At 63.8% G+C, this 56,116-nt stretch carries 55 protein-coding genes (2 of these 55 cut by a window edge); 36 read left to right on the top strand and 19 right to left on the bottom strand.

Annotation, left to right across the window (positions count from 1 at the left end):
- The 5 genes from OEZ71_RS06375 to OEZ71_RS06355 form a co-directional block, all read left to right on the top strand.
- Positions 1-1,666, top strand: partial view of a sodium:solute symporter family protein gene (locus OEZ71_RS06375; protein WP_263739122.1) — the 3' portion only. It extends 62 nt beyond the left edge of the window; 1,666 of the gene's 1,728 nt are visible here — the last part of the coding sequence; its start codon lies beyond the left edge, outside the window; the stop codon is at positions 1,664-1,666.
- Between the two features lie 61 nt (positions 1,667-1,727).
- A complete protein-coding gene (locus OEZ71_RS06370; protein ID WP_263739121.1) occupies positions 1,728-3,554 on the top strand; it encodes a DUF294 nucleotidyltransferase-like domain-containing protein in 1,827 nt (608 codons plus the stop codon).
- A 10-nt stretch (positions 3,555-3,564) separates the two neighbouring features.
- On the top strand, positions 3,565-4,095 hold the full coding sequence (locus OEZ71_RS06365; RefSeq protein ID WP_263739120.1) for a hypothetical protein: 531 nt from the start codon (positions 3,565-3,567) through the stop codon (positions 4,093-4,095).
- Positions 4,088-4,495: a response regulator transcription factor gene (locus OEZ71_RS06360; RefSeq protein WP_263739119.1), complete on the top strand. Its 408-nt coding sequence runs from the start codon at positions 4,088-4,090 to the stop codon at positions 4,493-4,495. The genes OEZ71_RS06365 and OEZ71_RS06360 overlap by 8 nt, the downstream gene beginning before the upstream one ends.
- On the top strand, positions 4,488-6,533 hold the full coding sequence (locus OEZ71_RS06355) for a 3'-5' exonuclease (RefSeq protein ID WP_263739118.1): 2,046 nt from the start codon (positions 4,488-4,490) through the stop codon (positions 6,531-6,533). The genes OEZ71_RS06360 and OEZ71_RS06355 overlap by 8 nt, the downstream gene beginning before the upstream one ends.
- Before the next feature lie 80 nt (positions 6,534-6,613).
- Here the strand turns inward: OEZ71_RS06355 and OEZ71_RS06350 are convergent, their stop codons facing one another.
- The 4 genes from OEZ71_RS06350 to truA all read right to left on the bottom strand — a co-directional run bounded on the left by OEZ71_RS06350 (position 6,614) and on the right by truA (position 9,066).
- A complete protein-coding gene (locus tag OEZ71_RS06350; protein WP_263739117.1) occupies positions 6,614-7,459 on the bottom strand; it encodes an alpha/beta fold hydrolase in 846 nt (281 codons plus the stop codon).
- Between the two features lie 291 nt (positions 7,460-7,750).
- Positions 7,751-8,017, bottom strand: coding sequence for a GFA family protein (locus OEZ71_RS06345; protein WP_263739116.1), 267 nt, complete (start codon positions 8,015-8,017; stop codon positions 7,751-7,753).
- Complete coding sequence (locus OEZ71_RS06340) at positions 7,935-8,210, bottom strand: GFA family protein (protein WP_263740007.1); 276 nt, start codon at positions 8,208-8,210, stop codon at positions 7,935-7,937. Before OEZ71_RS06340 ends, OEZ71_RS06345 begins: the two co-directional genes overlap by 83 nt.
- Before the next feature lie 88 nt (positions 8,211-8,298).
- Positions 8,299-9,066, bottom strand: coding sequence for a tRNA pseudouridine(38-40) synthase TruA (truA, locus tag OEZ71_RS06335; RefSeq protein WP_263739115.1), 768 nt, complete (start codon positions 9,064-9,066; stop codon positions 8,299-8,301).
- A gap of 93 nt (positions 9,067-9,159) precedes the next feature.
- On the opposite strand from truA, the gene OEZ71_RS06330 reads away from it, so the two are divergent.
- The 3 genes from OEZ71_RS06330 (at position 9,160) to OEZ71_RS06320 (ending at position 14,489) form a co-directional block, all read left to right on the top strand.
- Positions 9,160-10,572, top strand: a complete 1,413-nt coding sequence (locus OEZ71_RS06330; protein ID WP_263739114.1) for a YcjX family GTP-binding protein — start codon at positions 9,160-9,162, stop codon at positions 10,570-10,572.
- A 28-nt stretch (positions 10,573-10,600) separates the two neighbouring features.
- The gene (locus tag OEZ71_RS06325; RefSeq protein WP_263739113.1) at positions 10,601-11,626 is read left to right on the top strand and encodes a YcjF family protein; all 1,026 of its coding nucleotides are present in this window, start codon (positions 10,601-10,603) and stop codon (positions 11,624-11,626) included.
- Positions 11,627-11,702: 76 nt separating this feature from the next.
- Positions 11,703-14,489 (top strand): DUF2339 domain-containing protein, encoded by a 2,787-nt coding sequence (locus OEZ71_RS06320; protein ID WP_263739112.1) that lies wholly within the window; start codon positions 11,703-11,705, stop codon positions 14,487-14,489.
- Here the strand turns inward: OEZ71_RS06320 and OEZ71_RS06315 are convergent.
- Positions 14,486-14,926, bottom strand: coding sequence for a MarR family winged helix-turn-helix transcriptional regulator (locus tag OEZ71_RS06315; RefSeq protein WP_263739111.1), 441 nt, complete (start codon positions 14,924-14,926; stop codon positions 14,486-14,488). The two genes, OEZ71_RS06320 and OEZ71_RS06315, sit on opposite strands and share 4 nt — an antisense overlap.
- Before the next feature lie 91 nt (positions 14,927-15,017).
- On the opposite strand from OEZ71_RS06315, the gene OEZ71_RS06310 reads away from it, so the two are divergent.
- Positions 15,018-15,680 (top strand): glutathione S-transferase family protein, encoded by a 663-nt coding sequence (locus OEZ71_RS06310; RefSeq protein ID WP_263739110.1) that lies wholly within the window; start codon positions 15,018-15,020, stop codon positions 15,678-15,680.
- Between the two features lie 4 nt (positions 15,681-15,684).
- Here the strand turns inward: OEZ71_RS06310 and OEZ71_RS06305 are convergent, their stop codons facing one another.
- The 3 genes from OEZ71_RS06305 to ggt all read right to left on the bottom strand — a co-directional run bounded on the left by OEZ71_RS06305 (position 15,685) and on the right by ggt (position 19,655).
- Positions 15,685-16,335: a hypothetical protein gene (locus OEZ71_RS06305; RefSeq protein WP_263739109.1), complete on the bottom strand. Its 651-nt coding sequence runs from the start codon at positions 16,333-16,335 to the stop codon at positions 15,685-15,687.
- Between the two features lie 12 nt (positions 16,336-16,347).
- On the bottom strand, positions 16,348-17,745 hold the full coding sequence (locus tag OEZ71_RS06300; protein ID WP_263739108.1) for a selenium-binding family protein: 1,398 nt from the start codon (positions 17,743-17,745) through the stop codon (positions 16,348-16,350).
- 125 nt (positions 17,746-17,870) lie between these two features.
- Complete coding sequence (gene ggt, locus OEZ71_RS06295) at positions 17,871-19,655, bottom strand: gamma-glutamyltransferase (RefSeq protein WP_263739107.1); 1,785 nt, start codon at positions 19,653-19,655, stop codon at positions 17,871-17,873.
- 197 nt (positions 19,656-19,852) lie between these two features.
- On the opposite strand from ggt, the gene OEZ71_RS06290 reads away from it, so the two are divergent.
- On the top strand, positions 19,853-20,539 hold the full coding sequence (locus OEZ71_RS06290) for a cupin domain-containing protein (protein WP_263739106.1): 687 nt from the start codon (positions 19,853-19,855) through the stop codon (positions 20,537-20,539).
- Here the strand turns inward: OEZ71_RS06290 and OEZ71_RS06285 are convergent.
- Complete coding sequence (locus OEZ71_RS06285) at positions 20,536-20,844, bottom strand: phosphoribosyl-ATP diphosphatase (protein ID WP_263739105.1); 309 nt, start codon at positions 20,842-20,844, stop codon at positions 20,536-20,538. The two genes, OEZ71_RS06290 and OEZ71_RS06285, sit on opposite strands and share 4 nt — an antisense overlap.
- A complete protein-coding gene (gene hisF, locus OEZ71_RS06280; protein ID WP_263739104.1) occupies positions 20,841-21,602 on the bottom strand; it encodes an imidazole glycerol phosphate synthase subunit HisF in 762 nt (253 codons plus the stop codon). Before hisF ends, OEZ71_RS06285 begins: the two co-directional genes overlap by 4 nt.
- Positions 21,603-21,833: 231 nt before the next feature.
- Here hisF and OEZ71_RS06275 point away from each other — a divergent pair, with 231 nt between their 5' ends.
- Entirely contained in the window at positions 21,834-22,277 is a 444-nt protein-coding gene (locus OEZ71_RS06275; protein WP_263739103.1) for a DUF302 domain-containing protein, read from the top strand.
- On the opposite strand, the gene hisA is transcribed toward OEZ71_RS06275, so the two are convergent.
- Positions 22,274-22,993, bottom strand: coding sequence for a 1-(5-phosphoribosyl)-5-[(5-phosphoribosylamino)methylideneamino]imidazole-4-carboxamide isomerase (hisA, locus tag OEZ71_RS06270; RefSeq protein WP_263739102.1), 720 nt, complete (start codon positions 22,991-22,993; stop codon positions 22,274-22,276). The two genes, OEZ71_RS06275 and hisA, sit on opposite strands and share 4 nt — an antisense overlap.
- 139 nt (positions 22,994-23,132) lie before the next feature.
- On the opposite strand from hisA, the gene OEZ71_RS06265 reads away from it, so the two are divergent.
- The 5 genes from OEZ71_RS06265 (at position 23,133) to OEZ71_RS20230 (ending at position 28,659) form a co-directional block, all read left to right on the top strand.
- A complete protein-coding gene (locus OEZ71_RS06265) occupies positions 23,133-23,516 on the top strand; it encodes a DUF2147 domain-containing protein (RefSeq protein WP_263739101.1) in 384 nt (127 codons plus the stop codon).
- A 111-nt stretch (positions 23,517-23,627) separates the two neighbouring features.
- Positions 23,628-24,029, top strand: coding sequence for a DUF2147 domain-containing protein (locus OEZ71_RS06260; RefSeq protein WP_263739100.1), 402 nt, complete (start codon positions 23,628-23,630; stop codon positions 24,027-24,029).
- Between the two features lie 84 nt (positions 24,030-24,113).
- Positions 24,114-27,281 carry a valine--tRNA ligase gene (locus tag OEZ71_RS06255; protein ID WP_263739099.1) on the top strand — a complete coding sequence of 1,056 codons (3,168 nt, stop codon included), beginning with the start codon at positions 24,114-24,116 and terminating at the stop codon, positions 27,279-27,281.
- Between the two features lie 73 nt (positions 27,282-27,354).
- On the top strand, positions 27,355-27,810 hold the full coding sequence (locus OEZ71_RS06250; protein WP_263739098.1) for a GAF domain-containing protein: 456 nt from the start codon (positions 27,355-27,357) through the stop codon (positions 27,808-27,810).
- Between the two features lie 63 nt (positions 27,811-27,873).
- Entirely contained in the window at positions 27,874-28,659 is a 786-nt protein-coding gene (locus tag OEZ71_RS20230; protein WP_318527808.1) for a GFA family protein, read from the top strand.
- Between the two features lie 141 nt (positions 28,660-28,800).
- On the opposite strand, the gene OEZ71_RS06235 is transcribed toward OEZ71_RS20230, so the two are convergent.
- Complete coding sequence (locus OEZ71_RS06235; RefSeq protein WP_263739097.1) at positions 28,801-29,223, bottom strand: VOC family protein; 423 nt, start codon at positions 29,221-29,223, stop codon at positions 28,801-28,803.
- A gap of 147 nt (positions 29,224-29,370) precedes the next feature.
- Here OEZ71_RS06235 and OEZ71_RS06230 point away from each other — a divergent pair, with 147 nt between their 5' ends.
- From OEZ71_RS06230 to rpsO, 5 genes are all read left to right on the top strand, one after another.
- Complete coding sequence (locus OEZ71_RS06230) at positions 29,371-30,267, top strand: homocysteine S-methyltransferase family protein (protein WP_263739096.1); 897 nt, start codon at positions 29,371-29,373, stop codon at positions 30,265-30,267.
- A 55-nt stretch (positions 30,268-30,322) separates the two neighbouring features.
- On the top strand, positions 30,323-30,979 hold the full coding sequence (locus OEZ71_RS06225; protein ID WP_263739095.1) for an RluA family pseudouridine synthase: 657 nt from the start codon (positions 30,323-30,325) through the stop codon (positions 30,977-30,979).
- Entirely contained in the window at positions 30,976-31,509 is a 534-nt protein-coding gene (locus tag OEZ71_RS06220; protein WP_263739094.1) for a DUF1643 domain-containing protein, read from the top strand. Before OEZ71_RS06225 ends, OEZ71_RS06220 begins: the two co-directional genes overlap by 4 nt.
- A 106-nt stretch (positions 31,510-31,615) precedes the next feature.
- Positions 31,616-32,590, top strand: coding sequence for a calcium-binding protein (locus OEZ71_RS06215; RefSeq protein ID WP_263739093.1), 975 nt, complete (start codon positions 31,616-31,618; stop codon positions 32,588-32,590).
- Between the two features lie 143 nt (positions 32,591-32,733).
- Complete coding sequence (rpsO, locus tag OEZ71_RS06210; protein WP_263739092.1) at positions 32,734-33,003, top strand: 30S ribosomal protein S15; 270 nt, start codon at positions 32,734-32,736, stop codon at positions 33,001-33,003.
- A gap of 279 nt (positions 33,004-33,282) precedes the next feature.
- Here the strand turns inward: rpsO and OEZ71_RS06205 are convergent, their stop codons facing one another.
- Together OEZ71_RS06205 and OEZ71_RS06200 are read right to left on the bottom strand one after the other, a co-directional pair.
- The gene (locus OEZ71_RS06205; protein WP_263739091.1) at positions 33,283-33,900 is read right to left on the bottom strand and encodes an HD domain-containing protein; all 618 of its coding nucleotides are present in this window, start codon (positions 33,898-33,900) and stop codon (positions 33,283-33,285) included.
- Entirely contained in the window at positions 33,900-34,781 is an 882-nt protein-coding gene (locus OEZ71_RS06200) for a phytanoyl-CoA dioxygenase family protein (protein WP_263739090.1), read from the bottom strand. The genes OEZ71_RS06205 and OEZ71_RS06200 overlap by 1 nt, the downstream gene beginning before the upstream one ends.
- 105 nt (positions 34,782-34,886) lie before the next feature.
- Between OEZ71_RS06200 and OEZ71_RS06195 the strand changes: the two genes are divergently transcribed.
- Entirely contained in the window at positions 34,887-35,795 is a 909-nt protein-coding gene (locus tag OEZ71_RS06195) for a LysR family transcriptional regulator (protein WP_263739089.1), read from the top strand.
- Between the two features lie 97 nt (positions 35,796-35,892).
- Here OEZ71_RS06195 and topA read toward each other — a convergent pair whose 3' ends face one another.
- Positions 35,893-38,433: a type I DNA topoisomerase gene (topA, locus tag OEZ71_RS06190; RefSeq protein ID WP_263739088.1), complete on the bottom strand. Its 2,541-nt coding sequence runs from the start codon at positions 38,431-38,433 to the stop codon at positions 35,893-35,895.
- Between the two features lie 276 nt (positions 38,434-38,709).
- Between topA and OEZ71_RS06185 the strand changes: the two genes are divergently transcribed.
- Entirely contained in the window at positions 38,710-39,510 is an 801-nt protein-coding gene (locus OEZ71_RS06185; protein ID WP_263739087.1) for a hypothetical protein, read from the top strand.
- 65 nt (positions 39,511-39,575) lie between these two features.
- Here the strand turns inward: OEZ71_RS06185 and dprA are convergent, their stop codons facing one another.
- Both dprA and tldD read right to left on the bottom strand, forming a co-directional pair.
- Positions 39,576-40,760 (bottom strand): DNA-processing protein DprA, encoded by a 1,185-nt coding sequence (gene dprA / locus OEZ71_RS06180; RefSeq protein ID WP_263739086.1) that lies wholly within the window; start codon positions 40,758-40,760, stop codon positions 39,576-39,578.
- 209 nt (positions 40,761-40,969) lie between these two features.
- The gene (tldD, locus tag OEZ71_RS06175; RefSeq protein ID WP_263739085.1) at positions 40,970-42,391 is read right to left on the bottom strand and encodes a metalloprotease TldD; all 1,422 of its coding nucleotides are present in this window, start codon (positions 42,389-42,391) and stop codon (positions 40,970-40,972) included.
- Between the two features lie 178 nt (positions 42,392-42,569).
- Here tldD and coxB point away from each other — a divergent pair, with 178 nt between their 5' ends.
- The 10 genes from coxB (at position 42,570) to OEZ71_RS06125 (ending at position 51,319) form a co-directional block, all read left to right on the top strand.
- Positions 42,570-43,433: a cytochrome c oxidase subunit II gene (coxB, locus tag OEZ71_RS06170; protein WP_263739084.1), complete on the top strand. Its 864-nt coding sequence runs from the start codon at positions 42,570-42,572 to the stop codon at positions 43,431-43,433.
- 47 nt (positions 43,434-43,480) lie between these two features.
- Positions 43,481-44,413, top strand: a complete 933-nt coding sequence (gene cyoE, locus OEZ71_RS06165) for a heme o synthase (RefSeq protein WP_263739083.1) — start codon at positions 43,481-43,483, stop codon at positions 44,411-44,413.
- The gene (locus tag OEZ71_RS06160) at positions 44,413-44,577 is read left to right on the top strand and encodes a hypothetical protein (protein WP_263739082.1); all 165 of its coding nucleotides are present in this window, start codon (positions 44,413-44,415) and stop codon (positions 44,575-44,577) included. Before cyoE ends, OEZ71_RS06160 begins: the two co-directional genes overlap by 1 nt.
- Complete coding sequence (locus OEZ71_RS06155; protein ID WP_263739081.1) at positions 44,574-45,152, top strand: cytochrome c oxidase assembly protein; 579 nt, start codon at positions 44,574-44,576, stop codon at positions 45,150-45,152. The genes OEZ71_RS06160 and OEZ71_RS06155 overlap by 4 nt, the downstream gene beginning before the upstream one ends.
- A 21-nt stretch (positions 45,153-45,173) precedes the next feature.
- On the top strand, positions 45,174-45,974 hold the full coding sequence (locus OEZ71_RS06150) for a cytochrome c oxidase subunit 3 (RefSeq protein ID WP_263739080.1): 801 nt from the start codon (positions 45,174-45,176) through the stop codon (positions 45,972-45,974).
- A 67-nt stretch (positions 45,975-46,041) separates the two neighbouring features.
- The gene (locus OEZ71_RS06145; RefSeq protein WP_263739079.1) at positions 46,042-46,722 is read left to right on the top strand and encodes an SURF1 family protein; all 681 of its coding nucleotides are present in this window, start codon (positions 46,042-46,044) and stop codon (positions 46,720-46,722) included.
- A gap of 9 nt (positions 46,723-46,731) precedes the next feature.
- Positions 46,732-48,123 (top strand): threonine synthase, encoded by a 1,392-nt coding sequence (gene thrC, locus OEZ71_RS06140; RefSeq protein WP_263739078.1) that lies wholly within the window; start codon positions 46,732-46,734, stop codon positions 48,121-48,123.
- Entirely contained in the window at positions 48,120-49,382 is a 1,263-nt protein-coding gene (locus OEZ71_RS06135) for a M16 family metallopeptidase (protein ID WP_263739077.1), read from the top strand. Before thrC ends, OEZ71_RS06135 begins: the two co-directional genes overlap by 4 nt.
- Complete coding sequence (locus tag OEZ71_RS06130) at positions 49,382-49,966, top strand: GNAT family N-acetyltransferase (protein ID WP_263739076.1); 585 nt, start codon at positions 49,382-49,384, stop codon at positions 49,964-49,966. Before OEZ71_RS06135 ends, OEZ71_RS06130 begins: the two co-directional genes overlap by 1 nt.
- A gap of 126 nt (positions 49,967-50,092) precedes the next feature.
- On the top strand, positions 50,093-51,319 hold the full coding sequence (locus OEZ71_RS06125; protein ID WP_263739075.1) for a helix-turn-helix transcriptional regulator: 1,227 nt from the start codon (positions 50,093-50,095) through the stop codon (positions 51,317-51,319).
- Positions 51,320-51,340: 21 nt separating this feature from the next.
- On the opposite strand, the gene OEZ71_RS06120 is transcribed toward OEZ71_RS06125, so the two are convergent.
- Positions 51,341-51,529: a hypothetical protein gene (locus OEZ71_RS06120; protein ID WP_263739074.1), complete on the bottom strand. Its 189-nt coding sequence runs from the start codon at positions 51,527-51,529 to the stop codon at positions 51,341-51,343.
- Positions 51,530-51,782: 253 nt separating this feature from the next.
- Here OEZ71_RS06120 and OEZ71_RS06115 point away from each other — a divergent pair, with 253 nt between their 5' ends.
- Positions 51,783-52,592: an MBL fold metallo-hydrolase gene (locus OEZ71_RS06115; RefSeq protein ID WP_263739965.1), complete on the top strand. Its 810-nt coding sequence runs from the start codon at positions 51,783-51,785 to the stop codon at positions 52,590-52,592.
- A gap of 38 nt (positions 52,593-52,630) precedes the next feature.
- Positions 52,631-54,031 carry an FAD-binding oxidoreductase gene (locus OEZ71_RS06110; RefSeq protein ID WP_263739073.1) on the top strand — a complete coding sequence of 467 codons (1,401 nt, stop codon included), beginning with the start codon at positions 52,631-52,633 and terminating at the stop codon, positions 54,029-54,031.
- A gap of 131 nt (positions 54,032-54,162) precedes the next feature.
- On the opposite strand, the gene OEZ71_RS06105 is transcribed toward OEZ71_RS06110, so the two are convergent.
- On the bottom strand, positions 54,163-54,696 hold the full coding sequence (locus OEZ71_RS06105) for an adenine phosphoribosyltransferase (RefSeq protein WP_263739072.1): 534 nt from the start codon (positions 54,694-54,696) through the stop codon (positions 54,163-54,165).
- Positions 54,697-55,407: 711 nt separating this feature from the next.
- Between OEZ71_RS06105 and OEZ71_RS06100 the strand changes: the two genes are divergently transcribed.
- Positions 55,408-56,116, top strand: the 5' portion of a protein-coding gene (locus OEZ71_RS06100; protein WP_263739071.1) for a hypothetical protein. Its footprint extends 413 nt past the window's final position; 709 of the gene's 1,122 nt are visible here — the first part of the coding sequence; it begins with the start codon at positions 55,408-55,410; its stop codon lies off the right edge, out of view.

Here is a 56,116-nt window from a genome sequence, read left to right as displayed (position 1 = left end):
CGCAATCTGGGCCCGTGCGGGCTCTACGGCTGAATTCTATGCCGCCGGTCGGGGCGTTCACCCGGTCATGAACGGCATGGCCACGGGCGCTGACTGGATGTCGGCGGCCTCCTTCATCTCGATGGCGGGTCTGATCGCCTTCGGCGGATACGACACCTCGGTTTACCTCATGGGCTGGACCGGCGGTTACGTTCTGCTGGCGATGCTGCTTGCGCCCTATCTGCGCAAGTTCGGCAAGTTCACCGTGCCGGAATTCATCGGCGACCGTTTCTATTCGCCGACCGCGCGCATGGTGGCCGTCATCTGCCTTATTGTTGCCTCGGTTACCTACGTTATCGGCCAGATGACCGGTGTTGGCGTTGCCTTCTCGCGCTTCCTTGAAGTGTCGAGCACCACGGGTCTTCTGATCGGTGCGGCGATCGTGTTCATGTATGCGGTTCTCGGCGGCATGAAGGGCATCACCTACACCCAGGTGGCGCAGTATGTCGTTCTGATCACCGCCTACACCATCCCGGCCGTGTTCATCTCGCTTCAGCTGACCGGCAACCCGATCCCGGGTCTTGGTCTCTTCTCGAACGATGTGGCCAATGGTCAGCCGATCCTGTCGACGCTTGAAGGTCTCGTGACCGATCTGGGCTTCAAATCCTATCTGACCCAGTCGGACACCACGCTGAACATGTTCCTGTTCACGCTGTCGCTGATGATCGGTACGGCAGGTCTGCCGCACGTTATCATCCGCTTTTTCACGGTGCCGCGTGTGTCGGATGCCCGCTGGTCGGCTGGCTGGGCGCTCGTCTTCATCGCGATCCTCTACATCACGGCCCCGGCCGTGGCGGCGATGGCGCGCATGAACCTGATCAACACGATGTATCCCAACGGCGTGGCCGAACAGCCGGTTGCCCGTGCGGACGTGCCTGATTGGGTCGACAACTGGGAAAAGACCGGTCTGTTGAAGTTCGAAGACAAGAACGGCGACGGCCTCATCCAGTACGTCGGTGACAAGGACGCCAACGAACTGACCGTGAACAACGACATCATGGTTCTGGCCAACCCCGAGATTGCCCAACTTCCGGGCTGGGTTATCGCGCTGGTGGCCGCTGGTGGTCTTGCCGCCGCGCTGTCAACGGCCGCGGGTCTGTTGCTCGCCATCTCTTCGGCGATCAGCCATGACCTGATCAAGGGGCAGCTGAACCCGAACATCTCGGAAAAGGGCGAGCTTCTCGCAGCCCGGATCTCGATGGCGGTGGCGATCGCGGTGGCGACCTATCTCGGTCTCAATCCTCCGGGCTTCGCAGCGCAGACAGTGGCCCTGGCCTTCGGTCTGGCGGCGTGTTCGATCTTCCCGGCACTGATGATGGGCATCTTCTCGAAGCGCATCAACAACAAGGGTGCCGTGGCGGGGATGCTCGTGGGTCTGATCGTGACGCTGGTCTACATCTTCCTGCACAAGGGCTGGTTCTTCCTTCCGGACACCAACTCGTTCAGCGACAGCGACCCGCTGCTGCTTTCGATCAAATCGACCTCGTTTGGTGCGGTCGGTGCCCTGATCAACTTCGTGGTGGCCTATGTCGTGTCGAACGCGACCGAGGATACCCCGGAGGAAATCCAGGAACTGGTGGAATCGATCCGCATCCCGAAAGGCGCGGGCGCTGCCACCGGGCACTGAGCCTGATCTGATAACGGCGCGTCCCTTATGGGGCGCGCCATCCCGCTTCAGGAGGTTTTGCGTGAACGACATATCCGGAACCGTTCAGGCCTTTCTCGAGACGGTTCATCCTTACGATGCTCTGCCGCAGGACGAGCTGGCGCGGGTCGCCGGCTCCTTCGGCCGCAGGGAACTGGCGCAGGGCGCCGAGATCTATGCACAGGGCGATGTCCTGCCGGGCCTCTTCCTGATCGAGCGTGGAGGTGTCGAGATCCTCGATGCGAACGGCGCGCTGGTCTCGCTGCTTGGTCCGCGCAATTCGTTCGGGGAACGCGGCCTGATGCGTGACGGACGCGCCGCGACGACAGCGCGGACGACCAGTTCGTCCCGGCTTCTGGTCCTGCCGGTGGAGGAGTTCCGCCGTCTGGTTTCCGACGCCCCCGCCTTCGCCAGGTTCTTCAGCCGGGGCAGGGGGGCGGAGCCGCGCGGCAGCGACCTTGCCACCCGACGCGTCGGCGATCTGATGGCACGGGACCCCGTGACCTGCACTCTGGATACCACGGTGGCCGAAGCCGCCCGGAAGATGCGCGAGGCGCATGTGTCGAGCCTTGGCGTCACCGGCGCGGACGGAAAGTTACAGGGCATCGTCACGACCCGCGACCTGTCGCACAGGGTGCTCGCCGAGGGGCGCGATGCCGATACCCCCGTGGCGGAGATCATGACGGCGAACCCCGCGACGCTGGCGCCACAGGCGCTGGGCACGGATATCCTGCACCTGATGCTCGAACGCCGGATCGGTCATGTGCCGGTGACCGAGGGCGGCCGGCTCGTCGGCATGATCACACAGACCGACATCACCCGGCATCAGGCGGTCAGCTCTGCCGTCCTCATCCGCGATATCGCGCTTGCGGCCAGCGCCTCCGAGATGGCCGAGACAACCGCCCGAATTCCGGGCCTGCTGCGTCAGCTTGTCGGCGGCCATAATGCGCATGAGGTGACGACGCGGCTCATCACCGACATTGCCGACGCCGTCACGCGCCGCCTGCTTGCCTTGGCCGAAAAAGATCTGGGACCGCCGCCGGTCCCCTATCTCTGGCTTGCCTGCGGGTCGCAGGGGCGGCAGGAACAGACCGGCGTTTCCGATCAGGACAACTGCCTGATGCTGGACGATGCCGTGACCGAGTCTGACATGACCTACTTCGCGTCCCTTGCGAAATACGTCTCTGACGGGCTCAACACCTGCGGCTATGTCTATTGCCCGGGCGACATGATGGCGACCAATCCGCGCTGGTGCCAGCCGATCCGCGTCTGGCGCGACTACTTCCGGGGCTGGATCGTGACACCCAATCCCGAGGCGCAGATGCTTGCTTCTGTGATGTTCGACCTGCGCCCTATCGGCGGGGCTGCGCATCTCTTCGGCGACCTTCAGGCCGAGACGCTTCACGCCGCCTCAAAGAACTCGATCTTTGTCGCCCATATGATCGGTAATTCACTGAAGCACACGCCGCCCCTTGGCCTCATCCGGGGTTTTGCGACGATCCGTTCGGGCGAGCACCGCAACCAGATCGACATGAAACATTCCGGTGTCGTGCCGGTGACTGACCTCGCCCGCGTCTACGCGCTTCAGGGGCGTCTGACGAAGGTCAATACCCGGGCGCGGCTGGAAGCCGCGATCGACGCCGGCGTCGTGTCGAATTCCGGTGGCCGGGACCTGATCGAGGCCTATGACCTCATTGCCGAAACAAGGCTCAACCATCAGGCGGCACGGGTGAAGGCGGGTGAAAAGCCCGACAATTTCCTTACGCCTGCGAGCCTTTCCGATTTTGAGCGCAGCCATCTGCGCGATGCCTTCGTCGTGGTCCGGACGATGCAATCGGCGGTTGGCCACGGTAAGGGAGCCCTGAATTGAAGGACGAACCATGCTGATCGATTTCATCTCCATGATTGCCATCGGGTTTGCGATTGGCGGCTCGCTCCTGCTCGTCAATCACATGACCGGGCGGCGTGTACCGAAATGGACGATGCCGGCTGCGGTCGGGGTCGCGATGCTGGGCTTCACCATCTGGAATGAATACAGCTGGGCCAATCGCTATGCCGCGCTTTATCCCGAAACTGCGGTGGTCACGTTCCGCAATTCGCAAAGCCAGGTCTGGCGGCCTTGGACCTATCTCGCCCCGGTCACCACACGGATGGCGATGCTGGATCGCGGCCCGGAGGCCGAACTGCCCGCTGATCCCGGACCCGACTACCGCCTTGCGCGCATTCATCTACTGGAACGCTGGAAGCCGTCCTACGCCCTGACGGTTGTATTCGATTGTGCGGGGGGACGGCGGGCGGACGCCGGTGTGGAGGGTGCTACGGCCGAGGACCTGACCGGTGCCAACTGGCTGGAGATCGACCGGAACGACGCGGCCTTCATGGCCGCTTGTGGGGGAGGTGTGAATGGATAAAGGCAAACGCCACCGGGTTTTGATCGTCGAGGACGAAGACAATATCGCCCTGGCGCTCGACTATGTTCTGACGCGCGAGGGGTATTCCCATGACCGTATCGCCAACGGGGCCGAGGCCTTGCCGAAGATCCGCGACACCGCGCCCGATCTCGTGCTTCTCGATGTCATGCTGCCCGAAGTTTCCGGTTATGAGATCTGCCAGAACGTCCGCATGGACCCGAAACTTAAAGACGTGAAGATCCTGATGATGACGGCGCGCGGGTCGGCGATGGAACGCCGCAAGGGATTGGCGCTCGGCGCGGACGGGTTCATCGCCAAGCCATTCGAGCTCAAGGAACTCCGCGACGAGGTGCGCAAGCTTCTCGAACCCGGTGCCGAAGGGGCGGGAGGCGATGCTTGACCGGTTGAGCCTGCGCCAGCGCCTGCTCCTGTTCTTCGCCGCGATGGCCGCAGGGGGCGTCGGCGCGGTCGTGGCCGGTCTCTGGTTCGGATACCGGCAATTCGGTGATCCCGGCGCGCTTTCAGCCTTCGTGACCGCAGGGACCGTTGCGGGCTTCGCAATCCTTGGTCTCGTCGCCGGTATCTGGTTTCTCTTCGACGAAAACGTGGGCCGCGCGCTTGACCGGCTGGCGGCGGGAATGCGGGCGCAGGCCCATGCCGAGAGTGCGGGTACATTCGACGCCGCTCCCGGCCGCTATCTCGGCGATCTCGGCCCGGCCGCGACCGCACTGACCGACGCTTTGTCCGAAACGCGGGCCGCGCTTGCCGATGCGGTTGAACGCGAAACCGGACGATTGCAAAAGGAAAAGGCGCGTCTGGAGGCGCTTTTGTCGGACGTACCGGCCGGTGTGCTTCTCTGTTCGGGGACGCATCAACTCGTCTTTTACAATGGTCCAGCCAGCGACATTCTCGGCGCCACCCCGGGCCTTGACCGCAAGGTCTTCGACCATCTCCGCGAAGCGCCGCTTCTGCATGCCTATGAGCGGCTGGTGGCCGCCGGGGATGCCGAGGCCGTGGCCGACCTCATGGTCGCGACACGCGACGGTGCAAAGGTGCTTTCGGGGCGGATGCGGCTTCTCGACCGCGGAGGATCGACTGGCTACGTGCTGACGCTTCGGGACGTGACGGGTGACCTCGCCGCCCATGCCGGCCGCGACCGGTTGCTGGAGGATATCTTCGACCGCATCCGTCGCCCGGCCGCGAACCTTCAGACCGTGATCGGCGTGATGGACGTGGCCGAAGACAAGGCGGCGCTGAACGCCGCACTTATCGAAGAGGTTGGCACACTGGCCGGTTCGGTCAACGACCTCGCCGACCGCTACGACGCGGCGCGGGGCAGCTGGAATGTCCTTCCAACCACCCGCGCTGCCGATCTCTTGGACGGGTTCCGGGCGCGGGTTGAGGCTGCGGGCCTGATCGTCAGGTCGGAGGCCGCCGATCTGATTGTGCGGTGCGACGGGTTCGAGATCGTCGCGCTTCTCGCGGGCCTCGCGAAGCGGCTCGGTGTGGCTGCCGTGACGCTTGAGGTGAATGAGGACGGTCCAGGCGCGATGGTCACGCTGGGTTGGGAAGGGAAGGCTCTTTCAGTCGGGACCCTTGAGGCATGGCTTGCCGACCCCATCGACCCGGCTGCGGGCGAGGTGACGGGGCGCTCTGTCCTCGCGGCGCATGCGACCGAATGCTGGCCGGAATGGCAGGATGGACGGGCCGCGATCCGCCTGCCGATCCGCGAGGCCCGCCGCGCCGGAGCCAAGGTTGCCCCGATCGCACGCCATGTCGTCTATGATTTCGACCTTCTGCTTAAGGCGGCGCCCGCCGATCTTGCCAATACATCACTCGACCGCCTGACCTACGTCGTCTTCGATACCGAGACGACGGGCCTTCTGCCCGAGGAAGGCGACGAGATTGTCCAGATCGCCGGGCTGCGGCTCGTGAACGGGCGGCGGGTGCCGGGCGAGGTCTTCGACATGCTGGTCGACCCGGGCCGGACGATCCCGCCCAAGGCGACTGCCGTTCACGGGATTTCAGACACCATGGTCGCCGGGGCCCCGAACGTCGCTGAAGCATTGACCCGGTTCCACAAATTCACCGAAGGCGCGGTTCTGATCGCCCACAACGCACCATTCGACATGACGTTCCTCAGGCGGCGTGAGAAAGAGACCGGCCGCGTCTTTGACCACCCGATCCTCGACACCGTTCTTCTGTCAGCGGTGGTCTACGGGCAAACCGAAAGCCACTCGCTCGACGCGCTGTCCTCACGGCTTGGCATAACCATCCCGGAAGAGGCCCGCCACACGGCGATCGGCGATACGATCGCAACGGCCGAGGCTTTCCTGAAGCTGCTGCCGATGCTGAAGGGGCGAGGGGTGGAGACATTCGGCGATGTCCTGACCGAGGTCAGAAAGCATGGACGGCTGCTGAAAGACCTCAACGCCTGACGTAAGGTGGGTAATGCGCCGTCGCGAACCAAGGCGGTGTTATTCAACGTCTTCTTCCGCGCTCAGCCTGATGTGAAACTTTAAACAAGACTACCGAAAAACGAGCGGATTTCGGCGACAGATCGCTCCGGGTCGGAGCGAAGACCCATAATGTGATCATGGCCTTTCAGTTCGACGCGTTGCGCCCATGGATACCGCGAGAGGTTGTAGTGAACTGCGGCAGCGGTAAGCATGGAGCCCGCGTCCGGATCGCCGTCGAGGAATAGCAAGGGTGCCCTATATTGTCCCGGCCAGCGCTGAAGCTCGGCAACCATGATCCAATTTTCGAGCCCATTGGCCCAAGGCGCAAAAGTTTCCGGGTCAATTTTCGAAAGTTGGTGGGCGCGCTCGAGAATCTCACGGTCATCCATTTCCTCAGCCCAACTGCGTCCATTGGAAGTCAGCAGACAGGACAGCCGCTTTTTCAGCTCGTCGACATCTCTGGCCGCCCGCAAAGCTGCCAACATTTGCCCGACGGCCGATGTGTCCGTTCCATGTGCGATGACGTGATCTTCGGGATTGAGGGGTTGGTCAATCGACACGAATGCACTGAACAGATCAGGGAAATCGTTTGCCGCGGCGAGGCCGAACCACGCGCCGGCTGAATGCCCAATTCCGAGAGCTCCGCCACCTATGACATCGCGCAGAAAGGCGATGGTATCTGTGATGTAGGACGCGATCGTGTAGGGTGGCGAGCGCTGCGACAACCCCTGTCCGCGCATGCTGAGCGCGAACAGATGGTAGTGCGGTTCAAGCTTGTCGAGCAGAGGACGATATTCGCTCCAGTATCTTGGGAAACCCGGCAGAAAGACGAGCCTGCGTCCGTTGGGACGACCTTCGCCATAGTTAAAACGAACGCCATCAAGTTCGACGAATTTGGATTTCATGATCGGCTCCCTTAATGCCGCGGCAACCTGTCGAAATTGTCCGAGGGCCACACTGACCGCGCGGACGTCCTTTCGGAACCGAGACTAACGCATTTGAAGGGAATGCCGAATGGCAGCGTTGTTCGGACAACGTGCCGTAAGCTCAACAGACGTGTCTTTCCGCTGTGCCGACACAAACGGGTCACCGTTATGGAAAACGTTAGAAAGGTAAAAACCTTCGACGATGTCCTGACGGAGCTGAGAAAGCATGGATATGTGCGGAAAGACCTCAACGCCTGACAAGGCTCAGCGCTACAAATCCGGGCGAAGCTCCGCGCGCAAAAGGTCGATCAGCCGGTCGGCGTCGTCCTCCGTCAACTTCGGCAGGTCCTCGCAGGTATGATACCAGGGCAGCTGCGTGTCGGCGTAGATGTGCCGCGTGACCCGCGCTTCGGCCGGACGGTCCAGACTGCCGACGGTGACATTGGTCAGCCAGTCATCCTCTGCCGCCAATGCCTGCCATACGATGCGAGAGCCGCAATTCGCGCAGAACCCGCGTTTTCCCGTATCCGAGGACACATAGTATTTTGGTTCTTCTTTCAGATACTTGAGTTCCGGCCTTGATCAGGACGGTGATTTCGGCAGGCTGGCCGGTGCTGCGCTGGCAGATGGTGCAATGGCAGATATAACCATCGTGCAAAAAGACATCGGCTTCGTACCGGATGTTTCCGCACAGGCAGCCGCCCGTAACATGCGTGGCTTGGTGTTCCATGGGACCCTCTGCAAGATCTGCCGAAACCGTGCGGGCAATCTACGCCTCGACGGAACCCCGGTCCAGAACGCACACCCGTCCACTCATCTCACGCGAACGGGTCTTCCGGATAGCCAACTCCGGTCAGGTAGAGCCCGTCCGGCGGGCATACCGGGCCACAGGCGGCGCGGTCCTTTGCGTCGAGTGCGCTTCGCACATCTCCGGGCGTCCATGCCCCGGCGCCCACCCGTTCCAATGTGCCAACGATCGAGCGGACCTGATTGTGCAGGAAGCTCCGGGCGCGAAGGACAAAGCGGTATTCGGTCCCGTGGGCGATCTCGTGTTCGGTGATCGTGATCTCGTCCAGCGTTTTCACCGGGCTTTGCGCCTGGCACATGGTCGACCGGAACGTCGTGAAATCGTGCCGACCAACCAGATGCGCCGCACCCGCCCGCATGGCATCCCCATCGAGTGCGCCGAGTACCCGCCACGCAAGCCCTGCGTCATGCGTCAGCGGCGCGCGGCGCGAGATGAGGCGGAAGAGATAGCGCCGTTCGACGGCCGAGAAACGGGCGTGGAAATCATCCGGTACCCTTGCGGCTTTCAAAATCGAGACCGGTGCGGGCTTCAGGTGCCAGTTCAGCGCCTCGGACAGCCGGAACGGGTCCCAGTCCTTCGCGAGGTCGCAATGTGCGACCTGCCCCGTCGCATGCACCCCGGCATCCGTCCGCCCCGCCGCCGCAATCCCCGGCGCGTCTGCTTCGAGCTTGCGCAGGGCGGTCTCCACCGCCTCCTGTACGGACGGCTGGCCAGATTGCCGTTGCCAACCCGCAAACGGGCCGCCGTGGTATTCGATTTTCAGCGCGTAGCGGGGCATGGCTTTCCCTAGCTGCCAAGCGGCACCTTGGCAATCGCCCCTACACACTCCGCCGCCGCGCGCCTATCTTCGGAGGAAAGCGAGGGGCAGAGTTTGGGCATAACCGACATCGCGGATGACCTGTTGCGCGGCCTTGGCGGCATCGGCAGCGGCATGGCCGCGCCGTTTTCCGATCCGGTGATCCGGCTGGGCGTGACCGGTCTTTCACGCGCCGGGAAGACCGTCTTTATCACCTCGCTCGTCGCCAATCTCATGGATCGGGGCCGGATGCCGGGGCTGAGAGCGGAGGCGGAGGGGCGTGTCCTGTCGGCCTTCCTTCAGCCGCAACCCGACGACACGGTGCCGCGCTTTGACTATGAGGCGCATCTGGCCGCGCTGACGGGCTCAGAGCCGCGCTGGCCCGAAAGCACCCGCGCCGTCAGCGAGTTGCGCCTCTCGTTCCGGCTGCGTGAGGGGGGCATGTTCGGCACCTTCCGGGGCCCAAGGACGTTGCATCTGGATATCGTCGACTACCCCGGCGAGTGGCTTCTGGACCTCGCGCTGATGGACCGCGACTACGCGGACTGGACGGCGGAGGTGCTGGAGCGGATCGGAACACGGGCCGAGGCTGCGGGGTTTCTGGCTGCTTTGACGGATGTGGACGGGGCCGCGCCGCTCGACGAACCGCAGGCCAAGGCCTTGGCCGACCACTTCGCCGCCTATCTTACCGCTGCCCGCGCCGCAGGTTATTCCGACTGCACGCCGGGCCGGTTCCTATTGCCGGGCGAACTGGCGGGATCGCCCGTCCTGACCTTCGCGCCGATCCCGAAGCCCGGCACCACCCCGCGCGGGTCGCTCTGGCGCGAGATGGAACGGCGGTTCGAGGCCTACAAGGCCAAGGTCGTGAAACCCTTCTTCCGCGACCATTTCGCCAAGATCGACCGGCAGGTCGTCCTGGTCGATGCATTGGGCGCGATCCATGCCGGCCCTCGCGCGGTCGAGGATATGCGCCGCGCGATGGCGGCCATTCTCGATGCGTTCCGGCCGGGGCGGGTTGGTTGGCTGACCGGTCTTCTGGGTATGCGCCGCGTCGAACGCATCCTCTTTGCCGCAACGAAGGCCGATCATCTGCATCATTCGCAGCACACGCGTCTGACCCAGATCATCGCCGCGCTCATGCGCGAGGCGAAGGACCGGGCTGATTTTGCCGGGGCCGAGACGGCGGCGATGTCGATCGCCGCGCTCCGCGCCACGGTCGAAGAGACGGTGCGCCATAACGGCGATACGCTCGACTGCGTGCGTGGGCGGCTGATCACCGGCAAGGAGGCCGCGTTCTATCCCGGCGAGTTGCCCGATACCCCCGGCCCGCTTCTGGCCACCGCCCGGGAAGGCGCGGAAAGGTGGCTTGATGCCGATTACGAGATCATGAGCTTCGCGCCCGCGCGGCTTAGCCTCAAACCCGGCGAGGGGCCGCCGCATATCCGGCTCGACCGGGCGGCCGAGTTTCTGATCGGGGACCGGCTTTGAGGATGCAGATGAAACGGAGGCCCCGGCAATGACGAAACCGAAAAAGCCGGTCCTGATCGAGATGGACGCGCCGGTTGCCGAGGGGCCCGACCGCGCGGCGCCGGTGCCTGACGTCATCCCCGCGCCGGGCGAGGGGCGGGCGATGCAGGCGGTGATCGGGCTCGGCGCGCGCCCGCGATCGCGGCTCGGCCGCTTCTTCTGGGCGACGGCGACGGCCCTTATCGGCTTCATCATCTCGGTCGCGGCCTGGCGCTTTGTCGAGGGGCTTCTCGCGGCGAACCCGGTGCTGGGCTGGACGGCGGCCGTGCTTGTCGGACTTTTCGTCTTTGCGACGCTGCTCATCGCCCTGCGCGAATGGGCATCCTATGCGCGGCTGGCGCGGCTCGACCGGGTCCATGCGGCTGCGGTCAGGGCGGCGGGATCGGGGGATATGACAGCGGCTGGCCGCGTCGTCGACAACCTCGCAGCCCTCTATGCAGGTAGAGATGAGACCGCCTGGGGCCGGTCCCGGCTGGCCGAGCGGCGCGGCGATGTCTTCGACGCCGACGCGCTTCTGGAACTGGCCGAAACCGAACTCATGATCCCTCTCGACCGTGCCGCACGGGCCGAGATCGAAGGCGCGGCGCGGCAGGTCGCGACCGTCACCGCCATCGTGCCATTGGCTCTGGCCGATGTCGCAGCGGCGCTCATCGCCAATCTGCGCATGATCCGACGGATTGCCGAGATCTACGGCGGCAGGGCAGGCGCATTCGGCAGCTGGCGGCTGTTGCGCACCGTACTGACCCATCTCGTCGCGACCGGTGCCGTTGCTGTGGGCGACGATCTGATCCAGTCCGTCGCTGGCGGCGGCCTTCTGTCGAAACTCTCGCGCCGCTTTGGTGAGGGGGTCATCAACGGCGCACTCACGGCCCGCGTGGGCGTCGCCGCGATCGAGGTCTGCCGCCCCTTGCCGTTCACCGCTCTACCCAAGCCGCGCGTCACAAATCTGGTCAGCCGTGGCCTCGCCGGTCTCTTTGGCGCAGCAAAAGGGGACGACGCCGAAGGGAAATCCTGACTGGCCCCGCGCCGTTCCTGCGTTATGAATAGGCTGAAGGCCCCGGCAGACGGGCAGGACAGAGAGGGAGTAACGGATGTACGGGCTTGAGACTCTGGCCGTGATCGCTGGCCTGATCGTCATCGCAACGCCGATTGCCGTGATCGTCCTTCTTGTTTGGGTCTCTAACCTCAAGGCCAAGGTTGCGCGGCTGGAAAGCGAACTGGTGTCTCAGGGCGGTGCGCTGCGGCGGCTGGCCAATGGCGCGAGCGCAGAGCCGAAGCCGGCTGAGCCCCCGGCGCGCAAAGCACCGCCGGTCGAGGAACCTACGGCACCGGTCCCCGAAGCCGTTGCCGAAAGCCCGGTCACGGTCGCGGGCGATGTGACGGAGAGCCCCGTACCGGCCAAGCCCGCGAGTGGCCCATGGTCCGAACCCGCCCGCCCCGTCGTACCGCCCCCGTCGCCCGCAGGTCCAAGCCGCACGTCGGCGTTGGGCGAATGGCTGGTGCAGAACTGGGTCTATGCGGTCTCGGCCGTGTCGCTGGCGCTCGCGGGGATCTTCTTTGTCCAGTACGGGATCGAGAAGGGGCTCTTGCCGCCACCGGTGCGGGTGATGGCGGCAATCCTCTTCGGCTTTGCCCTGATCGCGGCGGGCGAATGGGTGCGCCGCCGCTGGGGCGACGATGAAAACGAGGTGACGGCCTATCTGCCCTCGACGCTTTCCGGCGCGGGGCTGGTGTCGATCTTCGGCGGCATCATCGCCGGGCGGCAGCTCTATGACCTGATCGGGCCGGAAACGGCACTGGCGGGGCTCGTGGCGACGGCCATTCTCGCCATCGTGCTCGGCTGGTACTACGGGCCGTTCCTGGCCGCGGTCGGACTGATCGGCGCGGCAGCCGCCCCGTTCCTCGTCGGCGGCGAAAGCGATGCTCCCTACTGGCTTTACGCCTATTATGCGGTGATCGCGGCCTCCGGCCTTTTCATCGACACCGTGCGGCGCTGGGCCTGGGTTTCGATCCTGGCATTGGTTCTGGGTTATGCCGGTGCCGGAATGGTGCTGGCCGGGACCGGTGGGGCGGGATGGTTCGCATTCACGCTCGTGGGCCTTGCCGCCTTCGCGATCTGCATTCCCGCGCGGGGGATCATGCCGGACCATAAGGGGTCGATGCTTGTAACGGCGCTCCGCTCCCGCAAGGCGGAAAGGCCGATCTTTCCGGTCCTGCTGGCCGCCGGGGCGGTTGCGGCCTCTTCGGTAGGGCTTCTCTATCTTCCGGCAGACAATGCCGCCGAAAGCACGGTGGCCTTTCTCTGTCTGGCTGCTTTGACGCTCCTTCTGACCGTCTGGGCGGGCAAGGACGCGCCCGCGCTTTCGGATCTGACCGTCCTGCCCGCAGCCGCATTCCTGTTGCGGCTGGGATTCGAGGGGATGGACCGTTGGCCACTGGCGCGCGACTTCGCAGCAAAGGCAATAGACCTGCGCGAACCCGAAACCGCCGCGCCGATGACGGCGGCTTTGCTGCTGGCGCTCGCCACCGCCATATCGCTGATGGCGGCCGTCACCAGTACCGGGGCGGGGCGGCTGAAGCCCTTCTGGGCGGCGGGTGCGGCGCTGGTCGCGCCCCTGACCGCATTGGTGCTGGAGCTTTTCTGGAACCCCTCTGCCGTGATCGGCGCCTATGGCTGGGCGCTGCATGTCATTGGTCTGGCCGCGCTGATGGTCGGGCTGGCGGCGATGTTCGCGCGTCAGGACGGCGGCGACATGCGGCGCGCGGCCTATGCGACGCTGTCGGCCCTCTCCTTGATCGCACTCGCGCTGTTCCTCCTGACCACCAAGGGCGCCCTTACGCTGGCGCTCGCGGCGCTGGTGATCGTCGCGGCGGGGCTCGACCGCCGCTTCCGCCTGCCCGAAATGGGCTGGTTCATTCAAGCAGGCGTCCTCGTGATCTCGTGGCGGCTTGTGGTCGACCCGGGCCTGATCTGGGCAGTCGAGGATGCGGCCTTGTGGGAGGTCATCGCCTCCTACGGCGGCGCGGCCGCGGCGATGGCGGCGGGGCTTTGGCTGATCGCCGGGCTGGAGCGCCGCGCCGCACGGGTGTTCCTCGAAAGCGCAGGGGCGGCCTATGCCGCGCTTTTCGTCAACGTGCTGATCACGAGGCAACTGGTCGACAGCGGGGGTGACTGGGTCGCCGCGCACTGGGCGCTGACGCTGAACGCACTGCCATGGCTGATCCTGATGCTGGCGCAGTTCTACCGGCTGAAACTGGGCGGCGTCCTACGCTGGCTGCGCTGGGCCATCGCGGTCGTGGCGGGTCTAATCGGCTTTGGCGGGCTGCTGGCGGCCGTTCTGCCCGCCAATCCGGTCTTCGGACTGCTGGGCGGCAAGGAAGAACTCGTTTACGGCCCCCTCGTCATTGACACGCTGTTCGTCGCTTATGCGTTGCCGGGTCTGCTGCTGCTGGTCGCCCTGACCCGGCTTGCCCATCTGCATGCGGTCCTGCGCTGGGGGCTAACCGCCATCGGAGCGGCGCTTCTCGCGCTCTACGCAGTGCTGGAAATCCGGCGTTTCTGGCGCGGAGACGACCTGTCGGTGCCGGGCGTCACCCAGCCCGAGCTTTACAGCTACACGATCGCGATGATGGCGGTGGGTGCCGCCCTTCTCTATCAGGCCATCGCAAGGCGGTCGCAGACCCTGCGCCGGATCGCGATGGGCGTGATCGCGCTGACCATCGCCAAAGTCTTCCTGATCGACATTTCCGGGCTTTCCGGCCTGACCCGGGTCTTTTCCTTCCTCGCGCTCGGCCTGTCGCTGATCGGTCTTGCGGTACTGAACCGCTGGGCGGCGGCGCAGCAGGGTGATGGACGAAAGAAAGACGGCGACAGCTAGACGAGACGCGCCAGCAGGTCGGCGAGGCGGCGCGCCTCGTCCCCGGCCAGCCGGGTGCCGATGGCCTGTTGCATCGCCGCCGCATAGACCGGCCACATCGCCTTGCGCGCAGCCGCGCCCGCTTCGGTCAGGGCCAGGATCTGGCCCCGGCCATCCTCGGGGCAGGGCGTGCGGGTGATCAGCCCCGCCCCGGCAATCCGGGCGATGAGGCGGGACAACCCGTATTGCGGCAAAAGTAGCCGTTCCTGCAACGCGAACTGCCTGAGCCCGTCAGGCTCCGCCTTCTCGATCTCCCACAGCACGTCATACCAGTCGAGCGGCGGCAGCCCTGCCGCCTTCAGCGCGGCTTCGATCTCGGCCTGAACGCGGGTGGAGGCCCGGATCAGCCGGGTCCAGACCGTTTCGGCATGTGGGTTCGGGGCAGGTGTGCTGTGCATGGCTGAACATATATGCATCTGCATGCGGATTGAAAGGGCGCCGTCGCAATCCATATAAATGCATATGCATCTACATGCGAAAGGACGCGACATGACCCCGAAACTGACGCTGATCAGCCATCACCTCTGCCCCTATGTGCAGCGCGTCGCGATCGCGCTGGCCGAAAAGGGTATGGATTTCGAACGCATCGACATCGACCTCACCAACAAGCCCGACTGGTTCCTGAAACTCTCGCCCACGGGCAAGACCCCGGTTCTGGTCGTGGACGGGCGGCCGATTTTCGAATCCTCAGTGATCCTCGAATATCTGGAAGAAGTCGGCCCCAATCCGCTGCATCCCTCAGACGTTCTCGACCGGGCAGACCATCGCGGCTGGATGGAATACGGCTCGTCGATCCTGAACGACATTGCCGGGCTCTATAACGCGCCGGACGCCAGCGCCTTTGCCGCCAAGATCGAGGACCTGCGGTCGAAGTTCGCCCGGGTCGAGGAACGCTTGCCGGGCGGTGAAACCTTTGACCCAAAGGGGCTTTCCCTGCCCGATGCGGTCTTCGCCCCGGTCTTTCGCTATTTCGACACGCTTGACCGGATCGGCGATGTTGCCGGACTAGCGGGCCAGCCGAAACTCAGCCGCTGGCGGTCGGCGCTTGCCGGGCGGGCCTCGGTCCGAAGCGCGGTGGCGACGGATTATCCCGCCCGTCTTCTGGATTTCCTGAAGCGGCGCGGGTCGCATCTGTCGACGCTTCTGACCTGACGGGTCATGCGGTGGCGAGCGCGAGCAACCCGACAAGGATCAGGCTCGCCGCCCAGACCCGTTCAAGGTCGAACCAGCCCCGGGTCAGGAACTTAAGCCCGAGCCAGCGATAGACGCCCCATGCCACCGCCCCACCCGCCGCGATCATCGCGGCGGTATGGATCAGCGCGACGCCAAGCGCCACGGCCAGATTGCGCGACATCAGCGCCCCGGCGGCGCGGTGGGCGGTGTCGAGGTCCTCGGCGCGGCAAAGCCCGAGATAGATCGGCACCAGCATCAGAGCAGCCCCGTGGGCGAGCGCGACAAGGAAAGACCAGAGCGCGAGGCGGGTGGGTTTCACCCGGGCGAGGAACCTCGGATGGCGTTTGGTGACGAAGATCCAGAGGCCGAGCGCGATGACGGCAACCCCGGCGGCAACACGAATTTCCCGCTGCCAATCGATGAGGAGCGTCATCACCGCAAAGGGCATCAGGATCGCGACCATCGCCAGAAGATGCCCGGCCGCGAGGGCCGCGAGTGCGCGCCAAAGCGCATCCCGGCGTTTCTCCATCAGTGCAGCTGACACCGCCAGCGGCCAGCCCATGCCGGGATTGACCCCGTGATAAAGGCCGCTTGCCACCACGGCGAGCCAGAGACCCGCCGTGGTGCCGATCATGTCCCCCAAGGATCAGACCGAGGGATAGCAGAAACTGTCGGTCGAACAGTCGCCGCCCTCCAGCCGGATCTGGTGGCTGCGATAGCCCTTCGGGAACTCGACATAGAATTTCTTGTCGAGCGTCAGCCCGCCTTTCGCGCCGACATCGGCCTTGACCATCGCCCCGCCGCGTTCGCCGGGGTAGAACTGTTCGTCCCAAGTCGAATAGAGCGAGTTGGTCCAATAGACGCGTTTGCCGTCGCGGCTGATCTCCACCATCTGCGGCCCGTAGCCGAAAGCCTTGCCACTCGGGTGCTTGGTCTTCTTGACGATGCCGCCGATCTCGACCTTTCCAGCGAGTTTGGGCTTCATCGGGTCTGAGACATCGTATTGATGCATCTCGCCCGTGCCCCAGCAGGCGACATAGAGATACTTGTCGTCGAGGCTGAGGTCGATATCGGTCACAAGGGGCGGCACGGCCGAAAAGCCCTTCAGCATGTCCGGCAGGTCGTCCGGATCGGCGGGCTGCGGCGGGATCGTCACCGTCTTCTTGGCATGCCACTTGCCCTTCTCGCGCCACCAGGTCCAGATCGAGCCTTCGAGGTTCGTCGTGTCCACGACAACCCCGCAGAAGCCGTATTCCTTGACCGGGTCATGGGCGGGCCTGATCTCCAGCGCCATCTGGTGGTTCTCGCCAAGGTCGATGGTCTGGATGTTCTTGCGCTCACGCAGGTTCCAGAAATGGATGCGGTGGCCGTATTTGTTCGACAACAGATCCTCGGGTACGAGGCCGTTTTCAAATTGCGGGGGCAGGCCCCATTCGGAACTGACCATGTAGTCGCGCGGCAGGTTCCACCAAAAATCGTATTGCTTGTCCTGCGGGCCCCGGTCGATCTCGTACCGGCCGATGACGTCGAAGGTTTCGCAATCCATGATGAAGATGCCCGGAGGGCCGTCCGTCCCGTCCTTGCCGCCGCCGCCCAAAGTCGAGACATAGATGCCCTCGGGCCCGCAATGGATCGTGTGGGGGCGGGAATAGCCGGTCTTGGCAAAGACCTCTTCGGGCTCAATGATCTTGTGGATCTTGGCCTTCAGCGGGTCCTTCACATCGACGACATAGATGCGGGATGAACGGATGCCGGGAATGATCAGGTAGCGCCGCTCAAGGAAGGCATGGCCGGTCAGGGGCGAGAGCGCCGAAGAACAGGCGTTCCAGCCGAAATGGTGAAACTCATCGCCCTTGTTGGGCATGATCACCTTATGGACGATCTGGCTGTAGGTTTTGGACTTCGGATCGACATCGACAACGGCAAGGCCATCAGGCTGCGATCCGTCGGGGCTGAGCATCAGCGTGAAGGCGAGCTTTTCGGGCGGGCCTTCCATGGCAAGCTTGGCCGAGGGGTAAAAGGTGGGGTCGGGTCTCAAATTCATTTCGTTCCTCCGGGTTGAACGGGCGGACTTATGTTTCTTGATCTCCGCGTTGGTTTGTCGCGTTCAAAGCTTGCGCGATTCTCGCTCAGAAAGCGACATTTCTTTTGTCTTACATTTACAGCGGTCTAACCGCCCAGCGCGATTCCCTCGCGCCGCGGATCGGCGCCACCGGTCAGGCCGTCACCGATGGCAATGGCGTGAAGACCGGAATTCAGATCGCCGGTCTTGACCTCGAATCCCATCGCCTCTAGCTCCGGCCCGAGGGCTTCGGCCCCTGTTCCCGCCTCCAGATCAAATGTGCCGAACCGGTTGAGGGCGTGGCCCATCGCGACCGCTTGCTGCACATCCATGCCCCAGTCGAGATGGGCGATGATCGCCTGCGCGACATAGCCGATGATCCGGCTGCCGCCCGGCGATCCGATCACCAGAACCGGCTTGCCATCCTTCAACAGGATGGTCGGCGCCATCGAAGATCGGGGCCTTTTGCCCGGCTCCACCCGATTGGCAATGGGGCGGCCATCCTCATGCGTGGCAAAGGAAAAATCGGTCAGCTCGTTGTTCAGAAGGAAGCCACCGCCGGTCATCAGGCGGCTGCCGAAGCCATTTTCGATGGTCGTCGTCATCGACAGCGCATTGCCATAGCTGTCGACGATGGAGATATGGCTCGTGGAGGGGAACTCGATGGACTGATCGTCACCCCAGAGCATTGCGTGATCCCAGTCGGGCTCGCCCGGCGCGACCTCTTTCAGCGCCGTGCCGGTGTCGAGAAGTTTCGCGCGCTCGGCCAGATAGGCATCGGCGGTCAGTCCGGCGGGCATGGGCACGAAATCGCTGTCGGCCATGTAGCGGCTCCGGTCGGCGAAGGCGAGGCGCGAGGCATCGCCGATGCGCCGCCATGCCTCGGTGCTGGTGGGACCAAGCGCAGCCAGATCCGTATCCCGCAATAGCCCGACGATCTGCCCGACCGTCAGCGCGCCGGACGAGGGCGGGCCCATGCCGCAGACATCATGCGCCCGGTACGCGACGCAGACCGGGTCACGCTCCACCACCCGGTAGGTGGCAAGGTCAATGGGAGCAAGCTTGCCGGGATTGCCCTCGGCCCCCGTCACGGTCGCGACGATATCCTCGGCAATGGGTCCGTAATAGAACGCGTCCGCGCCACCCGATGCGATGGCTTTCAGCGTGGCGGCATAGGCCGGATTTGTCAGCCTGTCGCCCGCAGCAACGGGCGTGCCGTCCGGCAGGAAATAAGCCGCAGTCGCGGGAAAACGGCCGAGCCGTTCGGGATCCTCGGCCACCAGTTCCGCAAGCCGGGGCGAAACCTCGAACCCGTCCTCTGCCAGAGCGATGGCCTCGGCGAAAAGTCCGGGCCAGTCGGACGTGCCCCAGCGTTTCTGCGCGACTTCCATCAGGCGCGGCGTGCCGGGTGTGCCGACGGAGAGCCCGCCAACAACGGCATCGAAGAATTCCAGCGGCTGGCCGGTTTCGTCGAGGAAGAGTTTGGGCGTAGCCGCCAAAGGCGCGGTTTCACGCCCGTCGAGCGTGGTCAGCTTCCCGCTCGCCGCATCGTACCAGACAAGGAACGCCCCGCCGCCAAGGCCCGAGCTTTGCGGCTCCACCAGCCCCAGCACCGCCTGAACCGCGACCATCGCATCGGCCGCCGTGCCGCCCTCGCGCAGAACCCGCGCCCCGGCGCTGACCGCCAGGGGATTGGCGGCGGCGACCATCCAGTTATCGGCGGTAACCGGCAGCCCCGCCGCCTTTGCCGCGAGCGACGACGCGATGTCCGGCGATGTCGCGGTGATTGTCGTGGAAGTCCCGCTCTCGGGCGCGACGGTGTCGGTTGCGGTCTGGGCGAAACCTGATGTCGCGAAAGCGGCGACGGCGAGGAAAACGGCAATCGGGCGCATCTGTCATCTCCTGAATATCGCGGGAATGATGCGCCTCGGACCGGTGCAGCGCAACCTTGCCATGGCCTTGCAGAATGCCGGACGGTTCCGAACTCGTAAGCTGCGCACAGGTTCTGTGAATGGCATGCCCGCGTCCGGCCGTGCTAGTCTGCGTCCCTAAGCACCGATTTCGCGACCAGTCCGCACGGGAGACCCAGATGAAGATCAACGCCGATTTCACCAAACGCGTCGTGCTTCATGCCGACGAGATCGACTGGCTCGCCTCGCCCATGGCCGGGGTGGAGCGCCGCCCGCTGGACCGGATCGGCGATGAGGTCGCCCGTGCCACCACGATCGTGCGCTTCGCGCCGGGCAGCGCCTTTTCCGCCCATACTCATGGCGGGGGTGAGGAATATATCGTGCTCGATGGCGTGTTTCAGGACGAGGCAGGGGATTTTCCCAAAGGTTCATACGTCCGCAACCCGCCGACTTCGCGCCATACGCCCGCCTCCGCGCCCGGCTGCACGATCTTCGTCAAACTCTGGCAGTTCGACCCTGCCGACCGGGAAGAGGTCCATGTCGATCTGACCAAGGCCAAGCCCGTGCCCGATCCGGCCCGGCCCGGAACCGCCACAGTGCCGCTTTACGACGGCTATGGCGAGTCGGTGCGGCTGGAACACTGGTCGGCACATGCCGCGTTTCGTCAGGATGTGCCGGGTGGCGCGGAACTTCTGGTGCTGGAGGGTTCAGCCACCGAACACGGGGATGCCCTGCGCAAGCAAAGCTGGGTGCGCATTCCGCCGGGCGGTCAGATCGACGCCAAGGCTGGCCCCGACGGGGCGCAGGTCTGGATCAAGACCGGGCATCTGAACCAGATTTCGGTTCCCGGCGCTGCCGGGACCTAACGTCCGGCCTTTTCGGCGATGCCAGATGTGCCTTCGCGCCGCTCCAGCTCGTTCAGAACCTCGGAGAGCGGGACGTCGCGGGACGCGAGCATGACGAGGAGGTGGTAAAGCACATCGGCCGCTTCCGATGTCAGCCGCGCGCGGTCGCCCTTCACCGCCTCGATGATCGCCTCAACGGCCTCTTCGCCGAATTTTTCGGCGCATTTCTCAGGCCCCTTGAACAAGAGCTTGGCGGTCCACGACGTGTCGGGATCAGCGCCCTTGCGCGCGGCGATCGTGGCGGCGAGTTTTTCCAGCGTGGTCATTCGAGCCTCATCGGGATGCCCGCTGCGGCCATGTGTTCCTTGGCCTCGCGGATCGTATAGGTGCCGAAATGGAAGATCGAGGCGGCGAGGACCGCGCTCGCATGGCCTTCGGTCACGCCTTCGACGAGGTGGTCGAGGGTGCCGACGCCGCCGCTGGCGATGACCGGTATATCGACCGCATCGGCAATGGCGCGGGTCAGCGGCAGGTTGAAGCCCGCCCGCGTGCCGTCGCGGTCCATCGAGGTCAGGAGGATCTCGCCCGCGCCTTTCGCCTCGACCGACTTCGCAAACTCCACCGCGTCGATGCCCGTGGATTTGCGCCCGCCATGGGTGAAGATCTCCCACCGGCCCGGCTCCACCGTCTTGGCGTCGATGGCGACGACGATGCACTGGCTGCCGAAGCGGTCGGCGGCGTCTGCGACGACATCGGGGTTGGCGACAGCAGCGGAGTTGAAGCTGACCTTGTCGGCGCCGGCCAGCAGAAGCGCCCGGACGTCCTCATGGCTGCGCACCCCGCCGCCCACGGTCAGGGGGATGTAACATTGTTCGGCCGTTCGGGTGACAAGGTCGAACATCGTGCCGCGATTTTCATGTGTCGCATGGATATCGAGGAAACAAAGCTCGTCCGCCCCCGCCGCGTCATAGGCCTTGGCCGCCTCGACTGGATCGCCCGCATCGATGAGATCGACGAAATTGACGCCCTTGACCACGCGGCCATCGGCGACATCGAGGCAGGGGATGATGCGGGTCTTGAGCATGGGCGTTCCTTTCGGCCCCTCCTAACGCGGCAGGGGCGTCGCGAAAAGGGCTTTCGTCCCGGCTGCGCCGGGCCGACCCGCCGGGGAGGCGCTGCCTCCCCGGACCCCTCCGGAGTATTTCAGCCAAGAAGAAAAGGCGGGGAATTGCCGATCACGGCAACTTTTCTTGGCAGCTTAAGGGGCCGGGCCCGAGACTGGTGCCAAACCGGAACTGACAGGGAGGATCGTGGTATGAGACGGATTGCAGTTTTGGCCTTGGCTGTGGCATCGGGGCTTCCGGCATCGGCAGGTGAGGTGATGCGGGTGGCTGCGGTTGGCAGTGTCGCGGAGGTGACGGACCGGCTGGAAGCGGCGGTGACGGGCGCGGGGGCCACGGTCTTCGCCCGGGTCGATCACGGCGCCGGGGTGGAGAAGATAGGCATGCCCATCGGTGTGTCGCAGCTTCTGATCTTCGGCAACCCCGCACTCGGCACCCCGGCCATTCAGGCCGATCCGCTGGCGGGGCTCTACCTGCCCCTGAAAGTGCTGGTCTACGAGGATGCCGAAGGAGTCTGGCTGGTCTATGAGCCGCCCGCCGAAAGCTTCGACGATCTGGCGGTGCCCGAGGACGCCGAGGTCATCGGCAAGATGACCGGGGCCTTGGCCAAGCTGACAGCAGCCGCAGCGGGCGGTTAGGCACGGAGCGCCGTAATCGCCTCGCCCAGATCGATCGCGCCATCATAGAGCGCCCGGCCCGAGATTGCCCCGGCGATCACCCCGGTATCGCGAAGCGCGGTGAGGTCGGCAAGGGTGGAGACCCCGCCTGAGGCGATGACCGGGATCGTGACCGCGCGGGCAAGCGCCTCGGTCGCGGCTATGTTCGGCCCCTGCATCGCGCCGTCGCGCAGGATGTCGGTGTAGATGATCGCGGCCACCCCGGCATCCTCGAAGCTTTTGGCCAGATCGGTGACCAACACATCGGTCTCCTCGGCCCAGCCCTTGGTCGCGACGCGCCCGTTCCGCGCATCGATCCCGACGGCGACCTTGCCCGGGAAAGCGCGGGCGGCTTCTCGCACCAGATCGGGATTTTCGACCGCCACGGTGCCGAGGATCACGCGGGCGAGGCCCTTGGACAGCCAGGTCTCGATCGTCGCCATGTCGCGGATGCCGCCGCCAAGCTGGGCAGGCACCTTCACCCGCTTCAGGATCGCCTCGACCGCCGCGGCATTGACCGGCTGGCCGGCAAAGGCGCCGTTCAGGTCCACGAGATGCAGCCATTCGCATCCCGCCGCCTCGAACTTCGCCGCCTGTGCCGCCGGGTCGTCGCCGAAGACGGTGGCCTTGTCCATCTCGCCATGCAGGAGCCGGACGCAGTTGCCGTCCTTCAGGTCGATGGCGGGATAGAGGATCATGGGCGGTCTCCGGGCCGTTGCGGGCGCCTCTTGCCACAGCCGACCGGGGATTGCAAAGGCGCTGCAACGTCACGTTACACTGGACGGGCAACAAGGCTTCGCGGATGATCCCGCGCAACTGTCAGGGAGGACATCCACCATGAAGAAACTCGCCATCGCAGCCCTGCTGTCCCTCGTCGCCGGAGCCGCCATGGCCGACCCGGTCGAAGGGGTCTGGCAGACCGAACCCGACGACGGTTCCTATGCCCACATCACCATCGCGCCCTGCGGCGCGGCCTATTGCGGCGTCATCTCGCGCACCTTCAAGGCGGAGGGCGAATACGCCTCTCCCAATCTCGGCAAGACACTGGTCATCGACATGGTGCCGAACGGCGAGGGCAACTATGCCGGCAAGGTCTGGCGGCCGTCGAACGACAAGATCTATATCGGCAAGATTGAGCTGAACGGCGACAACCTGAAACTGGCGGGCTGCATTGCCGGGGGGCTTCTCTGCTCCAAGCAAAGCTGGCAACGGGTGAAGTGACCCTCTCGCACCGATGAAATCGTCACGCCCGCGCTTGAGTGCGGGCGTTTTCATTCCTACCTTCAGGGACAGACAGGCGGCGCGGGCCGCCCGGTGCGGATGGGGGTCGGTATGGCGTTTCGTCCATTGCTCTTCGCGGCACTTCTGGCGGTTATTCAGGTCTGGTCAGGCCCCACCTCCGCCGACCCAATTCTCGGCACATGGCAAGTGGAGCCCGACCACAAGGGCCAGATCGGGCAGATCGTCATCCGCCGCTGCGGCGAGGCGTTCTGCGGCCGGGTGATGAAAGTTCATGACAAGGCCGGAAAAAGTGTCGTGACCCGGGCGATGGGGCGGGACCTCTTCTGGGGGCTTCGGTCCTACGGCGGTGGCAATTATGGTGGCGGTCGTGTCTGGGTGCCGCTCTTTGACCGCGAATACAATGCCAAGGCCCAGCTGTCGGGCGACAAGCTCCGGGTGCGCGGCTGTCTCGGGACGATCTGCGACGGTCAGATCTGGTGGCGTCTGCACTAGCCCGATCCGCTGCCTTGTTGCCCTTTTCGTGCAGTTTCGCTAAGGCGTTGCGACGCCAAAACCACCGAGCGGGACGACATCAAAATGGCCATGGAAAAGACCTTCAACGCCGCCGAGGCGGAAACCCGCCTCTATGCGCAGTGGGAGAAATCCGGCGCCTTCCGCGCCGGGGCCAATGCCTCGCGCGATGAAACCTTCTGCATCATGATCCCGCCGCCGAACGTGACGGGTTCGCTCCATATGGGCCATGCCTTCAACAACACGTTGCAGGACATCCTGACCCGCTGGCACCGGATGCGGGGCTTCGACACGCTCTGGCAGCCGGGGCAGGACCATGCGGGCATCGCGACCCAGATGGTCGTCGAACGCGAACTGGCCAAGACCAATCGTCGCCGCACGGATATGAGCCGCGATGACTTCACCGCGCTCGTCTGGGAGCAAAAGCAGAAATCCGGCAACACCATCATCGACCAGCTGAAGCGCCTCGGCGCCTCCTGCGACTGGTCGCGCAATGCCTTCACCATGTCCGGCGCCCCGAACGCACCCGCGGGCGAAGAGGGCAATTTCCACGATGCCGTCATCAAGGTCTTCGTGGACATGTACAATAAGGGGCTGATCTATCGCGGCAAGCGCCTCGTCAACTGGGACCCGCATTTTGAAACCGCGATCTCTGACCTTGAGGTCGAGCAGATCGAGGTGCAGGGCCAGATGTGGCACTTCAAATACCCGCTCGCGGGGGGGGAGACCTATGAATATGTGGAGAAGGATGAGGACGGCAACGTCATCCTGCGCGAGACGCGCGACTACATCTCCATCGCCACCACCCGGCCCGAGACCATGCTCGGCGACGGCGCGGTCGCGGTCCATCCCTCCGACGAACGCTATGCGCCCATCGTCGGCAAGCTCTGCGAAATTCCGGTCGGGCCCAAGGAACACCGCCGCCTGATCCCGATCATCACCGACGAATATCCCGACCCGACCTTCGGAAGCGGGGCCGTGAAGATCACCGGCGCGCATGACTTCAACGACTATGCCGTCGCCAAGCGTGGCAATATCCCCTGCTACCGGCTGATGGACACCAAGGCCGCGATGCGGTCGGACGGCGCGCCCTACGCCGAGGCCGCGACCATCGCCATGGCCGTCGCCAAGGGCGAAGGGACGCTGACCGAGGCCGAGACGGACGCGATCAACCTCGTCCCCGACGACCTGCGCGGGCTGGATCGGTATCAGGCGAGGAAGCGCGTGATCGACCAGATCACCTCCGAAGGGCTGGCCGTCACCATCCTTCACAAGAGCATCGACAAGGAAACCGGCGCCGAACACCTCGAACGCATTCCCTTGGTCGAGCAGAACAAGATGATGCAGCCGCATGGCGACCGGTCGAAGGTGGTCATCGAGCCGATGCTGACCGACCAGTGGTTCGTCGATACCGCGAAGATCGTCGAACCCGCGCTTCAGGCCGTCCGCGACGGCATGGCCGCGCAAGAGGACGGAACCTTCGACCCGGACGCAGGCTATACCCGCATCCTTCCCGAACGTGACGCCAAGACCTATTTCCACTGGCTGGAAAACATCGAGCCCTGGTGCATCTCCCGCCAGCTCTGGTGGGGCCACCAGATTCCGGTGTGGTATGGCTTTAACTTCGAATACCTGAAAGACATTGACGGGAACGGATCGCCGACCGCTCTACAGGCCGAAGTTCTCGAGTCCGCTGACATCGGCAGTTCCATCACAGTGGGAACAGTCAGAAAATGCGCCGCAACATGCGCGGAAGCCATAGTCAAATTTGAAAATGAGGAGACTTTCCAGTTTCCTAGCTGGTTCCGACCGATCAAAGTCACGGAAGTAAAGGACCGCGCCGAAGCAGAAGAGGCTTTCCTCCAAGGACTCCGCGCTTATCGCTTCAGCAAATCGACGCAAGATTTAGTCTACCCTGTCTGGCGCGACCCCGACGTTCTCGACACCTGGTTCTCCTCCGGTCTCTGGCCCATCGGCACGCTCGGCTGGCCCGAGAAGACCGACGAACTGAAGAAGTACTTCCCCACCGACGTCCTCGTCACCGGCTTCGACATCATCTTCTTCTGGGTCGCCCGGATGATGATGATGCAATTGGCCGTCGTCGATCAGGTCCCCTTCCACACCGTCTATGTCCACGCCCTCGTCCGCGACGAGAAGGGCAAGAAGATGTCGAAGAGTTTGGGCAACGTCCTCGACCCCCTCGATCTCATCGACGAATACGGCGCCGATGCCGTCCGCTTCACCCTTACCGCAATGGCCGCGATGGGCCGCGACCTGAAGCTCTCGAAAGACCGCATCGCGGGCTACCGGAACTTCACCACGAAGCTCTGGAACGCCACCCGTTTTGCGGAAATGAACAACGCCCTCTGTCGGGACGCTGTCGGGACGGATGCCATACGCGTGCCAGACGCAAAGCATACGGTAAACCGCTGGATCATCGGAGAGACCGCCCGCGCCCGCATCGCCGTCGATGAGGCTTTGGGTCAGTTCCGTTTCAACGACGCTGCCAACACGCTTTACGCTTTCGTCTGGGGCAAGGTCTGCGACTGGTATGTCGAGTTCTCCAAGCCCCTGATGGACGGCGACCATGCGGCCGAAACACGGGCCACGATGGCCTGGGTTCTTGATCAGTGCTACATCCTGATGCACCCGATCATGCCCTTTATTACCGAGGAATTATGGGCACTTACGGGCGACCGCGCCAAGATGCTGGTCCATGCCGACTGGCCGGAATACGGGGCGGAACTGATCGACGAAGCGGCCGACCGCGAGATGAACTGGGTGATCACGCTGATATCCGACATCCGCTCCGCCCGCGCCGAAATGCACGTCCCCGCGGGCCTGAAACTGCCCATCGTGATGACCGCGATGGACGAAAAGGGCCGCGCGGCTCTGGCCAACAATATCGAGCTGATCCAAAGACTTGCCCGCCTCGACGGCATGACCGAAGGCACCGCCCCCAAAGGCTCGATCACCGTCGCCGTCGAAGGCGGCGCCTTTGCCATTCCGCTTGAAGGCGTCATCGACATCGCCGAGGAAAAGGCGCGTCTTTCCAAGGCCTTGGAAAAACTGGAAAAGGATATGGGGGGGCTCAAGGGGCGTCTCAACAACCCCAAATTCGTCGAAAGCGCACCGGAAGAAATCGTCGAGGAAACCCGCGAAAAACTGGCGCTGGCCGAAGAGGAAGCGGCAAAGTTGAAAGCCGCGCTGAAAAGATTGGCGGATATCGGCTGACCCCTTCATCTTGCCCAAAACACTCCGGGGGTCCGGGGGCAGCGCCCCCGGCGTAACTGCAGGAAAACATGGCATGAATATCGACTACCCGACCCTCGCTGCTGTCATCGAAAGCCTCGCCGAAGGCGAGACGGATGAGATCGCGCTGATGGCGACGGTGGCCTGCGAGGTGCATCACTCCGATGCCCGGTTCGACTGGACCGGATTCTACCGCGTCACCGCGCCGGGGATGATGAAGATCGGACCCTATCAGGGTGGTCATGGCTGTCTGGCGATCCCCTTCGACAAGGGCGTCTGCGGCGCAGCCGCATCGACCGGCGCGGTTCAGATCGTTGCCGATGTCGATGCGTTTCCCGGCCATATCGCCTGTTCCTCGACCACAAGGTCCGAGATCGTGCTGCCGGTCCATGGCAAGGACGGACGCCTGATCGGCGTCTTCGATATCGACAGCGACCAGCCCAACGCCTTCACGCGTGAGGATGCGGAAGGGCTGGGCGCGATCCTGACGTCGGTTTTCGGCAGGATCTGACGCGGGCAGGCTGGCAGATAGCCGCCATGCAGAACAGTCTCCAGCTGTGGCCGGAGACTGCACATGAGCGACACGGAACATCACCGGGGAAGCTGCCTCTGCGGCGGCGTGCGGTTTGAGACGATGGGCCCCCTGCGCGATGTCTGGGCCTGTCATTGCGGGCAGTGCCGCAAGACCAGCGGGCATTACTGGGCGGCGACCTCGGTGCCGCTCGACCGGCTTTCCATCACATCGGACGAAACCCTCGCCTGGTATGACAGTTCGCCCGCAGCACGGCGGGGGTTCTGTTCGCGCTGCGGCGCAAGCCTTTTCTGGGAACCAAAGGACGGCGGGCGCATGGCCATTGCGCCGGGTGCTCTCGACGGGCCGACGGGACTGACGCTGACCCGGCACATCCATACCGAGGATCGGGGCGACTATTATTCCTGCGAAGGACCGCCGCCTGAAGCCCCTCTCAATCTGCGCGAACAACTCGATTGTTCCTGCCTCTGCGGCGCGGTTTCGTTCAGCCTGCCGGGCCCTGCGGGCGACATCACCGCATGCCATTGCGGCCAGTGCCGCAAGCTGTCGGGGCACTACTCCGCCTCGTTCGACGCCGATGAGGCCAAAGTGACATGGCACCGCAGGGACGGGCTCGCCGAATACCGGACGCCCGGAGGAGGTCTGCGCGGGTTCTGCAAGCATTGCGGGTCGAGCCTCTGGTTCCGCTCGGCAAAGGGAGAGTTTTCGGTCGAGGCCGGATCGGTATCGGGTGCGACCGGCGGGCGGCTCTCAGACCATATCTTCGTGGACAGCAAGGGGGACTACTACGAAATCGACGACGGGCTGCCACAATCCGGTGGTTGGTAGCAATCCCTCGGCTACGGCCACCCGGCGCGGTTAGGGGCACCGGATCGGAAAAGTTTTGTTCAGAACTTTTCCGATCCCGCGTGAAGGATTTTGTATCAAAATCCTTCACGTCCCGACCGGCTTCCGGGTCCGCACCCGGAATCACAGCCGTCGGCTCGGCACCCAAGCATAGCCGTTTTCGCAAAGGATATAGCATTCCCTGAGCCCGTGCGGCTTGTCTGTCGGTTCCTGCAGAAGCGTCGCGTCAGGGATGGCCGCAGCCCGTTCCGCCGCTATATCGGGGTCGGTTTCGTAAAGCCGGATCTCCAGCCCCGCACCGCGCGCGCCCGCCTCGGGCAGAAGCCCGAGCAGCGGGTTTTCGGAATAGGTGCCGTCGGAATGCAGCTGAAAGACCTCGCCGTGATAGGTCATGATCGCAAAATCGGCCGTGAGCCGGTGCGCCTTCATGTCAAAGACGGCCTCCAGAAACGCCGCGAGCCGTTTCACATCGCGCACGACGAGGTTGAGCCCGATCCCCTTCAGCGACCGCCCGAAATCCTCTGCCTTGACCGTTTCGAAATCCATTCCCGCGACCTCTTGCTGCTGGTCGGAGGCTCGCATCCGACCCGGCCCCCGTCAATCTCAGCTTGACCCGTCCGCCGGTTTCCGCCAGCGCTGAAAGCGACAGGATTGCAGGCAGATCGGACGACGGTCCGCAAAGGGAGAGAACAGATGGCCGATATCACCCTTCTCGACGGCGGCATGGGGCAGGAACTGGTGGCGCGGTCGGGCGATGCGCCGACGCCGCTCTGGTCGACTCAGGTGATGATTGATCATCCCGGCCTCGTTCGCGCGGTGCACGAGGATTACTTCCGGGCCGGAGCGACGGTGGCGACCACGAACACCTATGCGATCCATCACGACCGGTTGCTCAAGGCCGGGATCGACGACCGTTTTGCGAGCCTTCACATGCAGGCCCTGGCCGAAGCCGCCGCGGCGCGGGCGGCGCATGGCTCAGGCCGGATCGCCGGGTCGCTCGGCCCCCTCGTCGCCTCCTACCGGCCCGAGACCCATCCGCCGCATGACGAGGCGGTGGCGAAATATGCCGAGATTGCCGGGCTCTTGGCCCCCGCGGTCGATTTCTTCATTGCCGAGACCGTCGCATCGCTCGCCCATGCGCGCGCGGTGCTTGAGGGCGCGAAGACCGGTGGCAGGCCCGTGTGGCTGTCGGTCACCGTGGATGACGAGAATGGATCGCGGCTGCGCTCGGGTGAGCCGGTCGCCGCGCTTGGTCCGGTGCTGGAGAAGGGCGGCGCGGCGGCCGTCTTGGCCAATTGCTCTGCCCCCGAGGCGATGGCGGCAGCGCTTGACGGGTTCAGGGCGTTCGGTCTGCCCTTCGGCGCCTATGCCAACGGCTTCCAGCAGATCACCAAGGATTTCCTGAAAGACAGCCCGACCGTCGATGCCTTGCACGCCCGGCCCGAGATGACGCCAGCACTCTATGCCGATTTCGCGATGCGCTGGGTCGATATGGGGGCGACGATCATCGGCGGCTGCTGCGAAACGGGTCCCGCCCATATCGCCGAGATCGCCCGGCGAATCCGGGCGGCAGGACACCGGCTGGTTTGATCCCGGCGAAGCCGGGGGGTGGTTTCCGTCGTTACCGTCGTGCTATCGCCCGCAGATGACCGATGCCGCCTATGCCCCGCCCGACACGCCCCTCACCGTGATCCATGCCGATCACGCAATCCTTGTCGTCGACAAGCCGGCCGGGCTCTTGTCGGTTCCCGGCAAGGGCGAGGATCTTGCCGATTGCCTGATCGCGCGAATTCAGGCGCTTTATCCCGAGGTGCTGCTGGTTCACCGGCTTGACCGGGACACCTCCGGCGTCATGGTCTTTGCCCTGACGCGCCATGCGCAGCGCGAGCTTTCGGCCCAGTTCGAATCCCGCAAGACCAAGAAAGCCTATCGCGCGCGGCTTTGGGGCCATCTGGAACCGAAAGAGGGAACGGTCGATCTGCCGCTGATCGTCGACTGGCCGAACCGGCCGCGCCAGCATGTCGATCACGTCAACGGCAAGCCCGCTCAAACCGGCTGGAAGGTGCTGGGCCATGACGAGGACGGCACGACCCGCGTTCGGCTTTTCCCGCTGACCGGGCGCAGCCATCAGCTTCGGGTACATATGATGGAACTCGGCCACCCGATCCTTGGCGATCCACTTTATGCAGAAGGCGCTGCCCGCGACCATCCTCGGCTAATGCTGCATGCCGAAAGCCTGCGTTTCAACCACCCGGAGACCGGCAAGGGCATGACCTTTACTGCCCCGGTCCCGTTCCGGTGATCGTCCGGTTCCACGAGGCGGCGGGCACCAGGTCTGAGGCGCGCTATTCCGAATGCGGTGCGTATCGCTATCTGCTCAGCCGTGATTGGGGCGCGGGCGGGCGGTTGGTCTATATCCTTCTCAACCCCTCGACCGCTACGGAAGAGCGTAATGACCCGACGATCGAACGCTGCGAAAGGCGGGCGCGGGCGCTGGGCTTTGGCGGTTTTGCTGTCGCCAACCTGTTTGCCTATCGCGCTACCGATCCGCGCGACCTGAAGCAGGCGGAGGCGCCGGTCGGTCGCGACAACGACGCACAGCTTCTGGCGGCCGCAACTTCGGCCGGGCGCATCCTGTGCGGCTGGGGCGTGCATGGGTCTCACCATGGGCGCGGGGCCGAGGTGGCGCAGCTTCTGCAGGGGGCGGGGCTCCCGCTCTGGCATCTCGGTCTGACAAAAGCCGGATTTCCCCGGCACCCGCTTTATGTTGGCTATGTGCAGAATCTGCAGCTTTGGGTTGAGTTGTCCCGCCCTAAAAGTTCCAAAAATTGAATCTATCCCGCCCGCCATTGTGACCATGTTAACGTGACCGGCTTTGACTGGTCGCGGGGTATGCCGGCGATGGGGATTGCCGGTCGCGAAGATCTGGGGGTGCGGGATGTTCATGCTGGCCGGGTTGCTGGGGCTGTTCGCGGCGGGCGTCGCCGTCGAACTCAGCGGTGTTCTGAAAACCGGGGACGAGGATGCGTCAGACCCGGAGACCGAGGGAGATATCGACGCGCCCGAGGCGGAACAGCCTGAAAACACCATTGAGGGCACGCCGCTGGCCGAGGTTATTTCCGGCACGGACAGCGCGGACGAGATCCACGGTGGTGGCGGTGATGACCAGATCGGTGGTTATGACGGCACCGACGCGATCCATGGTAATGCGGGGAATGACGACCTGCATGGTCTGGGCGGAGATGACACGCTGGACGGTGGCGATGGCGATGACAGCCTCCATGGTGGCGACGGGGCGGATGAGCTCTACGGTCACGCTGGGGACGACTACCTGGCCGGCCATGAGGACGATGACCGCCTCGACGGCGGTGCGGGCGGCGATCGCCTGATCGGCGGAGGCGGGCAGGACAGCCTTTATGGAGGCGACGGCGATGATGCGCTTCAGGGCGCGCGCGGTGACGATCTGCTGGTCGGCGGACTGGGGCAGGACACGCTGATGGGCGGGGACGGCAATGATATGCTGGACGGCCGCGTCTCCGGTGGTGCCGGTCCCGATGCCGATGGCCGAGACTTTCTCAATGGCGGCGGGGGCGACGACACGATTTTCGCCGGTCACGACGACTGGGTCGAGGGCGGGGGTGGGGCGGACACCTTTTCACTTTCGGACTGGCTCAGCGGCGATGCTGGGCCTGCGGTAATCGCCGACTACAACCCGGCGGAAGATAAATTGGTGCTGAATTACGATCCCGTCGCGCATCCCGCCCCGGTGGTGACCGTCCTACCAGACCCGGATCTGGAAGGGGCGATGCAGGTCCTGATCGACGGGGAGGTCGTGGCCCATGTATTGGGGGCTGACGGGCTCAGCCCCGCCGAGGTCCGGTTGATCGCCGAAGACTCCGGGCCTGCGGCCTGATCGCCCTGTCGATTAGAGCTTTTCTTTCAGGGAAATTTCCCCTATACGCCCGCATCCGCCTGAAACGGCGGCTACTTCTCCACGGGCCTTGCTGGACGACATCCCGGCTTGCGCCATAACCCTTAATCCGAAAGGAGATCCCGATGTCGATCACTGCTGAAGAAAAAGCCCGCGTCATGAAGGAATTCGCGACCAAGGAAGGCGATACCGGTTCGCCGGAAGTTCAGGTCGCCATCCTCACCTCGCGGATCACCACGCTGACCGAGCATTTCAAGACCCACAAGAAGGACAACCACGGCCGCCGTGGCCTTCTGAAGATGGTCGCCCAGCGCCGCAAGCTTCTCGACTACCTCAAGAAGAACGATGACGCGCGCTATCAGGACCTGATCAAGCGCCTCGGCATCCGCCGCTGATCGCGAGCAGAGCTGAGTAAGACCAACGCGCCCTTTCCGGGCGCGTTTTTCTTTTCAAGGCCAAAACTACGTGGGACCTGTTTCTACTGTAATTAAGTCGTTGTGGCGCTGATAGACGCAGCGTTGGCGTTCTGTCGGCAAAGTGTATGGCAAACTGTCGGGCCAAAATCTGAACGGAACGGAATGTATAGACCGTGCAGAGGGCAAACCTTCGCCGCGCGGTAGTGCTGCGGGCGACTGATCGGTGTTGCTGATTGAGGTCAGGCACTGCACCGAACCTCACCTTTTGGCTGCCACATCCACATCTGTCAGCGGCACCCTCTCGCCCTTACGGATGACCTGCGGGTCATAGGGCGTGCGGGCGAAGACCTCGCGGACCATGGGCGCGAAGAACTCGATCGGCAGGTCGTCGTAGTCGGGGTCGAAGCTCGCCTGATCCCAGCGTTCGCAGAACTCGGCACAGTCGTCGAAATAGGGATTGCCGCGATGACGTTCGCGCTTGTGCTGGTCGAAGCCCTCAAGGTGATGACCGTAATAGAGCATCTGGAAGTCGCCGTGGGTCTGGACGCACCATGTGCATTGCTCGCGCACGAAGGGTTTCAGGATCGTCGCCGCGTATTCGTCGTGATTGTAGGGCGCGTAGATGTCGCCGATATCGTGGAGGAGGGCGGAGACCACCCAGTCGATGTCCGCTCCGTCGCGCCAGGCCCGTGTCGCTGACTGGACCGAATGGCCGAGCCGCGTGATCTGGTAGCCCGAGAGCGACTTGTCGAGGTCGACAAGGGCCGTTAGCAGCCGGTCGGCAGTGTGTTTGGTGTGGTCGATCTCGTGCGCGGTGAGGAACTCGTATTCCTCCTTCGTGCCGTCCTTCATCTGGGTGAAGCTGACCTTTTCCATTAGCGTGCCTCCGCGTACAGACCCTTGGTGTTGCTGGTGCCCTTCATCAGGAACTTGGCCTGAGCGGAGCGGATTTCCTCGTAAAGCGCAAGGCTCGCGGGGGTGAAGTTCGCCGTTGGCGGCGCAAAGTTAATGAAATTGCCGACGCGGTCGGCGCCGCGCGCCAGCATCGCATAATCCTTATCACCGACCAGTTGCGCAATCTCGGGAGTGACATAGCGCACCACTGCGCCGATGCGGCGGTCGTCGGTGGTGTTTGGGCCGGAACCGTGGATAGTCAGCCCGTGATGCAGGCTGATCTGGCCGGGCATCAGTTCGATAGGCACGCGGTCCTCTGGCGCGACATTGACCTTAACCTCCTGCCCGCGGGAGAGGAGATTGTCCTCGGCGAAGGTGTCCTCGTGCGGAAGGATCGGATTGAGGTGGCTTCCCTGAACGAATTCCATGCAGCCCGAGGCGCGGGTGGCGGGCGAAAGCGCCAGCCACATCGTCACCATACCGTCGATGGCGCCGAGCCCCCAATAGGTCAGGTCCTGATGCATGGAGACCTTATGTTTGCTACGCGGCTCCTTGATGAAGAACTCGACGCCGTAGATCAGCAGGTCGGGGCCGAGGATGCCCTCGACGATATCGAGAATCGCGGGGTCGGTACCGATCCGGTGCGCCAAGGGCAGCACGCAATTGGCGTTGACGCGCTTGTAGGTGTTGAGGGGCAGCGGCAGGCCGGCGTCGAGCCAGTCATGTTCGATAGCTTCCAGTTCCGACCGCCAGGCGCGGGCCTTTTCGGGCGGGATCGCCTGAATCGGGAAGAGGTAGCCATCTTCCCAGTATCGAGCCTTTTCCACCTCAGAGAGGCGGCCGTCGATCAAGGGCACACACATTGCCGGTCTCCTGTCCGTCGCGTTGCGCAAACGCTAATGCGGAAGCATCAAAGTTCAGAACGGTATCTCTTGCCGGTCAGGATAAGCTGAGCTTATCCTCGGTTCATGGACCGCACCCGCATTCCCTCGCTCAACTGGCTCCGCGTTTTCGAGGCGGCGGCGCGGACGGAAAGCTTCGCCCGCGCGGCGGCGGAGCTGAACATGTCACCCCCGGCGGTCAGCCAGCAGGTCAAGGCGCTGGAGAGCCATCTCGGCATGGCTTTGTTCACCCGACAGCCCCATGCAGTGCGGCTGACCGAGGCGGGGCGGGCCTATCTGCCCTCGGTGCAGATGTCTCTTGTCTCGTTGGAAACCTCGACGGCGGGGCTTTTCGGCAGGGCGCGGGAGGAGCGGCTTTATGTGCAGGCGGTGCATATCTTCGCACAGGGCGTGCTCGCGCCGCTCTTTACCGATTTCACCGCGCGTCATCCCGATATCGCGCTGCATATCACCACCGGCAACGCGGTCGAGGACTTCACCCATGCCTTTTCGGACCTGAAGATCATCTTTGGCGCGCCCTCGGCCTTTGGCCGCGCCCATGACCAGCTGATGGGTGAGATGCTCTACCCGGTGGCGACGCCGGAGATCGCGGCGCGGATCAAGACGCCGGCCGACCTTCTGGCGCATCCTTTGCTGGAGGTCGCGACCCACCGCGCCGGCTGGCCGCATGTGTTCGAGAGCCTGAAACTCCTTGGGGCGGGCGCGCGGGTGGTGATGGTCGATTCGACGGTGATGGCGGCGGCGCTGGCCGGGCACGGCGCCGGTATCGCGCTTGCCCGGGCGCCGGCGAGCGATCCGATCATGCGGGCGCAGGGACTGGTGCCCTGCCTGCCGGGCGTCGCCGTACCGGGGCTGGAATATTACCACCTCGTCTATCCCGATCCGGGCACGCTGCGTCGCCCGGCGCGTGCGTTTCGCAGCTGGCTGATGGAAAGGGTGTCGGCGCTAGAGCCGGTCAGCGGCGGGATGTCCTGACCGGGCTTTAGGCTTCCGCTGGGCGTGGCTGTGATCGTCGGCAGGCCTTCGCCTTGGGCGTTACTTTTTCGCCGCCGCCTTCTTCGCCGTACTTTTCTTAGTCGGGGCTTTTTTTTGCAGCAGGCTTCTTAGCAGCGGTTTTCTTTGGCGCGGCCTTCTTGCGTCCTCCGCCCTTCTTTGCGGCCTTCTCGGCAATCAGTTCCAGCGCCTGTTCCAGCGTCACCGCTTCGGGCGTGATTTCTTTTGGCAGGGTCGCATTGACCTTTTCCCATTTCACGTACGGCCCGTAGCGGCCCGACATGACCTGAATTGGGCCGCCGTCGGGGTGCTCGCCAAGATCGCGCAAGGCGGCAGGCGCGGTGCGGCCCGTGCGGGTCGCCTTTTCGGCCAGAACCTCGACCGCACGGTTCATGCCGATGGTGAAGACCTCATCGACCTCGGGCAGGTTGGCATAGATACGGCCGTGCTTGACGTAAGGTCCGTAGCGACCGATCCCGGCCTCGATCATCTCGCCATCGTCGGGATGAGGGCCGATCTCGCGCGGCAGGCTGAGAAGCGTCAGCGCCTTTTCAAGGTCGATATCGTCGGGGGACCAGCCCTTGGGCAGGCTGGCACGCGGCGGTTTCGGGGTTTCGTCCGTCGCCTCGCCGCGCTGGACGTAAGGTCCGAACCGGCCGGATTTCAGCCAGATCTCCTGCCCGCCATCCTCGCCCAGCACACGCTCGGCAGCGCCGTTGTCTTCGCCATTGGCGCCGGACAGGGCGCGTGTATAGCGGCAGTTGGGATAGTTCGAGCAGCCGATGAAGGCCCCGCCGGAGCGTGCGGTTTTCAGGTTCAGCCGCCCCTCGCCGCAGGTCGGGCAGATACGCGGGTCCGACCCGTCTTCGCGCGGAGGGTAGAGATGGGGCGCAAGGAACTCGTCGATCTTTTCAAGAACCTCGCCGATCCGAAGGTCGGCGGTTTCGGCAATCGCAGCGGTGAAATCGCGCCAGAAGCGCGCCAGCACTTCCTTGTAATTGCGGTCGCCCGCCGAAATTTCATCCAGCTCATTTTCCAGATCTGCGGTGAAATCGTATTCGACATAGCGGCGGAAGAAGTTCGTCAGGAACGCCGTCACCAGCCGCCCCTTGTCCTCGGGGATCAGCCGGTTCTTGTCCTTGCGCACATAGTCGCGGTCCTGGATCGTTGTGACGATCGATGCATAGGTGGAGGGGCGGCCGATGCCGAGCTCTTCCATCCGCTTCACCAAAGTCGCCTCGGTATAGCGCGGGGGCGGCTGTGTGAAATGCTGCTCGGGCGCGATCTTGCGCTTGTCCGCTTTCTCGCCTTCCATGATCTGCGGCAGGCGGTTGTCATCGTCCTCGTCGATGACCGCATCGTCGCGACCCTCGTCATAAACCTTGAGGAAGCCGTCGAACATCACGACCTGCCCCGTGGCGCGCAGGACGACCTGACCATCGGCGCTGCCTACATCGACGGTGGTGCGTTCCAGCCGCGCGGCCGCCATCTGGCTTGCCAGCGTGCGCTTCCAGATCAGATCGTAGAGCTTGCGCTGATCATCCGCGAGTTTCAGCTTGTCGGGCGACATACCCATGTCGGTCGGCCGGATGCATTCATGCGCTTCCTGCGCGTTCTTGGCCTTGTTCTTGTACATCCGGGGACTGTCGGGAACGTAATCTGCCCCGAAGCGGCGCTTGATTTCGTCGCGCGCGGCCATCACCGCCTCGGGCGCCATGTCGATGCCGTCGGTCCGCATATAGGTGATGTGACCGGCCTCGTAGAGTCGTTGGGCGGCGGACATGCAGGCCTTGGCGCCCATGCCGAACTTGCGGCTGGCCTCCTGCTGCAGGGTCGAGGTCATGAAGGGCGCGTAGGGGTTGCGGTTGGCGGGCTTCGCCTCGACCGATTTCACGGTCAGATCGCGTGAGGTGATCGCCTGCACCGCCAGTTCGGCGGCGGTTTCGTTGGCAAGGTCGTATTTGTCGAGCTTCTTGCCGCCAAGCACCGTAAGGCGTGCCTGATATTCCTGCCCGCGCGGGGTGGCGAGGGTTGCGGTGACCGACCAGTATTCGCGCGCGCGGAAGGCCTCGATCTCCATCTCGCGCTCGACGATGAGGCGCAGGCAGACCGACTGGACCCGGCCCGCAGATTTGGCGCCGGGCAGTTTGCGCCAGAGCACCGGGGAGAGGTTGAAGCCCACGAGGTAATCGAGCGCGCGGCGCGCCAGATAGGCCTCGACCAGCGGGCCGTCCACGTCGCGGGGATGGGCCATCGCCTCGGACACGGCGGATTTGGTGATGGCGTTGAAGGTGACCCGGCGGACGGTCTTGCCCTTTTTGAGCGAGGAGGCCAGTGCCTCTTTCAGGTGCCAGGAAATCGCCTCGCCCTCGCGGTCGGGGTCGGTGGCCAGAATGAGCGTATCGTCGGATTTCAGTGCTTCGGCGATGGCGCGGACATGTTTCTTGCTGTCGCTCGCCACCTCCCATTTCATGTCGAATCCAGCGTCGGGATCGACGGAACCATCCTTTGGCGGCAGGTCGCGGACATGGCCGTAAGAGGCAAGGACCGTATAATCAGAACCGAGATATTTGTTTATTGTCTTGGCCTTGGCGGGAGATTCGACGACGACTACGGCCATGACTTCCTCTTGAAAACGGTTCTTCTGCTCTGACCGCGTTACATGGGCGGCAAGGGCGGGGCTTGTCAATGACCGGTCGAAAACTGCTTGTGCACAGGGGTGCCCGCGCAAGTCCGGGCTGAGTTGTCCGGCCCCGCCAATCGGTCTATGACGCGGATGCCCGTCGGGACCGGCAAGTTTGGCTGGTGACCGTGGTGGGCGGCGGGACATGCCCGGGGGCGGGCACAAGGCAGGTGCAGGACGATGGGCGGACTATTTCAACGGCGGCACGGGAATTTGCTTTTTCTGTCGCGGTCAGAGGTTCTCGATCAGGTGGCCAGCGACATAATCGCGGGCCTTCCGGCGAGCCTGACGACTCGCCGTCCCGTGCTGATCTATTGCGGCGTTCACAAGCGGTTTGGGATGAGCTGGCTTCGTCGCGGCTACAAGATCGCCATCCAGACCGAGCAGATGTACGACGAGAATGGGCGGGCTTTGTGGGGCGCGCGCAGTGAGCGCAACCGAAAGAACATCCGCTCGGCGCTTCAATGGGCAGACTGCACCCTCGACCTCAGCGCCGCGAACAGACGTTTTTACGATGAGGCGGGGTTGACGGCGAAGGCGCCAGGCAAGGTCATCTATGGGCCGCACATTTTTCCAACGCGTCGGATTTCCTACGTTTCGCCGAATCGGGAAAGCCTGATCTTTTTCGGCCATGTCGAAGGCAGCCGGCGGGAAGATCTGATCGCGAACCTGTCCGAGTTTGCGGTAGATCGGGTCGAAACCGGCACCTATGCGGACAAGCTGAGGGACCAGATCCGCCCCCATCTTGGCGTATTGAACCTGCATTTCGAGGATGGCGTCTATACCGAGGCGCCGCGGCTTCTGGCCAGTTACCTTTGCGGAAAACCGGTTGTGTCCGAACGGCTTGGTTCGGAATTTGTCGCCGGAACACATTACCATCTGATCGGGTCGGATGCCGCGTTTCGGGCTCGCGACATTTTCGAGAATTTCGCGGGTCTGGTGAGCGAAAGGTTCACGTTCAGTGGTTTCCTGAGAAACGTGTTGAAGGGTGCAGTGCAGGGCTTGGCGACTTAAGACTTAACCGGAAGCTGTTGCACAATATTTTCCGGTCGGGAGGCGCTCTGGCATTGCCGCTGGAATCACTGCGCGCGCGACCGGCTGGCTTCGGTTTCCTCTTCGTCGTTTTGTCGTGACAACAGCCCGCCGGGGTGGCGCAATATCCGGCCCTCAAGCTCCAGCGTGACGAGTTCTGGGGTAATGGCGGCGGCTGGCAGGGCGATGTCGCGGATGAGCTGGTCCTCAGCCACGGGGCTGGGGCCGAGCCGGGCGAGGATCTGGCGGTGAAGCGCGGCCATGTCGCGCCAGTCGCGGCCGGGTTTGGCGGCAGGTATCGAGAGTGACAGTTCCGGGCGCTCTTCTGCCGGTTCGCTTGTGCGGCCTACGGGCGCGTCCATGAGTGCCTCCAGCACGTCGTCGGCGCTGCGCACCAAAGTGGCCCCATCGCGGATGAGCATGTTGCAGCCTGCCGCGCGGCCATCCAGCGGGTGACCCGGCACCGCCAGCACCTCGCGCCCCTGATCGAGCGCGTTGCGGGCGGTGATGAGGCTACCGGAACGCGCCGCCGCCTCCACCACGATCACCGCGCGGGCGAGGCCCGAGACGATGCGGTTGCGCAGAGGGAAGTGGCGCGCGACCGGGTCGAGCCCCATGGGTTGCTCGGAAATTCGGACACCCTTCGCGGCGATCTCATCGGCGAGCTTCAGATTCTCCACCGGGTAGATCGCATCCACCCCGCCCGCCATCACCGCAACTGTGCCGGTGGGCAGGGCCGCAAGATGGGCGGCGGCGTCGATGCCGCGGGCAAGGCCGGAAACGACGGTAATGCCGGCCGCACCCAGCCCCTCGGCCAGTTTGCGGGCCATGCGGGTGCCGAGCGATGAGGCATTGCGGGCGCCGACAAGTGCCACCATCGGGCGGTTCAGAAGGGCGGGATCGCCGAGGACCCAGAGGATGGGCGGCGCGTCGGCAAGATCGGCGAGCGCTTTCGGATAGGCGGGCTCGCCCAGGCAGATCAGCCGCGCCCCGGCGGCTTGGCCCGCCTTAAGTTCCTTTAAGGCGATGGGTTCCGGGCAGGGCTCATAGGTTGCTACACCTGCGGCCTTCGCGACCTCCGGCAGTGCCAAAAGCGCCGCCTTGGCCGAGCCGTAGTCGTCGAGAAGCCGCCAGAAGGTGACGGTGCCGACCCTGCGGGAGCGAATGAGGCGGAGCCACGACAGTCTGTTTTCTTCCGTGGTGGGTGGGGTGAAGGGGGTGGGGTAAGACAACAAACCTTTTTCCCTCGTGCCTCCGCCTCGTTCGCAAGACCGACATTGCAACCTTAAGGTTAATCAATGGTTACGATTCGCGCTTTGATTTATTGGCCGCAAAAATTATTTTCCGGCACGCTTCGCGCAGGCTTCCGGCCACAACCGACTGTCAATTGAACTTTGACGCATTAACCCGCAACGACCACGATCGGGACAGGCGAACGCTTTCACGCCGCCGAGCCGCCGACGGTCAGCCCGCCAATCAGCAGCGTCGGCTGGCCGACCCCCACGGGCACCCACTGACCGGCCTTGCCGCAATTGCCGATGCCGGGGTCAAGCTTCATGTCATTGCCGATGGCGCGGATCTGTTTCATCGCGGTCGCGCCATCGCCGATCAGAGTCGCACCCTTGACCGGCTCGCCCACCACGCCGTTCTTCACCCGGTAGGCCTCGGTGCAGGAAAAGACGAACTTGCCGTTGGTGATATCGACCTGACCGCCGCCGAAGCCCACGGCATAGATGCCGTCCTTCACATCGGCGACGATATCGCCGGGCTCGGCTTCACCGCCCAGCATGTAGGTATTGGTCATGCGCGGCATCGGGATATGCGCAAAGCTTTCGCGCCGCCCGTTGCCGGTGGGTTTGACACCCATCAGCCGCGCGTTCTGCCGGTCCTGCATGTAGCCGACGAGGATGCCATCCTCGATCAGTACGTTCCTGCCCGAAGGTGTGCCCTCGTCATCGACGGTGATGGAGCCGCGCCGGTCGGGGATGGTGCCGTCGTCAAGCACGGTCACACCTTTCGCGGCCACCTGCTGCCCCATCAGCCCGGCGAAGGCGGAGGTTTTCTTGCGGTTGAAATCGCCTTCAAGCCCGTGGCCCACAGCCTCGTGCAGCAGAATACCCGGCCAGCCCGCGCCAAGCGCGACGTCCATGACGCCTGCGGGCGCGGGCACGGCGCGGAGGTTGACCAGAGCAATGCGCAGGGCTTCGCGGGTCTCTTTCTGCCAGTGTTCTGACGTCATCAGCGCGGCGAGCCCCGCGCGACCGCCACCACCGGTGGAGCCGGTTTCGCGCCGTCCGTTTTCCTCGACGATCACGGAAACATTGAGCCGCGCCATAGGACGGATGTCGGAGACGAGCCCGCCTTCGGGCCGCAGGATGAAGACCTCCTGCAGCGATGCCGCGATGGTGGCCGAGACCTGCACCACGCGCGGATCGAGCGCGCGGGCGAAGGCGTCGATCTCTCGCAGCGTCTCCACCTTCACGCCGAAAGCGGCGTCGGCCAAGGGGTCGGCATCGGTGTAGAGCTTCAGATTCGTGCCCGACGGGGCGGGTGCCATCACGCCGCCGCCATCGCCCACCGCAAGCCGCGCGGTTTCGGCCGCGCGTTTCAGTGCGGATTCGGAGATTTCGGTGGAATGGGCGTAGCCGGCCACCTCGCCGTTCACGGCGCGGAGGCCGAACCCCTCGGAGGCGTCATAGCTCGCATTGCGAAGCCGACCGTCATCGAAGACCAAAGCCTCGGACCGGCGGCGTTCGAGGAAGAGTTCCCCGTCTTCCGCCCCCGCAGTCGCGGCGCGCAGAATCGCCAGCGCACGGTCGGGGTCGAGGTGGGTCTCAAAGGGGGAAAAGCGGGTTTCTGTCATCGGGGAGCCGTCGCCGTCCTTGATTTCGGTCAAAAGCGGCGCTTTGCCGCGATGGTTTCGCTTGTCGCAATGTCTCTAATATGATTTTAGAAACGCCGGATACAACCGGCTGCGGGCATCTTGCCCGGAGACGGAACTGGAAGCGGCGGGACGGCCGCGGCAGGAACGGGAACACGATATGCGCTTTGCGAGACTTCTTTCCGGCCTCGGGGCCGCCCTCACCTCCACCATGGTGGCCGGTGCCGTGATGGCCCAGGACGGAATCACCGGGCTTGAAATCGTCGGTGCGCCCCATGCGGATGGTACCGGCTTCCAGCCGGCGGCGACGGAACTGGCCCGCGACCAGCAGTGGCTTGATCACATGCTGCTTTGGCTGTGCATCGCGGTCGCCGGTTTCGTGGTGCTGTTGCTGGCCATCGTCATCCTGCGCTTCAACAGCCGCGCAAACCCGACGCCCGCGAAGTTCACGCACAACACGCCTCTTGAGATCGTCTGGACCCTGATCCCGGTCCTGATTCTTGTCGTGCTCGGCTCCTTCTCGCTGCCGATCCTCTTCAAGCAGCAGGAGATCCCGGAAGGCGACGTGGTGATCAAGGCGACCGGCAACCAGTGGTACTGGTCCTACGAATACCCCGATGAGGGCATCGCCTTCGACAGCTTCATGCTGGGCCGAGAGGGACTTGAGGCGGCGGGCTACAGCCAGGACGAATACCTGTTGGCGACCGATACCGCCGTTGTGGTGCCCGTGAACAAGACGGTCGTGGTGCAGGTCACGGCGGCGGACGTGATCCACTCCTGGACGATCCCGGCCTTCGCGGTAAAGCAGGACGGCGTGCCGGGCCGGATCGCCGAGCTGTGGTTCAATGCCGAACGTGAGGGCATCTATTTCGGACAGTGCTCGGAGCTTTGCGGCAAGGACCACGCCTATATGCCGATCACCGTCAAGGTCGTCAGCCAGGAGGTCTATGACGACTGGGTGGCGCGGACCAAGACCGCCGACGCCGGTTCGTCGGCAGCCGTTCAGGTCGCTGCGGCGGAATGAACCGGACGGGGTGCGGCAGGCCGCGCCCCATCCATTCGGGGGAATGAATGAGCGATTACAGTGCCATTGACCACGGGCAGGAAGCAGGGTTCGGCGATTACGTCCAACTCCTGAAGCCGCGTGTCATGTCGCTTGTCGTGTTCACCGCGATGGTCGGGCTGATCGTGGCCCCGGGCGGTGTCCATCCCTTCGTCGCCTTCACCGCGATCCTGTTCATTGCCCTTGGCGGCGGCGCCTCGGGTGCGCTGAACATGTGGTATGACGCCGATATCGACCGGGTGATGCGCCGTACCGCGTCTCGCCCGATCCCCTCGGGCAAGGTCGGCGAAGGCGAGGCGCTGGGCCTTGGGCTCGCGCTGTCGGGGCTGTCCTGCCTGATGCTCGGGCTGGCCGCGAACTGGTTCGCGGGGTTGTTCCTCGCCTTCACCATCTTCTTCTATGTCGTCATCTACACGATGTGGCTGAAGCGCCTGACGCCGCAGAACATCGTCATCGGTGGCGCGGCGGGGGCTTTTCCGCCGATGATCGGCTGGGCTGTGGTGACGGGCGGCGTATCCATCGAATCGCTTTTGATGTTTGCCCTGATCTTCATGTGGACGCCGCCGCATTTCTGGGCGCTCTGCCTCTTCATGAAGGACGACTATTCCAAGGCCGGCGTGCCGATGCTGACGGTCACGCATGGCCGCAAGGCGACGCGCAAGCATATCCTTGTCTACACGATCCTTCTGGCCCCCTTTGCCTTCGCTCTGGCCGCAAGCTCGATCGGCGGGCCGGTGACGCTGGTGGCGGCGCTGGTGCTGAACGCGCTGTTCATCCGGGGTGCGGTCCGCATCGTCCGGCGTGACGAGGCCGTGGCCGAGGCCGATGGCTACAAGGCCGAGAAAGCCTTCTTCAAATTCTCGCTCGCATATCTCTTCCTGCATTTCGGTGCGCTTCTGGTTGAAGCGAGCCTTCAGCCCTTCGGGTTCGGGGGATGGTGATGGCGATCCGGCAGGACCACGAGATTCATACCCGCCGCAAGGGGCGCAATCTTGGCCTGGGCCTCGTGCTCGGTGCGCTGGTCGCGCTGATCTTTGGCCTGTCGGTCGTGAAGATCTCGCATCTGGTCGAGGGGAAGTTGCCGGAAGAGGAGGTCGCGCAATGAAGCGGCTTGATGGCAATTCCCGCGTTGCCGCGATGCTTGTGGGCGTCGTCGTGACCATGGGTGCGCTCGCATGGGCGGCGGTGCCGTTCTATGACTGGTTCTGCCGGGTTACGGGTTATGGGGGCACGACGAATGTCGCCACAGCGGCGTCCGACGAGGTTCTGGATGAGATCGTGACGGTTCGCTTCGACGCCAACACCGCGTCCGGAATGCCGTGGGAATTTCGCGCCAAGCAGACCGAGATGAAGCTGAAGATCGGCGAAAGCGGCATGGCTTTCTACGAGGCCTATAATCCGACCGACAAACCGGTTGCGGGCACGGCAAGTTACAACGTCTCGCCTGACATTGCGGGCTATTACTTCAACAAGATCCAGTGCTTCTGCTTCACCGAACAGGTGTTGCAGCCGGGTGAGCGGGTGGAGATGCCTGTTGTCTTCTTCGTCGATCCGGAACTTGTGAAGGACCGCGACGCGGGCCGTATCCGCAATATCACACTTTCCTATACGTTCTACCAAACCGAACTGCCTGAAGAGCAGGCGAGCCTTTCGCCCGCCGAAGGCTCTGACTATAACTGAGGCCAAATCAGGGAAACCGACATGGCGCACGCAAAGAACCACGACTACCATATCCTCAAGCCCTCGCTTTGGCCGTTCCTCGGTGCCGTTGGCGGTTTCGTCATGCTGTTCGGCGCCGTGATGTGGATGAAGGGCGTTACGCCCTTCGTCTTCCTCGCGGGCCTCGCACTCGTTCTCTACGTCATGTACGGCTGGTGGGCCGATGTGGTTCATGAAGGCCAGACCGGCGATCACACGCCGGTGGTGCGGATCGGCCTGCGCTATGGCTTCATCCTGTTTATCATGTCCGAGGTGATGTTCTTCTCGGCCTGGTTCTGGACCTTCTTCAAGCACGCGCTTTATCCGATGGGGCCGGAAAGCCCGGCGATTGACGGTGTCTGGCCGCCGGCGGGGATCGAGACCTTCGACCCCTGGCACCTGCCGCTGATCAACACGCTGATCCTTCTGTGCTCGGGTGCCGCAGCGACCTGGGCGCACCATGCCATCGCCCATGAAAACAACCGTAAGGACATGGTGAACGGGCTGGCGCTGGCGGTTGCCCTCGGCGCGCTCTTCACCTTCTTCCAAGCCTTCGAATACAGCCACGCTGCTTTCGGCTTTGCCGGTAACATCTATGGCGCCTCGTTCTTCATGGCGACGGGCTTCCACGGCGCGCATGTGATCATCGGGACGATCTTCCTTCTGGTCTGCATGTTCCGCGCGATGAAGGGCCATTTCACGCCCGAGCAGCATGTCGGGTTCGAGGCCGCAGCCTGGTACTGGCACTTCGTTGACGTGGTCTGGCTCTTCCTCTTCGCCGCGATCTACATCTGGGGCGCCTGATCGGCACCCCCCTGACGGACATGCGAAACGCGGGGGGCGACCCCCGCGTTTTCACTTTGAGGGTTCCATGCGTCGCTATCTCTCTGCCCTGATCCTCGGTGCCGGTGGCATCGCCATCCTGATGTCGCTCGGGTTCTGGCAGGTCCGGCGGTTGGCATGGAAAGAGGGCGTGATCGCCGGGATCGAGGCGCGGATCGGGGCGGAGCCCGTGGCCCTTTCGTCCATCGCAGAACCCGATCCGGTAGCGGACCTTTACCGCCCCGTCACAGTCGCCGGGCGCACCACGGGTGTGGAACTTCTGGTCCTGTCCGGCCAAAAGGAACTTGGTCCCGGTTTCCGGGTCGTCGCGGTCTTTGAGGCCGGGGACGGGCGGCGCATCCTTCTGGATCGCGGCTTCATCCCCGAATCCGGCCGCGCCATGCCGCGCCCAGGTGTGGCGTTGAACGTCACCGGTAACCTCTTGTGGCCCGACGATTCCGACAGCTTCACCCCGCCGCCAGATCAAAAGACCGGCCTCTGGTTCGCCCGTGACGTGGCCGCGATGTCTGAAAGCGTCAAAACCCTGCCGGTTCTTGTCGTGGTCCGGACGGAAGAGGGCGATGACCAAGGTATCGTCCCGGTGCCGGTCGATACGTCCGCCATCCCGAACGACCACCGCGGCTATGCGATCACCTGGTTTTCGCTGGCTGGGGTCTGGGCGGGGATGACAGCGTTTCTGCTCTGGCGTATCAGGCAGCGGAAGAATTGAGGAACTGACATGCGCTATATCTCGACGCGGGGCGAGGCCCCGGTTCTGGGTTTCGGCGAGGCGATGCTGACCGGCCTTGCCCGCGATGGCGGGCTCTATGTGCCTGAGACGATCCCGACCCTTTTGGTGGACGAGATCCGGGCGCTTGGTGGGCTGTCCTATGAAGAGACCGCCTTTCGTGTGATGCGGCCTTTCGTCGGCGATGCGTTCAGCGACGACGAGTTCCGCACGGCGATCGCGAAGGCCTATCAGGGTTTCGGCCACACCGCCCGCGCGCCGCTGGTGCAGCTTGCGCCCAACCATTTCCTTCTGGAGCTGTTCCACGGGCCCACGCTCGCGTTCAAGGATTTTGCGATGCAGCTCATCGGCCAGCTTTTCCAGATCGCGTTGAAGCGCGAGGGGCGGCGCGTCACCATCGTCGGCGCAACCTCGGGCGATACCGGATCGGCGGCGATCGAGGCGTTCCGGGGATTGGACAACGTTGATGTCTTCATCCTCTTCCCCGAGGGCCGAGTGTCCGAGGTGCAGCGCCGTCAGATGACGACGCCGTCTGAGGCCAATGTGCACGCGCTGGCCCTCAAGGGCGATTTCGACGATTGCCAGGCTCGGCTGAAGGACATGTTCAACCATTTCGAGTTCCGCGATGCGGTGGGGCTGGCCGGTGTGAACTCGATCAATTGGGCGCGAGTGCTGGCGCAGGTCGTCTATTACTTCACCTCCGCCGTGTCGCTGGGCGCGCCGGATCGTACGGTCAGCTTCACTGTTCCCACCGGCAATTTCGGCGACATCTTCGCGGGCTACATCGCCAAACGCATGGGCCTGCCCATCGACAACCTGGTGATCGCGACGAACCAGAACGACATCCTGCACCGCTGCCTGACACGCGGGCGGTATCAGATGGACGGGGTCAAACCCTCGATTTCGCCCTCGATGGATATCCAGATATCCTCCAACTTCGAACGCGCGCTGTTCGACGCCTACGGGCGCGACGGCAAGGCGGTGTCGGCCCTCATGGCCGAGATGAAGGAGACGGGCGGCTTCACCGTCAGCCAGGGCGCGATTCAGGCTTTGCGCGATCTCTTCGCCTCGGGCCGGGTGTCGGAGGAAGAGACGCTCGCCACCATCACGGCCATGCACAAGGCGACGGGTGAACTGCTCTGCCCGCACACGGCGGTGGGTGTCGCCGTTGCGGATGTGAACCGTGATCGGAACGTGCCGATGATCACGCTCGCCACCGCGCATCCGGCGAAATTCCCTGATGCGGTCGAAAAAGCCACGGGTCAGCGCCCGGGCCTGCCCGAACGCATGGGTGATCTTTTCTCCCGCCCCGAACGTGTTACATCTGTGCCGAATGACCTGGCAGCCCTTGAGGCGCTGGTCCATGAAAGGCGGAAGGCTTGACGATCAGACTGACCACCGTGCCGAACGGGTTGCGCATCGCGACCGAACGGATGCCCGGCCTTGCCTCGGCCTCCATCGGTGTCTGGCTGACGGCGGGCGGGCGGCACGAGCGGCTGGAACAGAACGGCATTGCGCATTTCCTTGAGCACATGGCGTTCAAGGGCACGGCGCGGCGCACCGCCCTTCAGATCGCCGAGGAAATCGAGGATGTGGGCGGCTATATCAACGCCTATACAAGCCGCGAGATGACCGCCTATTACGCCCGGGTGCTGGAGGCCGACGTGCCGCTGGCTTTGGACGTCATTTCCGACATCGTGTTGAACCCGGTCTTTGACGAGAAAGAGATCGAGACCGAGCGTCATGTGATCCTGCAGGAGATTGGGCAGGCGCTCGATACGCCCGACGACATCATCTTCGACTGGTTGCAGGAAGCGGCCTTTCCGGATCAGGCCTTGGGCCGCACGATCCTTGGCCCGGCCGAGCGGGTGTCGAGCTTCGGGCGCAGCGATCTGACGGGCTTTGTTGGCGAACATTATGGGCCGGATCAGATGATCCTCTCGGCGGCGGGGGCGGTCGATCACGACGCCATCGTGAAAGCGGCAGAGGGCATCTTCGGCGGCCTGAAACCCGTCGGCGCGCGACCCCTTCAGCGGGCCACCTGGGCCGGGGGGGAGCGGCGCGAGGTCAAGGATCTGGAACAGGTCCATTTCGCGATGGGCTTCGAGGCGCCTTCCGTCACCGACGCCGATTTTTTCACCGGACAGGTTTATGCGACGGCGCTCGGCGGCGGAATGTCCTCGCGCCTGTTCCAGAAGATCCGCGAGGAGCGGGGGCTCTGTTATTCGATCTATGCGCAGGCCGGTGCCTATGAAGATACCGGCATGATCACGATCTATGCCGGCACCTCGGCCGAGGAGATCGGCGATCTTTGCACCCTGACGATGGACGAATTGAAGCGCGCGGCCGAGGATATGAGCGAGGCGGAACTTGCCCGCGCACGCGCCCAGATGAAGGCGGGACTTCTGATGGGTCTCGAAAGCCCCTCGGCGCGTGCCGAGCGCATGGCCCGGCATCTGGCGATCTGGGGCCGGGTGCAGGACGTCGCCGAGACTGCGGCGGAGATCGACGCTGTCACCCGTGCGGGCATCCGCACCTTTGCCGGTGGACTTGCAGGCCGGGCCCAGACGGCGCTGGCGCTCTACGGGCCGGTCGAAAACGCGCCCTCGCTCGGGGCCTTGCGCGACAGGCTCGCGGCCTGATGCTGCTCAGACGGCGCCGTGTCCGGATCGAGACCGAGCGCATGACGCTGCGCCTGCCGCAGCATGGTGACTATCGCGACTGGTCGTCGCTGAGGGACCGGAGCCGCGAGTTCCTGAGCCCCTGGGAACCGGTCTGGGCCGCCGATCACCTGACCCGCAAAGCCTTCACCAATCGTGTCTACTGGGCGCAGCGCGCCGAGGGCGGCGGTACGGCGGTACCGCTCTTTCTGATCCGGCGCGATGACGACGCGCTTTTGGGCGCGGTGACGGTCGACAATATCCGCCGAGGCCCGGCACAGGCGGCGACAATCGGCTACTGGATCGGTGCGCCCCATGCGCGGAAGGGCTACATGGCCGAGGCGTTGCGTGCGGTTATCCATTACTGCTTCACCACGCTCGACCTGTCGCGGCTGGAAAGCGCCTGCCTGCCCGAAAACGCCGCGTCCCGCGCTGTTCTGGAAAAGTGCGGCTACAAATACGAAGGCGTCGCGCAGAGCTATCTTCAGATCAACGGTCGCTGGCGCAACCATGTCCTTTACGCCAATCTGCGCAGCGACCGCCGCGGGCGCACCGAGATCGGGTAGGGCGACTCGCGCCACGCGGCCAACTTGATATGTCAGCCGCCGTCTGAGTGCTCCCACCGTTCCGAGCTGGTTTTGACACTGCGTCGCGTCGGTTGCTACGATGATACCGGGTGGGGTGACAGCGTCATGTCCGAAAGGGATCTTGAACTCGACGACCTCAGTGCACTGATCGGGCTGGTCTACGATTCCGCGTTCGAGGGCGCGCAGTGGCAAAGCCTGATGGCGCGCATTCCCGAATTGTGCCCCGGCCATGTCGCGGCTGTCATGTCCTTCGACATGGACCATCTTCTCGACAGCTACATTACCGAGGGTGCGACGGCGGATGAGTTGCAGGACGTTCAGACCATGCTTGCGCGTCTTGCCCGCGACCCTGAGCATTACGAGAAGGACATGATCCTTGTCATGCTGGCGCGCCAGAAACAGACTTTGGGCGAGATCGTCTATTCGCGCGCACTTTATTCCGAAGAAGAGTTCCGCGACTTTGCCGCCTACAAGCAACAACTGGAGCCGCTCGGACTGGGCCACTGGACTGCGATCAACTATTCGATGTCGGACGGTCGCCGGGCGGCCTTCGTGATTGCCGAAAACGAACGCGACCCGAGGCCGAAAGATAACGCGCGCCTACAGCGTATCCTGAAGCTGCTGGCGCCGCATGCTGTGCGCGCGGCGCGGCTGGCCCGGGCGCTGAACCTCGCCAAGGAGGCGGCGGAAACCTATGCCGGATTCATCGACGCCATAGCTCTGCCGATGATGATCACCGATGGCGAGGGGCGCTTGCAGATGGCGAATGCCTCCGGCCAGCGCCTGCTGGAACGGGGACGCATTGTCCGGCTGGATGCGGGCAGCCGGGTGCATTTTGCCAATGACCGCGACCTTGCGGCGTTTCGCCGACACTTGCGCGAAACCGGAGAGGACATGTCCCCGCGCGGAATGCGGTTCGATGCAGGCGAGGGGCGTATCGCGCTGTGCATTGCGCCATTTCATCCCGCGATGACGCGTGGCACGCCAACGGATCGGGATCTCTATGACCGGCAGAGCCTTTTTGCGGTCTTCGTGGGCGCCCCTGCCGACGCCACGATCAGCACCGAGCTGTTGCGCAATGTTTTCGAACTGACTCCACGCGAGGCGGAAATTTGCAGCGCGCTGGCGTCGGGCCAGAGCCCGCAGCAGATCGCCGAGAAGACCGGGCGGGCGGAAAAGACGATCCGCAACCAGATTCAGGCGGTGCATGACAAGGTAGGTGTCACGTCGAACCGGGCGCTGGGCGAGGCCCTGTCGGTGTTCCAGACCGTAGGGGCGATGTTCGATGCCGAACCGTCAAAGGATGAACCGACGCCGCGTCTGCCGGGGTGAGCGAGAACGCCGTATCAACGCTCAGGTCTTGGTCGGGCAAGTCTGCTGTGCAGGGCAGTCTGCGTCGGTTTCCTGGCCGTCCGTCGGGGCGGGATCGGGGAATGTCAGGCGCGGCAATACGGGGCCGCCGAATTGGGAGGCGGCGGGGGTTACGCCGAATGCGGTGATCATGAGAGCTGCGAGCAGAAGCTTGGTCGGAAATACGGTCATCGGAATGTCCTTTCCTCGGTGTGCCGGGTTTGGCCCGCTGCAATGCGGATGCGTCCAAGGATGCAGGATGCCCGCAAACGCGGCATGGGCAGTTTTGCCCAGATCTCGACCATTCATGCTTAAAGCATTGAAATGTATTTAATCCTTCTGAGGCTCTCACGAGGTCCAGCCAACACGGAGGCGTTACCGATATCGGTTTTCGCTAGGGTTAGACTGAACTTGGTTTAAACTGCGCGTGGAGGAGCCGCCCGTGATCGCCCGTATCTTGACCGCCTGCCTTGCCTTTTCGCTTGCGTCGGTTGCCGCCGCGCAGACACGAACGCCCAGCCATTGCATCGCCATCGCGGATGCCGCGCCTGACATGGTGTGGCGCGCCGGGTGGGGTGATCCCCTGCCATCCGAGACGGTGCGCCTGTCCTATGTCGGCCATTCGACCTATTTCATCGAGACCTATGGCGGGCTGTCGGTCGCGACCGACTATACCGATATGCTCGGTCCCGCCGATGTGGTGCCGGATGTCGTGACCATGAACCACGCGCATTCCTCACACTGGACGTCCATGCCAGATGAACGCATCCCGAATGTCCTGCAAGGCTGGGACTGGACCGGGGAACCGGCGGAGCATCATCTTGACCTTGGCGAGATGCTGGTAAGGAACGTGCCGACCGACATCCGCCGCCCCGGCGGTCAGGTCGAAGCCGCCGGCAACTCGATCTTCGTCTTCGAGGTGGCGGGGCTCTGCATCGGCCATCTCGGACATCTGCACCACGAACCGACGCCGCAGCAATACGCGGCTCTTGGCCGTCTCGATGTCGTGATGGTGCCGGTCGATGGCGGCATGACGCTGGACCTGCCGACCATGATCGCGGTGGTAAAACGGCTCCGCTCCTCTATCGTGCTGCCGATGCACTGGTTCGGTGCGGGCACGCTGTCGGCCTTCCTTGCCGGCATGAAGGACGAGTTCCTCGTGGACATCCGCGAGGACACGTCGCTGGAGGTGTCACTGACCAGCCTGCCGTCGCGACCCACCGTCATCGTCCTGATGCCACGGCTGCTGGAATAACTCTTGCCGTCGCGCCGCTTGCATGCTTCATCGGGCCCATGCTGAACCCCGCCGATGCAAGTTTCGCCAAGAGGCTCGCCACCCTGTTGCCCGAGGACACGGTAACGGCGGCAGAGCCGCGCTATCTGGAGGAACCGCGACGTAGGGCGATGACGGCCGAGGCGCTCGTGGCGAGACCGCGGTCGACCACCGAGGCCGTCGCGATCGTCCGCGCCTGCGTCGAGGCGCGGGTCGGTATCCTGCCCTGGGGCGGTGGCACCGGGCTTGTCCTGGGGCAGGTGATGCCGGAAGGCCCGGAACCTTTGATCCTGTCTCTGGAGCGTATGAACGCGCTGCGTGGCATCTGGCCCGAGGAAGGGCTGATGATCGCCGAGGCGGGCATGACCCTGGCCGAGGTGCAGGCGGCGGCGGAGGGGGCAGGGCGGCTCTTTCCCTTGTCGCTCGCCTCCGAAGGCACCGCCCGGATCGGCGGCAATCTGGCTACCAATGCCGGGGGCACGGCGGTTTTGCGCTATGGCAATGCACGTGAGTTGTGCCTTGGTGTGGAGGCGGTTTTGCCCGACGGGTCCGTGCTGAACGGGCTGAAGCGGCTCAGGAAGGACAACACCGGCTATGATCTAAAGGACCTGCTGATCGGCTCTGAAGGCACGCTTGGCATCATCACTGCCGCTACACTGCGGCTTTTCCCGAAGCCTGCTGCCACCGGCACGGCCATGTTCGTCGTCACCGGACCCGAGGCGGCTTTGTCGCTGCTGTCGCTGATCCAGGAGGCGACGGGGGGCAATGTCACCAGTTTCGAACTGATCCACCGGCAGGGCCTTTTGTTCCTCGATGAGGTGGTGCCCGAGCAACGCCAGCCCTTCGCTGACCGCCCGGAATGGTCGGTTCTGGCAGAGATCGGCCTTCCCCCTGGCCTCGATCCCGAAATGGTTCTCGCAGGAGCCTATGAGGCAGCCGGAGACCTCGTCACCGACGGGATCATCGCATCGAGCGCCGCGCAGGCGGCCACACTCTGGGATCTGCGTGAGGCCCTGCCGGAGGGTAACCGCCGGATCGGCGCCATCGCCTCGCACGACATCTCGCTGCCGTTGTCCGAGATCGCGGCATTTCTGCGCGTGGCGGGGCCTAGGGTGGAGCGGCTCGGCCCCTTCCGGATCAACTGCTTCGGCCATCTCGGCGACGGCAATCTGCATTACAACGTCTTTCCGCCAAAGGGTGGACGGGCGGTCGATCACATTGAAAAGGCAGGGGAAATCCAGCGCGCCGTGCATAATCTTGTGCACGACCACGGCGGCTCCATCAGCGCTGAACACGGGGTCGGACGGCTCAAGCGGGACGATCTGGTGCGTTATGGCGACCCGGCAAAGCTGGCTGCGATGCGGGCGATCAAGGTGGCGCTCGATCCAATCGGAATCATGAACCCGGGTGCCGTCCTCTGACACCGAAGCCCCACCGGCGGAGAACCGGCGGGGCCCAGAGCGAACGGCGGTTACATGAGCTGCAAGCCTCTGCAGGTGCGAACCGGATACCGCCAATCTATTCGGACAAACCTTACCGAATGGTTAAGGTCTCACGCCCCTTCGAATTCACAAAGAACATGCACGTTCATGCCGAGCTTTTCGAGCAGTTTGCGCCCCCCGAGATCGGGCAGGTCGATGACGAAGGCGCAGCCGATGACCTCGGCGCCGAGCCTTTCGCAAAGCTTGATCCCCGCCTCGCAGGTTCCACCCGTGGCCAGCAAGTCATCGACAATCAACACTTTTTCGCCCGCCATCAGGGCATCGTCATGTACCTCCATCACCGCTTCGCCATATTCGAGCTTGTAGGCCTGGCTGATCACGGCGCCCGGCAGCTTGCCCTTCTTGCGGATGGGCACGAACCCCACCGAAAGCTGGTGCGCAATCGCGCCGCCAAGGATGAAGCCCCGCGCCTCCAGCCCCACGACCTTGTCGATTTCCTCGCCCGCATAGGGGTGCAAAAGCTGGTCGATCGCCATCCGGAAGCCACGCGCATCGGCGAAAAGCGTGGTCACATCGCGGAACATGATCCCCTCATGCGGGAAGTCGGCGATGGTGCGGATATAATCCTTGACGGTCTTCTTCATGTGCCCTCCCGGAGCGTCCGAAACGCCCCCCTCCTAGCACGGGAAACAGCGTCGGCGAAGCGTCGGCTTTCTGTCGGCAAATCGTATGGCAAGTCGTTGATGGAGGGATCGAGCAAATGGCGTCACAGCCAGGATGCACTATTTATGCCACCCAGCGCACGAATATGAAAATCAGACGCTATCGGCAGAACCTCCCGTCGGTAGACAACTCGACGCTGTATGCATGCTTGCGAACGGTGTTTGGTCAACAATCATAAGACAACGACAGTCAAAACCTGATTACCACGAGACAACACCCCAATCAGCGGCGATGCTAATTTGACAACTCTGATGAGCGCACTCAAAGTGGAGTTCGGTCTCTCTCTGTCCTTCCGGGTCAATCTCATACTGCCGGACAGATCGTGAATTGAAGTGTAAGATTGACTGCAGGCAAACAGGGTCATGATGTCAGGCATCACTGTCAAAAGCATACCAATTCAAAAGGATTAAAGGTGTCGCGCCGCACAACTCTACGGTCGGCCGTGCGGGCCCATCGGTGGCGCCAGTAGAATCTTTCGTGGAGCTGATAATGGTGAAAGCCTCCAATAACCGCAGCGTCTCTCGGGTTTCGTCAGTTCAGGCTTTTTGCCGCGGAGCGTCTGCACGGCGCGACAAAGCCAATAGCGGCAGTTCCCTGCACGTGCCTTTAAGCAATCTTCTTGGGTTAAACGCATGAAAATCAAGAATGTCATTCTGGTTCTCGCATTGTGCGCGGCATCGTTTTCCTACGGAATTGCCACAGGGTACTGGAGGCTGCCACCCATCGACCAAGTGCGGGACCTGTATCGTCTGTTCCATGAAAAACCCGTTCCGAAGATGGCGGGTTTCACGCTTAACACCGATGCGATTGCGACAGCGCTTGACGCAATGTCGGCTGACATCGAGGCGACGCGAAATGATCTTCGATCGAGGGTCATTCTGCCTTCAGACAGGGTCAAGGTGACCAGCGAAGATATGGGTGACGGATCACGACAAATTTCCGCACAGCTATACGGTCTGACGACGAAATCGCTGCTTTCAAAGGCGGCCGGGGGTGCATCCTGCCTGCGAATTTACATTCAGGGACACGGAGCCGGTCCGTTCGACATGGACTATCACAACACCCTGCTAACGAAAGCGGTAGAGCAGGGATGTGATTTCCTGTCGATGTCGATGGTCGGACTCGGGCAGAATACAGGGCCGGTGGAATTCCCGAGTGGACGCTATCCGGGTCAGGTGACGCGCATGGACTGGCGCGAGGCGCACCGTCACGGCAGTTATATGGTGTTTCACGACGTTACTCTTCCCGCCTACGATTTCCTGACCCTGTTCCTGTCTCCGCACTACTACACGATTCAGTCCATTATCGACGATTACGAGAATGTCTCGGTCATGGGGATTT

The sequence above is a fragment of the Albidovulum litorale genome, assembly GCF_025751495.1.
Classification (GTDB): domain Bacteria; phylum Pseudomonadota; class Alphaproteobacteria; order Rhodobacterales; family Rhodobacteraceae; genus Albidovulum; species Albidovulum litorale.
The sequence above is the reverse complement of the archived record's forward strand: the minus strand, read 5'-3'. Positions and strand labels throughout refer to the sequence as shown.

Coding starts and splice junctions, on each gene's coding strand:
- OEZ71_RS06365 (WP_263739120.1), top strand. CDS start 3,565: ATGCTGATCGATTTCATCTCCATGATTGCCATCGGGTTTGCGATTGGC.
- OEZ71_RS06360 (WP_263739119.1), top strand. CDS start 4,088: ATGGATAAAGGCAAACGCCACCGGGTTTTGATCGTCGAGGACGAAGAC.
- OEZ71_RS06355 (WP_263739118.1), top strand. CDS start 4,488: ATGCTTGACCGGTTGAGCCTGCGCCAGCGCCTGCTCCTGTTCTTCGCC.
- OEZ71_RS06350 (WP_263739117.1), bottom strand. CDS start 7,459: ATGAAATCCAAATTCGTCGAACTTGATGGCGTTCGTTTTAACTATGGC.
- OEZ71_RS06340 (WP_263740007.1), bottom strand. CDS start 8,210: ATGGAACACCAAGCCACGCATGTTACGGGCGGCTGCCTGTGCGGAAAC.
- truA (WP_263739115.1), bottom strand. CDS start 9,066: ATGCCCCGCTACGCGCTGAAAATCGAATACCACGGCGGCCCGTTTGCG.
- OEZ71_RS06325 (WP_263739113.1), top strand. CDS start 10,601: ATGACGAAACCGAAAAAGCCGGTCCTGATCGAGATGGACGCGCCGGTT.
- OEZ71_RS06320 (WP_263739112.1), top strand. CDS start 11,703: ATGTACGGGCTTGAGACTCTGGCCGTGATCGCTGGCCTGATCGTCATC.
- OEZ71_RS06315 (WP_263739111.1), bottom strand. CDS start 14,926: ATGCACAGCACACCTGCCCCGAACCCACATGCCGAAACGGTCTGGACC.
- OEZ71_RS06310 (WP_263739110.1), top strand. CDS start 15,018: ATGACCCCGAAACTGACGCTGATCAGCCATCACCTCTGCCCCTATGTG.
- OEZ71_RS06305 (WP_263739109.1), bottom strand. CDS start 16,335: ATGATCGGCACCACGGCGGGTCTCTGGCTCGCCGTGGTGGCAAGCGGC.
- OEZ71_RS06300 (WP_263739108.1), bottom strand. CDS start 17,745: ATGAATTTGAGACCCGACCCCACCTTTTACCCCTCGGCCAAGCTTGCC.
- ggt (WP_263739107.1), bottom strand. CDS start 19,655: ATGCGCCCGATTGCCGTTTTCCTCGCCGTCGCCGCTTTCGCGACATCA.
- OEZ71_RS06290 (WP_263739106.1), top strand. CDS start 19,853: ATGAAGATCAACGCCGATTTCACCAAACGCGTCGTGCTTCATGCCGAC.
- OEZ71_RS06285 (WP_263739105.1), bottom strand. CDS start 20,844: ATGACCACGCTGGAAAAACTCGCCGCCACGATCGCCGCGCGCAAGGGC.
- hisF (WP_263739104.1), bottom strand. CDS start 21,602: ATGCTCAAGACCCGCATCATCCCCTGCCTCGATGTCGCCGATGGCCGC.
- OEZ71_RS06275 (WP_263739103.1), top strand. CDS start 21,834: ATGAGACGGATTGCAGTTTTGGCCTTGGCTGTGGCATCGGGGCTTCCG.
- hisA (WP_263739102.1), bottom strand. CDS start 22,993: ATGATCCTCTATCCCGCCATCGACCTGAAGGACGGCAACTGCGTCCGG.
- OEZ71_RS06265 (WP_263739101.1), top strand. CDS start 23,133: ATGAAGAAACTCGCCATCGCAGCCCTGCTGTCCCTCGTCGCCGGAGCC.
- OEZ71_RS06260 (WP_263739100.1), top strand. CDS start 23,628: ATGGCGTTTCGTCCATTGCTCTTCGCGGCACTTCTGGCGGTTATTCAG.
- OEZ71_RS06255 (WP_263739099.1), top strand. CDS start 24,114: ATGGCCATGGAAAAGACCTTCAACGCCGCCGAGGCGGAAACCCGCCTC.
- OEZ71_RS06250 (WP_263739098.1), top strand. CDS start 27,355: ATGAATATCGACTACCCGACCCTCGCTGCTGTCATCGAAAGCCTCGCC.
- OEZ71_RS20230 (WP_318527808.1), top strand. CDS start 27,874: ATGAGCGACACGGAACATCACCGGGGAAGCTGCCTCTGCGGCGGCGTG.
- OEZ71_RS06235 (WP_263739097.1), bottom strand. CDS start 29,223: ATGGATTTCGAAACGGTCAAGGCAGAGGATTTCGGGCGGTCGCTGAAG.
- OEZ71_RS06230 (WP_263739096.1), top strand. CDS start 29,371: ATGGCCGATATCACCCTTCTCGACGGCGGCATGGGGCAGGAACTGGTG.
- OEZ71_RS06225 (WP_263739095.1), top strand. CDS start 30,323: ATGACCGATGCCGCCTATGCCCCGCCCGACACGCCCCTCACCGTGATC.
- OEZ71_RS06215 (WP_263739093.1), top strand. CDS start 31,616: ATGTTCATGCTGGCCGGGTTGCTGGGGCTGTTCGCGGCGGGCGTCGCC.
- rpsO (WP_263739092.1), top strand. CDS start 32,734: ATGTCGATCACTGCTGAAGAAAAAGCCCGCGTCATGAAGGAATTCGCG.
- OEZ71_RS06205 (WP_263739091.1), bottom strand. CDS start 33,900: ATGGAAAAGGTCAGCTTCACCCAGATGAAGGACGGCACGAAGGAGGAA.
- OEZ71_RS06200 (WP_263739090.1), bottom strand. CDS start 34,781: ATGTGTGTGCCCTTGATCGACGGCCGCCTCTCTGAGGTGGAAAAGGCT.
- OEZ71_RS06195 (WP_263739089.1), top strand. CDS start 34,887: ATGGACCGCACCCGCATTCCCTCGCTCAACTGGCTCCGCGTTTTCGAG.
- topA (WP_263739088.1), bottom strand. CDS start 38,433: ATGGCCGTAGTCGTCGTCGAATCTCCCGCCAAGGCCAAGACAATAAAC.
- tldD (WP_263739085.1), bottom strand. CDS start 42,391: ATGACAGAAACCCGCTTTTCCCCCTTTGAGACCCACCTCGACCCCGAC.
- coxB (WP_263739084.1), top strand. CDS start 42,570: ATGCGCTTTGCGAGACTTCTTTCCGGCCTCGGGGCCGCCCTCACCTCC.
- cyoE (WP_263739083.1), top strand. CDS start 43,481: ATGAGCGATTACAGTGCCATTGACCACGGGCAGGAAGCAGGGTTCGGC.
- OEZ71_RS06160 (WP_263739082.1), top strand. CDS start 44,413: ATGGCGATCCGGCAGGACCACGAGATTCATACCCGCCGCAAGGGGCGC.
- OEZ71_RS06155 (WP_263739081.1), top strand. CDS start 44,574: ATGAAGCGGCTTGATGGCAATTCCCGCGTTGCCGCGATGCTTGTGGGC.
- OEZ71_RS06150 (WP_263739080.1), top strand. CDS start 45,174: ATGGCGCACGCAAAGAACCACGACTACCATATCCTCAAGCCCTCGCTT.
- OEZ71_RS06145 (WP_263739079.1), top strand. CDS start 46,042: ATGCGTCGCTATCTCTCTGCCCTGATCCTCGGTGCCGGTGGCATCGCC.
- thrC (WP_263739078.1), top strand. CDS start 46,732: ATGCGCTATATCTCGACGCGGGGCGAGGCCCCGGTTCTGGGTTTCGGC.
- OEZ71_RS06130 (WP_263739076.1), top strand. CDS start 49,382: ATGCTGCTCAGACGGCGCCGTGTCCGGATCGAGACCGAGCGCATGACG.
- OEZ71_RS06125 (WP_263739075.1), top strand. CDS start 50,093: ATGTCCGAAAGGGATCTTGAACTCGACGACCTCAGTGCACTGATCGGG.
- OEZ71_RS06120 (WP_263739074.1), bottom strand. CDS start 51,529: ATGACCGTATTTCCGACCAAGCTTCTGCTCGCAGCTCTCATGATCACC.
- OEZ71_RS06110 (WP_263739073.1), top strand. CDS start 52,631: ATGCTGAACCCCGCCGATGCAAGTTTCGCCAAGAGGCTCGCCACCCTG.
- OEZ71_RS06105 (WP_263739072.1), bottom strand. CDS start 54,696: ATGAAGAAGACCGTCAAGGATTATATCCGCACCATCGCCGACTTCCCG.